Raw genomic sequence first — 57671 nt, 5'->3', positions numbered from 1 at the left:
ACATCTTCAGCAGCGGCGGCGGCAAGCGGCTCGCCGAGGAGTTCAACGCGGAGCTGCTCGGCCAGCTCGCGATCGACAACACCGTCAGCGCGGGCGGCGAGACCGGGAACCCGGTGGTCAACTCTGCCCCGGATGGCGAGCACGCCAAGGTGTTCCTGGAGACCGCGGCCAACATCGCGCTGGTGGCCGCGAAGATGCACGCGACCGGACCCAAGCGCAGCTCGCTGCTGCGCACGGTCTAGGACTCGCTACTCGGCTACACGCCATCGACCACGTAGTCGCCGCGCTCGAATTTTGCGCGGCGCATGTACGCGTGGGTCGACCATGGCCACAGCGTCGAGTTGCGCCCGGTCTGGTCGAGATACCAGCTCGCGCACCCGCCCGCGGTCCACACCGTGCCCTTGCCGCCACGATCGATCTGGTCGACGTAGCGAGCTTGGACGGCGGGATCGGGCTCGACCGTCACCGCCTCGCGCCCATCGAGCTCGCGCAAGACCCCGAGCAGCAGCTCGAGCTGGGCCTCGATCATCAAGAGCATCGAGCTGTGGCCCAGCCCGGTGTTGGGGCCCGTCAGCAAGAACAAGTTGGGGAACCCGGCGACCATCGAGCCCAGGTGCGCGGTCGGGCTGCCCCGCCAGACCTCGGCCAGGCTCTCACCGCTGCGTCCGCGCACGTGCTTGGCGAAGGGCGGGTTGGCGACGTGAAACCCGGTCGCCCAGATGATCGCGTCGAGCTCGTGGAGCCGCCCCTCCGTGTCGACGATGCCGTTGGACACCAGCTCGCGGATCCCCGCGCTGACCAGCTCGACGTTGTCCTGGGCGAGCGCAGGGTAGTAGTCGTCAGATAGCAGGACCCGCTTGCAGCCAAGCGTGAAGTCGGGGCGCAGGCGCTCGCGCAGCTGGGGATCCTCGATCTGGTGGTGGAGGTAGCGCAGCGCTTGGCGCTGGACGACACGCATGATCGAGGGGTTGCGAAACCCCAGCACCAAGCTCTCGTGGCGCAGATACAGGCCGACCCGCAGCAGCTTTTGAGTGATCGGCAGGTTCGCAAACAGCTGGCGCTCGACCGGCTTGAACGCTCGATCCCGGCGCGGCAGCACCCACGGCGCGGTCCGCTGGAACAGGCGCAGCTGGCCGACCCGCTGCTGGATCCGCGGGACGATCTGGATCGCGGAGGCGCCCGTGCCGACCACCGCGACGCGCTGACCGTCGAGCGCCGCGTCGGGATCCCAGCGCGCCGAGTGAAACGCTGGGCCCTCGAACCGCTCGATCCCGCGGAACCCTGGGACCCACGGCTCGCTCAGCGCCCCCATGCCTGCGACCAGGACATCGGCCGTGAACTGCCCGCGCGGGCCGTCGAGCTGCCAGCGCTTGGTCGCGGGGTTCCAGGCGGCCTCGCTGATCGCGTGCCCGAACCGAACATGGGGCAGCACCCCAAACTCGCTCGCGCAGCGGCGCACGTAGTCCAGGATCTCGCCCTGGGGCGAGAACATCCGCGACCACTCGGGGTTGGGCGCGAACGAGTAGCTGTAGAGCGGCGACTCGACGTCACAGGCGCAGCCGGGGTAGCGGTTGTCTCGCCACACGCCACCCACTTCGTCGCCGCGCTCGAACACCACGAAGTCGTGGATGCCGGCCTGACGCAGCCGGATCGCGGCGCCGACCCCCGAAAAGCCTGCGCCGACGATCGCAACGTGGACGTGCTCGCTCCCTGATCGCGCCATTGAGGCGCAATCTATCAAGCAAATTTTGCGGCGGCCAACCCGTCGTCGACGTCTCGGCTGCGGCTCACGCCCGGCACACCCCCCCGCCCTGCCACTCGGTGCAGGTTCCGCTGGCGCAAGGGTGCGCGGCGTCGCAGGCCGCGAAGCAAGCGTTGCTGGCGAACGCATGCACGGAGCCAGCGGGGCAGTCGGGCGCCGTGAGCGGGTCGTTCTGGACGCACGACAGCAGGCGCCCGCAGCTGTCACTGAACGCGGCCGTGCACGACTCGATGAGCGCCGGATCGGCCCACAGCCCGCCGCACGACTCCTGGCATTGGTAGGCTTCGCCGTCGGGGTAGGTCTCCTGGCACCAAAATTCCTCGGCCGTCTTCTCGTAGCACGTGCACAGCCGCGAGAGCTCGGCCGCCGGCTCGTCGGCCTTGGGCTGGCCTTCGACGTCGACGAACGCACCCACGAATTTGGGCTTGCCGTCGTCGCCGACCGGCCAGCGAACCTGTAGCTCGCGGATCTGCTTGGCGAAGTGAAACCGGGCCGTGACCGGCTCGCCGATCGTGAGCGGCGTGGTCAGGGTCAGGCCATCGCGGTTGTGGACGAGCATCGTCGCGGGGGTGCCCCCCTCGACCAGCTCGAGCCCGCCAAAGCCGTCGCGCTTGTCCTTGCGAACGCAGCGGACCCGCAGCCAGTCACCCTCGATCTGGGTCGCGCAGCCGGCCTTGGTCGAGCCGGCGACGTTGACCTCTTCGGTCGGGCTCCACTCGTCGCGGGCCGGGACGAAGCTCAGTCCGTCCGGCAGACCGCCGCCCGGCAGCGCGACCGGAAGCCCGGTGGCGAGCCGGGCGGCGAGCGCCGCTCCGACCGCCGCGTGGCCCTTGGCGGTCATGTGAATGTCGTGATCCAAGAACGCGCCGGGCTCGGCCTCACGCAGGGCATCGGTGGCGTCGAGCGCCCGCACGCCGTGCTGCTCGGCGTTGTCGACCAGGTCACGCAGCAGCACCAGCGACTCGCTCATGTCGGGCCGATCGCTGACGCCGTACTTGTCCCACTCGCTCGCGTCGACCTGGACGTCGACGGGCAGCGCGACCAACACCAGCTCCGCGCCGTGCTCGTCGCACAGCGCCTGGAGCTGCTGAATGTACTCGTCGAACACCGACTTGGGCGGAGGCACCAGCGGAATGCCGTTGGCGATCTGTTGGCGCAGGGCGTGGCGCTCGGCCAGCAGCTTGGCCTCCGTGTCGATCAGATCCTTGGCCTGGGTGTCGCCCTTGCGCTCTTGCTTGCGCAGCAGCCGTTGCAGGTGGGCGTCGCGCTCGCGCGCGGCCTTGCGGATCAGCCCCGCGGTCAGCAACACCGAGCGGCCCTCTTCGCCGAAGTCCTCGTCGACGATGTCGCCGGGCTCACCGCGGGCCACGTCGCGCTCGAACTCGCCAAACTCGTACTCGCTGGCCTCGCGGACCAGATCGTCGAGGCGATCCCGGTTGCTGCGCAGCTCTTCGTCGAGCTTGCCGATCCGCGTCCGCGAGGCGTCGAGCGCGAGCTTGGCCTGGTCGAGTTCGGCGTCGCGCTGCGCATGGGCGCTGTTGCTGTCGACCACCAGATCCTCGAAGCGCCCCTCGGATGGGGTGCCGAGATCGACGGCCTCTTCGCCGTCCGGCAGCTGCGCCTTGCCTCGCGCGTGACGCCAGCGCCGGAACGCATAGAACGCGTGGGACTGGGAGTACAGCCACTTGCGCCCGGGAAATTGCCTGACCTTGGCGGGCGCGTGCTCGGCCCGGACCGCCCAGCCGTCCCACACGGTGTGGCGATCTTTGTTGGGACGATCGATCTCGAACGCGTCATTGAGGAAATTGATCGTCACCACCAGCATCGCCGGCTTGCGCTGCTCGAGCAGCTCCTTCGCCAGCGCGAGGTACTCGGGCGGCCCATAGGTGGGGACCCCCGCGTTGAGCACCGGGCGGCCCGTGAGCGCCGCGAGCTGGACCGAGAAGGTCGCGTCGTCGTCGACGCCGAGCCCGAACACCTGCGAGTCACCGAGCACGATGATCTCGCCCTCGTTGGCGCCCGCGGCCGGCCAGTCGGCCCCGCGGTAGCCCTGCGCGTTGACGTGGATCGTCGACAGCGGGTTGTTGCGCAGCCGGAAATTCATCGTCGCGCCGGGCTCGAGCCGGACGCCGAGTTCGGGATCCTCGACGTAAAAATTGACGTGGGGGAACGCGTCTTCGTCTCGCTTGGTGAACACGTTCTCGGCGATCACCAGGCCGAGGACGAGGCCGGCGAGCACCTGGATCGAGATGAAGGTGCGGCGCAGCCACTTGCGCTTGGGCTTGGGCTTGGGCTCTTGCGTGGACTGGCTGGACTCGCTGTGCATGAGGCTGGCTCGCGCGGACGGCTGGGCCCTGCGAGCATATTCCATTGCGACCATGAGCGACCTCGCCAAGGCAGAAAAGGCGCAGGGGACCGGCTTGGACATTCAGATCGCAGCGATCCTCCTGTTGGCCGTGTCGCCGCCCAGACCGAGCAGACGCCGGAGCCGCGGAGTTGCGCGCTGGTGACCAACGAACCGTGGTTCGTCAGTCGCAACCTGCCCAGCTCGACAAAGCCTGTCGCCCCACCCGCGCGGGGCCCGAACGCATGTTCGACGAGGCTGCGACGAACCGGCTATCATCCCGGCCGCCCGTGTCGGTCCTTCGCACCATCGTCCACTCCTCGCGCGCGCTCGTGACCACGGCCAAGGACGTGGTGCGGTTCCGAGAGATCGCGCAGGTGTTCATGACCCATGGCTTTGGCTGGGTCGTGGCCCAACTCCGGCTGCGCCGCGAGCTGCAGATCGAGCACGAGGGTGAGGATCTCGGCAGCGCGGCGCTGACCAGCCCCGACACTGGCAAGCGACTGGTCAAGGCGCTCACCACCTTGGGCCCGACGTGGGTCAAGTTCGGTCAGATCCTCTCGACGCGCCCCGACCTGCTGCCGGGGCCGATCATCGCCGAGCTCGAGACGCTGCAAGACGACGTCGAGCGGGTCGCCTTCGACGAGATCGACGCGCAGCTGCAGCGCAACCTGGGCAAGGAGTGGCGCGACAAGTTCGCTAGCTTCGAAGAGCAGCCGCTGGCGTCGGCCAGCATTGGACAGGTCCACGAGGCGGTCCTGCAAGACGGGACCCGGGTCGTGCTCAAGATCCAGCGCCCCGACATTCGCCCGAAGATCGAGAGCGACGTCAACATCCTGCACACGACCGCGGGCTATCTGGAGGACGCGTTCCCGGAGGCCCACATCATGGATCTGCGCGGCATGGTGCGGGGTTTCGCCAAGTCGCTCGCGCAGGAGCTCGACTACACCGTCGAGGCCAACAACATGGAGCGCTTCCGGCGAAACTTCGCCGACAGTGACGACGTGCGGATCCCCGAGGTGTTCCGCGAGCTCAGCACCGAGCAAGTGCTGACAATGGAGTTCCTCGATGGCAAGAAGTTCGAGGCGGTGATCGCCGAAGGCCGCGCGCCCGAGGAGATCGCCCGTCGCTACTTCAATGTCGCGTACAAGATGTTGTTCGTCGACGGCTTCTTCCACGGCGATCTGCACCCGGGCAATGTCCTGCTCATGGAGGACGGCCGGCTCGCGCTGCTCGACTGCGGCATGGTCGGGCGCCTGGCCCCCAGCCGCAAAGACAAGGTCGTCGACATCATCCACGCGGTCATCAACGAGGACCTCGAGCTGCTCGCGCGCACCTTCTACTCGCTGGCGATCACCACGGTTCCGGTCGACTACGCCGCGTTCGAGGCCGACTGCATTGCGATCGCCGAGCAGTACCTGATCGGCGTCCCGCTCGCGCAGATCGAGATCGGCCAGCTGTTTCAGCAGCTCGTCGGCGGCGCGGCCCGCCACGCCGTGCGGATGCCGACCGACTTCACGATGATGTTCAAGGCGATCATCACGACCGAGGGGCTGGCCAAGGCGATCGCTCCCGACGTCGATCCGATCGAGCTCGCGCGGCCGTTCATCACCCAGATGATGACCGAGCGCTACAGCCCCGAGCGGCTCAAGACCCAGGCGATCCGCGACCTCGTCGCGTTCTCGGGCATGGCCCGCAGCATCCCCAACAGCTTGCCGCTGCTGCTCGATGATCTGCAGGCCGGCAAGATCAAGTTTGGGGTCAACGACGAGGTGCTCGAGCTGCAGCACAAGGCCGCGGATCTGCGCATCGGCCGGGGGATTCGGGCCGCGCTGTCGATCGCGCTGATCATGTGTGGGGCGATCGTGATCGGGGTCGAGACCCTGCCGATCGCGTTCGCCGGGATCCCGTGGCTGAGCGTGGTCGCGTGGTCGATCGCGCTGCTGCTCAACGCCACGCTGCTGCGCAACAAGGGGCTAATCTCGCGCGATTGACCCGGTTGACTCGACCGGTTCACTCGACCGGCACGAAGTTGTCGCAGGCGTCCTCGATCGTCGGGATCGCGCTGGCGAAGAACCCGGCGTAGGAGTCGTCGCAGATGTTGCCGACGGCGTGGTTGGTGAACATCTCCGTGAACGCCTCGATCTGGTAGCCGTCGGTCTCACTAAACGCGTTGCTGCAATTGTTATTGCCCTGATCCCAGATCAGCGACAGCACCACGACGTTCTCCTCCGTGCCCTTGGCGTTGACGACGGCCTGGAACCATTGGTTCTCATTGGTCCCGGACGAGTCATTCTCGTCGGTCAGCATCACGATGATCAGCATGGCGTCGGGCCGCAAGAAGTTGGCGTTGCAGCCAGTGTTTTGCTGCCCCTCGGCCAACAGTGCGATCAACGCGTCGCCCATGTACTCGTCACTGTCGCCGTCTTCACCGACGTTGGCGATGCACTCGAACTTGGTCGCGAGATTGTCCGTCTCCGTGATGAAGTTGTCGCCGGCCGCGAACGGCGTGCACAGGCCCGAGTGGGCCTGGACCACCAGGCCGCCGAGGTGCTGGCACTCGGGCACCTGCGCGTTCACGGTATTGGCCCCGTCGTCGATCCAGCCGCCGTCTTGATAGTCGTCCGAGGTGATCACACCCACGTGATAGCTGCTGACGCCTTCGAGCGCGGTCTGCATGTCCGTCACGAAGTTGCCAAAGTTGGCGATCAGGGTCTGCTGCTCCTCATACATGCTCGGCGAGTTGTCGATGATGTAGAGGACGTCGACCTTGGCGCACTGATCGTCCATGGGGATCCCGTCGTCGCCGGCCTCTTGCGGGCTGATGTCGAACAGCGGGCCGTCATCCTGGCTGGGGTCACCATCGCCGTCACCGGGGTCGCCGTCACCATCGCCGTCCCCCGGCGTCTCGGCGCTGGTGTTTCCAGAACCACTGGTCTCGTCATTCGTCGTCGTGCCCAGCGTCGAGACCCCGGTGTCGGTCGTGAAGATCGAAGGGCCGTCGCCACCGCCGCCGCAACCTGTGAAGAGCAGCGCGCAGCAGCTCAGAGTCAGCAGTTGGGGGGCACGAGCGAGTCCAATCACCATGTGCCGATATTGCCCTGACTGCCCCGACGAACGCAACACCCACGGCGCGCCGCTGCTCGCAAAAGTTTTTGCGGGCCGCGAGAGCGGCCTCCTTGCGTCATGCTCCGTCCACGGCCGGGCCGAGCGGACCCGCTGGAGTGCGCCAACCCCATGACGAGAAGCGATGATCAGTGCATTTGGTGCTCGCGGGGCCGGGTGTGACGCCATGAGGGATGTGTCGGGCAAGTACCAGCTTCTGTGCAAGCTTGGTCACGGCGGCATGGGTCAGGTGTGGGGCGGTGTTCGGCGCGGGCCCAACGACATGGTGATGCCCTGCGCGATCAAGGTCCTGCATCCAGCTCTCGCGGCGACCGACAGGGATCGGCAGCGCTTCTTCAACGAGGCCCGCATCGCCGCACAGCTCGATCACGGGCGGATCGTCAAGGTCACCGACATCAGCGAGATCCACGGCGCCCCTTGCCTGGTGATGGAGTGGGTCGACGGGGTCAACCTGCGCGAGTTCACCCGCAAGATCGGCGTGCCCCTCGAGCTCGAGGTGTGCCTGCACATCGTCGGCGAGGTGCTCGCGGCCCTGGAGTACGCGCACGAGCGCACGGTCGCGGGCGAGGACGCGGGCGTCATCCACTACGACGTGACACCGGGAAACATCCTGATCTCGTCGAGCGGCGAGGTCAAGCTGACCGACTTCGGGATCGCGCGGTTCACGGCTGCGGCCGACGTCACGGCGTCTCGCTCGATCGGGACGCCGCGCTACATGTCGCCAGAGCAAATGAGCGGCCGAGCCAGACGCGAGACAGACATCTACAGCCTCGGGGTCGTCCTGCACGAGCTGATCGAGGGCGCTCGGTTCCTCGATGGCTGCGATCGCCAGCAATTGCAGATGCTGGTGTTGGGCGGCCATGTCCCGGCGTTGACCCGCGCGGGCGTCCCCGCGTGGGTGACTCAGCTCCACCGCCAGATGCTGGCGAATCGGCCCGACGACCGACCGCGAGCCGCCGACGCCCGCTCGTGGATCCTGCAAAAGTCCGCGCACTACCACCTCGCAGGTCAACAGCTGCGGGAGCTCTATCAGCGCCTCGTCGGCGAGCGGCGGTCTGGACTGACCGATCTCATGAACACGAAGGAGCTGTTCGACGCGCCCGCGACCACGGAGGTGGTAGCTGCGCCGACGCCCGAGCCCGAGGTCTCGGCATGTCTGGCGAGTTCAAAGGTGTTCGGTGACGAGGACGTCGCCGTGACCCAGGTGCTCGACACGTTCACACCGCCGCCGCGCTCGCTCCGGCTGGTCGCCGCGCTGGGCGGCGGAGGTCTGCTGCTGTTCGGGGTCACGATCGGTCTGCTCGTTGATGGGTGCCGGCCCGACGGACCGGTCCAGACGAGCTCGCCCCCGGCCTCGCCAGCTAGGGAGGAGGCCGAGCGCATGCCTGCCGCGCGCGGTGGCGACGACGTCGACCCTGCACGATCGGGCAGAGCTGTCACCAGCGACGCGTCCCCACCTGCGACCACGCCCCGGGTGCCCGAGACTCAACCGACGTCGTCCATGCCCGAACCCGCGCCGAGCGTGACCGCGCCCGCGCCCGCCCCCGCGCCCGCGCAAGCCGAGCCTGACCCCGTACAGACCGAGTCCGCCGCTGCTCGAGCTGAACCTGCGGAGCCCGAGCCCGAGCCCGAGCCCGCCAAGACTCGGGCTGCAAGAGTCGAGGTCACCTTCATGATCTCCGGGGTCTCCAGCGCCGAGATCAAGGTCGGCTCGCGGGTCGTCGCATACAGCCACGTCGCCATGACGAAGCTGCCCCCAGGCAAGTACGTGGTCCGATGGCACGAGTCTCCCGACCAGCCCTGGCACCGAGCAGGCACGCTGGTCGTCGAGCCGCTCGCCAAGGGCAGCTATTACGAAGTCCGGCTCGGGCTGAGCGACATCCTCACGAAGACGCGAACCGGAGGATCGGCGCAATGATCCCCACCGCGCGAGAGCTGCCCGCCGTCGGCCAGACCATTGATGATGGCCGCTTCGAGCTGCTGGCCAAGCTCGGCGAGGGGGGAATGAGCGGGGTGTTTCGGGCCCGTGATCATCGGCTTGGCCGCGAGGTCGCCCTCAAGCTGCTGCTCCCGCGCTATCTGGGCCGGGCCGAGCGAGAGCAGCGCATCATCCATGAAGGCGAGTACCTCGCGCGCTTGCGGGATCACCCCAACATTGTCGAGCTCAGCGACTGCGGCCGACTGTCCGATCAGGGGTGGCCCTGGCTCTCGACCGAGCTGCTCCGCGGGGAAGTGCTCGACTGGCTGCTCGTGCGCAACCGGCTCGAGGCGGATCGCATCATTGACATTGCCCGACAGGTCGCCGCCGCGCTCGCGCACTGTCACGAGCGCGGTGTCGTGCACCGCGACACCACGCCGGGGAACCTGTTCGTGCTCGAGACGGGCACCGTCAAGCTGTTCGACTTTAGCCACGCGGGCGATCTCGCCGCGCCGCGGCTGCGCGCGGGGGCGCCGGGCCGACTCACTGGCGTCCATGACACGCCGGGCACGATCGGCTACATGAGCCCGGAGCAGGCCGCGAAGGCGCCCGCCGAGCCGGCGATGGACGTGTATGGGTTCGGCACGCTGCTGTTCGAGCTGATCACACGTCGCAATCCGTTTCGCCAGTTCGCGGACCGCGACGAGTTCATTCGGGCCCAGCGCGAGGCCGAGCTCGAGGTGCCGCGGATCCATGCTTGGGCCTACGAGGTGCCCGAGGCCTTGGCGGCGATCGTGTATGACTGCACGCGCCGCCGTCCGGCGGACCGCCCTGTGATCGACGAGGTCGTCGTGCGGCTCGCGGAGATCGGCGCTTCCACCCGCACACGGTCGGGCCCGGGGGGTGGCCGCCAGCTTCGCTCGCCGGCGACCCGACGTCGCCTGCTGGCGCTGGCGGTGGGGGTGCTCGTGGGCGCTGGCGGTGGCTTTGTCGCGACGACGAGAGACACCAAGCCACTGCAGGCGAGCACACCACGCGTGATCCAAGCCGCCCCACAGCCGGCCCCCGAGTCGCGCTCGCTCGAGCTACCGACGGCTCCCCAGCCCGAGGTCGAGCCGCGCTCGACCGGGACGGCGGGCTGCGACGGGGCTCGAGCCCAAGCGCACGCTGCGTTCGATCGACGGCGCTGGCGTGAGGTCCTCGAGCACACCGCCCGCAGTTCGTGCTGGCCATCCAGACAAGCGCGGGTGCTGTTGCGCAGCACCGCGCTGTTCAACCTGGGGCGCTGGCGCGAGTGCACCAGGCTCACCGCCGAATTCCATGATCCCAAGATTCGCTCGCTCGCGGACGCCTGCGAAGCCGCGGCCAAGCTCGACCACCCGGAGACCAGATGAACCGACCAGTACAAACCATGTTCGCCAGTTGTTGGGTATGCGCCGCGGCGCTGCTCCTCCCCCACTCGAGCCACGCCACGCCGCCGCCCGCCGACACTCGGGATCGATCGGTCTGCCTGGAGGTCGACGTCGAGGGCCTCGGTGACAGCGGCATTGGCCTCGACCAGACGGTGCGTGCCCAGCTCGGGCCCCGGATCACACAGGCGGGCTTCGTGCTCGTGGCGGCCGACGAGGCCACCGTGGTCCTGCAGGTTCGGTTTCGTGCGCTGCAATCGGGTGATTACGACTACGGCGTGCACTTTGAGCTTGTCGACCACGATCAGCGTGAGCCGGTGATCGAGTGGGTTGACTGCCACATGTGCGTCGACGCCCGGCTCATGCCCTTGCTCGACGAGCAGACGCCCAAGTTGCTCGCGGCCCTCGACGCCCGGGTCGCCGCCGTCGAGCCGGAGCCGCGATCTGTGCCGCCGCCCGTGCTCATGCCCGCCCGCGACGTCGAGACGGGCGAGATCGTGGCTGAGCCAGACCGGAGCGTGGAGCCGCCACCGCGGCGTATCACCACGGTCGGCATCTCGGGCGCTGTGATCGCCGGGATCGGCGTGGGGGTGTTGATCGGCGCCGGCCGGGAGCTCTCACGCGGCGTGGTCGTCGACGACGTCGGCCGCGAGCAAGTCGTGCGCGTCGATCACCGGCCCTCCGGCTATGTGCTGCTTGGCGTCGGGACCACGGCGGTCGCCGCGGGCCTCACCATGCTGTTGGTCGACGTCGGCCGACAGACCCGTCTCTACCCCCTGGCCAGTCGCGATGACGCTGGGCTTGGGGTCATTGGAAAATTCTAGTTCAACCAAATCTGAGGAGTACTCAATCATGTACAAACAACACATTCTCGTTCTCAGCCTCGGCTTCGTCGGGGGCCTCGTGGCCTCGGCCTGCGTGGCATCTTCATCAAATGGCTCACACTGTCGGTCTGCTCAGGGCGACCAGACCTGCGCCGAGCGCTACGGGGACGCGCGACCGTTCTGCACCACGGCCGCGTGCGATGCGTCGTCCGAGGGTCGCTACGGCTGCGTCGCAGAGCGTCCTGCTGATGATTGCTACTATCCTTGTGGTGGTGACAGCGACGTCACCGTCGACGATAGCTGCGTGCTCGCGGGCGACGACGCTGGCGGCGATGGGCACATGAGCGATGACGACGGTGGCATGGGCGGGGACGCGGACGGTGGCGAGGGCGCCGCGGCGTGCATGGGGCCGGACGACTGCTCGGACCCGGCTGCGGCGTTCTGCGATCTGAACACCGGAACCTGTGTCGGCTGTGGTGGCATGAGTGACGCCGACCAGGCGTGCGCAGGTGTGGACCCTGGGCTGCCCGTTTGCCTGGCGGATGTCTGTGTGGCCTGCACTGCTGAAAAGCTCGGATCGTGCGGTGGGACTGCCCCGGTCTGCGATGTGTCGAGCAATGCTTGTGTTGCGTGTGGGGATCATGATCAGTGCCCGGACAGCGCGTGCAACCTCGCGGTTGGGAGCTGCTTTGAGCCGGGGGCCGTGCTGCACGTCGACGGCGACAACGCTGACTGTGACAACGCCGACGGCACAGAAGAACACGCCTACTGCACGCTCACCGACGCACTGACGGATATCCCGGATCAGACGCGGATCATCGTGCACGAGCACGGGGATTCATATGAGGAGTCGGTCGAGATCACCACGACGGTCGCGCTGTTTGCCGCTGACGGTGAGCGCCCCGTGCTCGAGGGGGTCGACGGGGGCCCGGCCATCACGGTGCTGGCGGACGGTCGGTTGTTCGCCCGCGGCGTGGATCTGGCCGAGACCGGGGACGACGGTGTCGGGTTGATCATCAGCGACGGCCAAGCCTGGATCGAGGGCGCCCGAGTCACAAACAACCAGGGCGGCGCGATTCGCATGAACGGCGGGATGCTCCAGCTCGAAAATTGCTTCGTGGGTGGAGGCGCCGGGGCAGACGACATCATCGATATCGAGAGCGGCGAGGTGTCGTTGATCTACAGCACCATCGGAGCGGGCAACAACAACGACTCGCGCGCGCTCGTGTGCACCGCCGAGAGCGGCGTCACCATCCGCAACAGCATCATCGTGGCACTTCACGACGAGCCCGAGATCGCGTGCGACAGCGCAGACATCGTCGACTCGGTCACGGAGGCCGACCCCGAAATGAACTTCGACAACAACTCCCTGTGGTTCCTCGACGCCAGCAACGGCGACTTCAGCCTCGACGCAGCAACCTACCCCGACCAGATCAGCGGCATGGCCAACTGGCGCACCGGTGACCCGCGCACGGACATCGACGGCAACCTGCGCCCAACCGCAGACGGCACGCCGGACTTTGCCGGCGCCGATCGACTCCCCTGACCGCCACCCATCCAAAGGACCAACACATGCCCGCGCACCTCACCCGTGACCTCATCGCCAGCGTCGCGCTGCTCACCGCGCTCGGCTGGGCGTCCGCAGCCGACGCCCAGACCAGCGACCAGCTCAGCACGCGCGTCGAGCTCGTCGCCGACACGCTCCCCAAGGTCACCCGCGCGGAGATCGAACACGAGTTCGACGAACAGCTCGCCGCAGCTGTCACGCGGCTCGACCTAACCGTGGCGGCGGCCGAGCCGGCTGACCTCGTGTTTCGCGTCGAGGTCGGCCAACCCAACCACAAGACCCCCGTCTACGTGGTCCACTCGGTCGCGCTCCACGATGGGCAAGTGCTCGAGCGTGGCGATGCGCGGACCTGTCTGCGCTGCACCCCGGCCGAGCTGATCACGGAGGGCCTGGCGATCCTCCCCAGCGCCGCCGCCAAGGCCCGCGCGGCGCGACCGGCTTCGGTCGAGCCGCCCCCACCCGCGCTGGATCCTGCGCTCGCGGATCGAAATCCGCAGCTCGGAGCCCGGCCAACTCCACCCGGACCGACCGCGTACGTGGGCATCGCCCTCGGCGCGCTCGGCCTGGTCGGCTCGGTCTCGGGCGCGGTCCTGCTCAACCGTGACGACCTGACCCGCGACGGCACCGGAGACAGCCCCAGAGTCTCGGACTACGGCGCCCCCGGAATTGCGTTGGTCAGCGCCGGCCTCACGTCAATGGTCACCGGCGTGGCCTTGCTGGTGCTCGACGTCTGGGTGCTCGCGCCGCACCGCCAGACCAGCAAGTTGCGAGCGGAGCTGAGCCCCGCCGGCCTGCGGTTTTGAGCGCGCACGAGTCAGGCCTGATTGAGCGCGCCCTCGACCGGGGCCTCGAACGCGAAGTCGTACAGCGCCTCGCGCATGCGCACCAGCTCGGCGACCATCCGCTGGTTGCCCTCTTGCATCGCCAGGGCGGTCGCCTTGGCCTCGGCCAGCAACAGCACGACCAGCGTCGGCGGCAGCCCCAGGTTCGCGCCTAGCTCGACCGCGAAGTCGCGCTCTTCGGCGGACAAGCCATCGAGCGCCGCCACCGTCGTGGTCCCCGACAGCACATAGCAGGCCTTGCGACTGGCGTGGGGAAACAGCGCGGCGACATCGTCGACCCGCGTGGTGGAGGCGTCGAAGCCGAGGATGTGGTCTTGGACCACGGGCGGCACCCCCGAGATGATCAGCAGATACTTGAGCCCGGTCAGCTCCTCGCGGCTGAGCCCGTCGGCGCCAGCGATGCACATCATCGCTTTGCCAAGGTTGATCTCGTCGGCAAGGCTCATCTCGACGCCCTCGGCGCGGACCGAGTCGCGCAACATCTCTTGCTCGGCCCGCTCGCGCGTGTCCGTGTCGAGGCTGGCGAGGAAGCGCGTGGTGCTCTCGGCGATCGGGTTGTAGCTCATGACCTGCAGCGGGGGCGCCACGATAGCCCAGTCCGCCGATCAGCGCGACCTCCCCATTGTGTCGGCGATGGGCGACAATGGCACGGAGGCCCAGCATGAAGCTCCCCGTCCAAGCCCAAGAGTTGTTCGATCGCGTGCGCTCGCGTGCGAACCGAAGCACGTCGCAGCCGGCCGCGCCCACCCGCGACCCGATCGTGCGGCGCATGAAGTTCGACTTTGACGGGGCCGAGATCCCGCGGCATTGGGCCGGCGGCAGCCCCGTGTGGACCGCGATCGCCAACTCCTTGAACCTCGTGTTCCCGGACGGCGAGCGCTTCTTCGTGCGCAGCGTCAACCACTTCATGGATGAGCTCGATCCGGTCGCCGACGCCGAGCTGCGCGACCGGGTCAAGCGTTTCTATGGGCAAGAGGGCCAGCATGCCCACGAGCACGAGCGGCTGTTCGAGATCATTCGCGGCCACGGCTACGATATCGACGCGTTCCTGCGGCCCTACCGACGCATCGCCTACCAGTGGCTCGCCCCCAAGGTGCCGCCCAAGCTGCGTCTGTCGATCACCGCCGCGCTCGAGCACTTCACCGCGACCTTCGCGGAGCAGGCGCTCACGCTGCGGGTGCTCGACGAGTTCGCGCCGCCAGTCATGGCCGAGCTCTTGCTTTGGCACGCGGCCGAAGAGATCGAGCACAAAGATGTCGCCTACGAGGTCCTGCAGCGGATCGACGACAGCTACAGCCTGCGCGCGGCCGGCCTGGTCGCCGCCACGATCGTGCTCACGGGGTTTTGGCTGCATGGGATCGTCGTGCTGCTTCGGCAAGAGCCCGACCTGCGCCCGGCCGAGCTCGCGCGTGACTACGCGGCGGTGCGCGCCAAGGGTCAGGGGATCGGCGCGACGATGCCGGCCGCGTTCATGGCCTACTTGGCGCCGGACTTTCACCCCTCGAAGGTGCCGAACGACGCGCTCGCGCTCGAGTATCTCGAGTCGATCGGCCGACGACACGGGTAGGCGCCGACTGCTCGTCGGCGAACACCGTGAGTTCAGCCGGGGGAGACCTCCCCAGGATCAACTGGGGATGCGGTGACCGAAGAAGTAGCGGACCCCGTCCGCGAAGCCTTCGCTCGCTTCGCTGGCGAGGAAGTCCTCGGCGATCGCAGCCGCCGGGAGCGGGGTCCACTCGTCGCTGTTGGTGTTTGTGAGGAACGCGGTGCAGTCGATGCCGGTCATCGGCTCGAATCGCTCGCGCAACTCACCCAAATTAAATCGTGCAAATGGCCCGCTTGTCGTGCATATCCGGCGCGCGAGCGTTCGTGCCGACAGCAATTCGCCAAATGCGACATGGACTCGCTCCGAGCCAAGCTCGGCGGCAACGTCGTCATATCGGTTCATTACCAGGTTGAGGTAGTCCTCGAGCATGTCCGCTGGCGGTTCGACCTGGATCATGCTGCCCGAGCCGTGCGGCAGCAAGATGTCTGCCATGTAACATGGGTACATGCTGAGTTCGGAGACGTTTGCATAGAAGTCGCGGGGGGGCGGCGTTGCGAATCTCAGGCGTGTTTATTTCGGCGCGCATGTTTTTGTAGAGCTCCGGCGTCCCAGTATGACCCAGAAACGTGATCACGCTGCGTTCGAACGCGAGGTCACTTCGCACGTCACCCGGCTGATGAGCCTCTCGGTAGAGAGCCAGGGCCCGGGCGGCGACGCTGAGCTCGTCTTGCTTAGCGCGCGCGATGAGGGTATCGAACTCGAGCCACCGCTCGAGCCAAAGCGGCGGGAGCGAGAGATCTGCACGAGGGTCATGGCTACGGTCAAAGTAGCCAGCGGCATTGTTGCCAATGTGATTCGGTTGACCACGTTGGCACCTGCCTATCATCACTCAGCTCGGCGGTCGGGTCTCGGCCAAGCTCGGCCGCGACGCGTGGCGCTCGACCAGACCCACGATCGCCGGATGCCGCTCGACCGGATAGGTCTGACGAAACCGCATCCACTCGACGCTGGTGCACAGCGCGATCTCGGCCAGCCCAAACTGCTTGGCAGGCGTCAACCACACATCGTCGACCCGGTCGGCGATCCACTGCATCGCCGCGTCGGCGCGCTGGTGCTGCTTTTGAATATACGACGCAGTCTCGCGACCGACGCCATCCTTGCTCAGATAGAACGCGTTGATCAGCGCATCGAGGGCGCCGTCGATCACGGTCACCAGGTTGTCGGTCGCGATGTCGTCGACCTCGACGGCCGCGAGCGGGCCGGGGCCATGTCGGCGCAGCAACACCTGGTTGATCACCCGCGAGTCGAAGATCGCCTGACCCTCGAGCTCGGCCGTCGGCACCTTCCACAGCGGGTTGACGGCGCGCATCGTCGCCTGCCCGGGTTCGGCCGCAGTGTCGACGAGCTCACAGGCAAGCCCGAGCTCGTGGGCGACGATGCGAACGCGACGGACGTAGGGTGAGGTCACAGTTCCGTAGAGGCGGAGCACCCGCGGAGCATGCCACGACTCAGGGCGGCGGTGGCGGGCACTCCATGGTGTTCGGATCGATCGGCGTGCACACGAAGTCGCAGCCGTCGACGCCGCACGGGTAGCAACATGCCAGGCCCGGGCCGCAGTCAGCCGGCATCTCCGTGCAGACCTCGCCCTCGCCCAGGCCCCCGGTGTCGCCGTCACCATCCCCGGTGTCACCGTCGCCATCCCCGTCTCCATCTCCGGTGTCGCCGTCACCATCCCCGCTGTCGCCGTCTCCGTCCCCGCTGTCCCCGTCTCCGTCCCCGCTGTCGCCGTCTCCGTCCCCGCTGTCGCCGTCTCCGTCCCCGCTGTCGCCGTCTCCGTCCCCGCTGTCCCCGTCCCCGTCGCCGGTCGAGTCACCATCGCCGTCACCATCCCCGGTCTCGCCCGCACCGTCACCGCCGTCATCCGAGCACGCGAACAGGCCCGCCCCGGGAGCGAGCGCCAGCGCCATCAACATCACATGTCTCCGCTTCATCGCCGCAGTATGGGCAACTCCCGAGTCGGTTGCCAAAATTGCGGCCAATGCCCGCACTGCCTGACCGCGGCTGACGCAAGCGAGGTCACCGCGCTGCGTACCCACGCCAGCGAACAATCCCGGCTACCATCGCGGCATGCGTCGACGCGACTTCCTCGCTGCGTGCGGCCTCGTGCCAGTGTCGCTGGGCTGTCGCGCGGTCGAGACGCCCGCCACGATCGCGCCCAGGCCCGCGACCCCGCCATCGCCACCGCAGGCCGAGGAGCGGATCCTGGAAGAGGGCCACTCCGACTACAACCACGTCATCGTCACCGAGCAGGGCTCACTGCGACGGATGTACTTCGAGACCGACGGCCGGTGGTTGTTGCAGTCCACCTACGAGCTCGACCGGCCCGACGCGCTGCACCACGAGGTGTTCCAGACCATGGTCTCGAGCCTGCTGGTCCAGCCCGAGGTTCGGCGAATGTGCATGATCGGCGTTGGCGGCGGACAGCTCAGCAATTACTTGTTTCGCCACGTCCCTGGGCTCGAGCTCGACGTGGTCGACATCTGCCCGGAGGTGGTGCGCCTGGCCTGCGCGTACTTTGGCGTGCCCGAGGCGGATCCCAACTATCGCCTCCACGTCGCCGACGGCCGGGTGTTCATCGAGGCGCTCGAGTCACGTAGCGTCGACTTGCTGGTGCTCGATGCGTTTCGTGGCCACTCGATCCCCAAGCACCTGCGCACCCGAGAATTCTTCGCGGCATGCAGCGCGCGGCTGACACCCGCGGGCGTGCAGGTCGCCAACATGCACCGCCGGACCGCCCGCTACCCGGTCGATCGCGCGACGCTGGCCGCCGTGTTCGCGCACAACTACCGGTTCGCCAGCGAGGACGACGTGCAGACCTCAATTGTGTCGACGGCTGCCAAAGCCGCGCTCACGCCCGAGCAGCTGCAGCTCAACGCGCAGACCCTGCAACCTCGGTTCGACTTTGATCTGTCGGGGCTGGCGCGACGCTGCGTCGTCGACGAGCAAGGTTGGGACCCCGAGGCGATCCCGCATGACGACTTCGAGTCGTCGCAGCTCGACCAAGCGGCCGAGCGGCACAACCGCAGCTGCTCGCCGACCTGTGCGGACGACAACTGAGCCGCGGGTCAAGCGAACCGGCGCTCAGTCAAAACCCTCTGGCAGCTTCGCTGGCGGCTCCCACAGCTCCATGCGGTTGCCATCCACGTCGACCGCCCAGCCGAACTTGCCGTACTCGTGCTCTTCGACCTTGTCGTCGACGTGGACCCCAGCGGCCCGCAGCTGCGCGAGCATCCCGTGGAGGTCATCGACGATGTAGTTGACCATGTGGCGGGCCTTGGTCGGGTCGAAGTAGTCCGAGTCGGCCGGGAACGGATTCCACACCGTCCGCCGATCGAGCTCGGGCTTGCCCGGCTCGCGCCACTGGAAGGTGTGCCCGTAGGGGCCGGCGTCGATGCCGAGGTGCTGCCGATACCACGCGCGGGTGCGCTCTGGATCATCGACCTTGAAGAAGACGCCGCCGATTCCTGTGACTCGTGCCATGGCCGCGCAGTATACCGCCGCGCTGGCGGTGACTGATCGGTATCAGGCGGTATCAGGCGATGATCTGGTCGATCAACCCGGGCGCGAGCTCGGGATCGCCGAAGTCGTCGATCCACTCGCCACCCGGCTTGCGCACGCCCTGCGCGGTCAACAGCGTGTTGAACAGCTTGTTGTGCGTGGTCAGCTCGGGCAGCTCCACGTACTGCCCGGTCTTCAGGAACCCGCCGCAGCTGCCGGCCATCACGAACGGCACGTTGTTGTAGGTGTGGCTGACCCCGTGGCCAAGGTCATTGGTCCACACGGCGACGCTGTCGTCGAGCAAGGTGCCGCTCTCGGTCCCGTACATGGACAGGCGATCGAGCAGGTGGCGGAACAGCCGGGCGTGGATCCGATCGATCTGGTGGTGCTTGGCGACCGCGTCGGGGATCGGGTCACCCTCGGAGCCGTGGCTGTAAATGCGGTGCGAGATCATGTGGTAGTTGGGCTGCTTGACGCCCCCGACCCACCACTCGGTCCCGTCGTTGCCGTCGCCGATCTGCAAGGTCGCCGTGCAGGTGTAGTTGCAGGCGAACGCCAGCGCGATCAGGTTCATCTGCAGCCGGCAGACGGTCTCCATGTTGTCGTTGGTGGAGTAGGTGTCGGCGACCGCCATGTACTCGCCGACCTCGGCCTCGCCGGGGAGCTCGCAGGTGAGCTCGAGCTCGAGATCGCGGATCGCGTCGAAGTGCAGCTCGAGCCGCTCGCGGTCGGTCTGGCTGAGCTGGCTGCTGCCCATCAGCGTCTGCATCTGGTCGCGGACGAGGTCGTTGACGCTCATGCGCCGGGCCTGGATCTGCTCGGCGAGCTCGACGTCGAGGGCCGAGAGCCCGACGATGTTGGTGTACACGCTCCACGGGTTGGGGTTGGCGGCGCGCAGATCCATGCCCCCGCGGTAGGACAGGACCTCGTCGATGTAGCCGTTCATCTTGCCGGCGTAGAGCGTGAGCGGCTCGACGCCGACGGCGTTGAGCTCGGCCGCGGCCCGGTTGTCGACCGACTCGCCCATCGCGAGCGACGCGTTGCCAGACGGCATGTCGCTGACCCTGGCGGCCGTCAGACACTGGTTGCCGCCGCCCGAGTGTCCGCAGCCGTTGCCCGGGAACGCGAACCGGAGCCCCTTGACCATGGTCAGCTGGCTGGCGTAGGTGGCGAGCTCACTGACCGCGCGATCGCTCTGCGCGGCCAAGCTGGCGCTGTCGAGCGGGCCTGGGGCGACCGGCCAGAACTGTTCTGGGTCGCCACCGCCAGCCTGCGCGACGCCGTTGGCCTGACGCACGTAGACCGAGAAGCGGGTCGCGTCGGTCCCGGCGGCCCCGGCCTTGCGCGGGGCCATGCTCTCGAGGAAGGGCAGGCCCAGCGCGACCCCACCGATCCCGGCGAGGAACCTGCGGCGGCCAGTCTGCAGGCCAGTCTGCAGGTTGCCGGGCGAGGGCTCGCGGCGCGGGGTCTTGGCGGTGTGAGAGCCGCGGTGGCGCAGCAGGGACGTCTTGCGTGGGTTCTTCATTGTCCGGCCTCCAGCGGGTAGCGCGTTGCGAAGCTCTGGGTCTGGGTCAGCTCGAGCAACAGCGCGCGGATCGGCAGGGCGCCGTCGCGCGAGCGGGCGGCGAGCTCGTCGACGATCGCCTGCTCTTGCGCAGCGACGTCGCGGGCGTAGGCGTACTCGAGCAGGTGCCCGACGTAGCAAGCGTGAACTTGGGTGCTGGCCGCGGCGTAGTGGCCAAACTCGGGCGCGCCGTCGTAGGTCTTGGGCTCGGCGTCAAAGTAGAAGGTGTCGGTGTCGTTGATCGGGAACCCGTTGTCCTGCTCGCGCCACTGGCCGATCGCGTCGTAGTGCTCGAACGCGAAGCCGACCGGGTTGATGACCCCCGAGTGGCAGCCCTCGCCGCAGGTCCCGTCACCGGTGTGGGCCTCGACCCGCTCACGGTTGGTGTTGCCCATGGTTGGGGGCAGCGGCGGCACGTTGTCGGGCGGTGGCGGCAGCGGGGCGCACAGCAAGTTGCGAACGACCGAGACCCCGCGGTGGATCGAGTCGGGGTCGACCGGGTACGCGTTGGACGACAGGAACCCGACCTGGGTCAGGATCCCGCTGCGCTGGCTGGCGTCGAGCATCACCCGCTCGTGGTCGGGGCCAAACCCGTCGCCGAGCCCGTACATGTACGCGGTGTCTTGATTCACGAAGGTATAGGGCGCGGTGAGCAGCTCGGCGAGTCCGGCCTGATCGTCGAACACGATCGACTGGACGAACAGCTCGGTCTCGCGCTGCATCGCCGCCCCAGTGATCGCCGCGTCGAACAGCGGGTAGAAGTTCGGGTCCTTGTACTGGTCGAGGTAGTGATCGGTGTCGAGCAGCTGCGCGTGAAAGTCACTGACCATGTCGTGGGCGCGGGGGTCGTCGATCATGCGCGCGGCCTGGACCAGCACGCCCGCGGCGTCGTCGAGATCGCCGCTGGCCGCGGCCTCGAACAGGGGCTGATCGGGCATCGAGTTCCACAGCATGTAGCTGAGCCGAGTCGCGACCTCGTAGCCGCCAAGGTGGATCAGGCCGTCGTCGCCCACGGTCTCGCTGGCCTCCACCCGGTACACGAAGTGCGGCGACTGCAAGAACGCCTGAATGCACATGTGAACGCCGGCCGTGAAGGCGTCGAGCTCGTCGTAGAGATCCACGCCCTGCACGAACACGTAGTAGTGTGCGTCGACCTCGGCGCTGGTGAGCGGGCGTCGGTACGCGCGAGCGCCAAACCCGTCGATCCAGGCCTTGGCGCGCACGCTCGGGTCGCCGGCGTCCTCGGGCAAGTCATCTGGCACGATCGCGGCCAGCAACAGCGCGTCACCGGTCACGTAGTCGGCGACTTGCTCGGCGGCGCGCTGGTAGTCGGCCCACAGCGTCGGCGTGACGTCGAGCGCGTCCGAGTCGTTGTCGAACTTGCCGCTGGTCGGATCGCCGATGAACAGGCTCGAGAACCCGGTCTGCTCGGGCAGCATGAACAGGTCGCGGACCGTGTTCTCCCACTGCCCGTGGCTGAGCCGAGCGAAGCGGGTCGACTCGATCGGCTGGCTCTCCTCGCCGTCGCCGTCGCCGTCACCGTCACCCTCGCCCTCGCCCGCCTCCGCGTCGGTGCCGGTGCCGCCGTCGCCAGCGTCTTCGGCTGAGACGTCGACGCCCAGGTAGCAAGAAGGCAGCGCACTACAAAGCGCGAGCGCGGCCAACATGTTTGCCCATGCCAGACGATTCACCGCTGCAGCGTAGCGAGGGATTGCGCGCTCGAACAGGAGTTTTGCCCCCGCTGACGCCAACGCAAGCCAGTTCACGGGATCCACAGATGCACGCCCAAATAGTGATAGCGTGCACACGTGAGCCCAGCGGCCAGTCATCGTCTTCGCTTGCGTGTTCCCGAGCCGTTCGAGCTCGACGTGGTGCTGCGGGGGCACGGCTGGGTCGCCCTCGCGCCGCATGTGTATGATCGCGAACGGATTCGCTGGTCGACCACCGTTGATCTTTCGGCCGTGGGGGCGCGAGGCCCCGTCGTGGATCTCGACCTGCGCCAGCGCGACGGCGCCGTGCTCGAGGCCCAGGTCCGCGCGCGGGCGCCCCTCGACCGGACCATGCTCGCGCGCGTGCGCGAAGCGTTGGTCACCAGCTTGGCGCTGGACTTCGAGCTCGAGCCGTTCTGGGCTCGCTGCGCGGACACGCCTCGGCTCGCGTGGGTGCAGCAGCGCGGCGCCGGTCGGCTGCTGCGATCACCCACGCTGTTCGAGGATCTGCTCAAGCTCTTGATGACCACCAACTGCAGCTGGGCCAACACCGAGTCGATGGTCACGCGGACGACGTCGGCGCTGGGTCGACGCGGGCCCTCTGGACGCCACGCGTTCCCGAGTGCGCGGGCCTGCGCCAGGCAAGACGAGGCGTTCTGGCGCGACGTGGCCCGCGTGGGCTATCGGGCCTCGCACTGTCGCGCGCTGGCGCAGGGGTTCGCGTCGGGTCAGCTGTCGCGCGCGGACTTTGATGATCCGAGCTTGGCGACCGACGAGGTGCGTCGGCGCCTGCTCGCGCTGCCGGGGTTTGGACCCTACGCGGCCGGCCAGGCGCTGCGCTTGTTGGGTCGCTTCGATGACCTCGCGCTCGACAGCTGGGTGCGCAGCCGGGCGGCGGAGCTACATGGGCTGGTCAGCGGTGATGCCAGTGGTAGTGATCGTGCGATCGCGGCCTGTTACGCGGAGTTCGACGAGTATGCCGGGCTGGCCCTGTGGATGGACGTCACCCGTGCCTGGCACACGCCCGGCTCCGGCGAGGATTGAGCCTACTGCCTGCTGCCTACTGCCTACTGCCTACTGACAGACAACCTCGATCGTCTGCGTGGGCCCGGTGCAGGTCGCGGTGTTGACTCCGCCCCAGTTCGAGTTGCCGCCGCCGATGCAGGGCCGCGCAATATAGCCAGGGTTGGTGCACTGACACACGGCGTTCCCTTGCGCGTTGAGCTCGATCCCCGAGCCGCAGGTGCCAACATTCCACGTTCGCCCGTCACACGCGATGTTGGTCATCGCCTGGCCCGACGCCAACGCCTGACAGATCGTGTTGGCCGCCACCCCGACGCACTCGACGCCCACCGGGTCATTGCTGCCCCACAGCGCGACCCGGGTGAAGTTGTTGAACCCCTGCAGCTCGGTGCGAAACGTGTTCCACGAGCCACAGGACATCTGCCCGTCGACGCCCTGGTTGAAGCTCCCCATCCAGAAGATCCCGTTCGAGGTGCAGTCGGAGGTGCAGATGTCGTCGTCGACGTCGTTGCCGTCGTCGCACTCCTCCATGCCCGCCCAGGTGAAGCCGTCGCCGCAATAGGCTGGCTCGCAGCTGCTCGGGCACGCGTCGTCGTCATCGAGGTTGCCGTCGTCGCAGGTCTCCATGCCCTCGTAGACAAACCCATCACCGCACACGTTGGGCGTGCAGAAGGTTGCGAGACACGCGTCGTTGCTCAAGTCATTGCCGTCGTCACACACCTCGACGCCCGCCTGGATATAGCCGTCGCCACAGAACGCCAGCTGACAAGCTGGACACTCGTCAGACGTGATCATGTTGCCGTCGTCGCACTGCTCACCCGCTTGCAGGATCCCGTCGCCGCACGAGCCCTCGACGCACTCGGTCGTGCAGCCGTCGGCGTTGTCGTCGTTGCCGTCGTCACAGACCTCGACGCCGTCTTGCACGAAGCCGTCGCCGCAGGTCGCGAGCTTGCAGCCGGTCACGCAGTCGTCGGTGTTGGCGGTGTTGCCGTCGTCGCACTCTTCGAAGTTCTCGTACAGGTAGCCATCGCCACACGCGGCGATCTTGCACGCGGGCGTGCACTGACCCGTCTCCGAATTCTGTGGGCCGAGATCGCACTCCTCGCCCGGGTCGACCACCCCATCGCCACAGGTCGTCTCGCCGGGGTCGCCGTCACCATCGCCGGGGTCGCCGTCGCCGTCACCGGTCTCCGTTGCGTTGCCATTGCCGGTGCTGAAGTTCCCGAACGTCGAGCCGTTGTCGTTCGAGGGGGCGATGCACGAGGCGGCGGACAGGACGAGCAGAGCAGACAGACCAAGGGGCAAGAGCTGGGGGCGCATGCGACCATTCAAACCCGAATCGCCTCGGTATGACAGGATTTTACGAGCTGCCGTCTAGCTCGCGGGCTCGCGCGCGCAACAGCTCGCGTTCGCGCGCGTTGCCGGCCAGCGAGGCGGCACGCTCGAGCTCGGCTCGCGCCTCGCGTTTGCGCCCAAGCTCGAGCAGCACGTGCCCGCGTACGCTGGGCAGCAGGTGATACCCACGCAGGGCGGGCTCGTCGACGAGCGCATCGAGCAGCTCGAGCGCGGCCGCGGGGCCCTCGGCCATCGAGACCGCGACCGCACGGTTGAGCTCGACGACAGGCGAGCCCGTGAGCTGGACCAGCGCGTCGTAGAGCGCCACGATCGCCGGCCAGTCGGTGTCCTCGGGCCGACGCGCGCGGGCATGGCGAGCCGCGATCTCGGCTTGCAAAGTATACGGCCCGACCTGGCCAGTCCGCAGCGCCCACGCGCGCGCGAGCGCAGCCAGGCCCCGGCGGATCAGCAGCTGATCCCAGCGCCCGCGATCTTGGTCGAGCAACAAGATCGGCTGGCCATCCGGCCCGGTCCGCGCGCGTGCACGGGAAGCCTGCAGCTCCATCAGCGCGACGAGGCCATGGACCTCGGCCTCGTCGGGGACGAGCCCGACGAGGATCCGGCCGAGCCGCAGCGCGTCGTCGCACAGCTCCGGCCGCAGCCAGTCTTCACCTCGTGACGCCGCGTAGCCCTCATTGAAGATCAGGTAGACGACCTCGAGCACGGCTTCGAGTCGCGCCGCCAGCTCGGCGTTCCGCGGCACCTCGAAGCTCACCCGGGCCTCGCTCAGCGTGCGCTTGGCCCGGACGATCCGCTGCGCGACGGTCGACTCGGTGATCAGGAACGCGCGGGCGATCTCCTCGGTCGAGAGCCCGCCGAGCATGCGCAGCGTGAACGCGACGCGAGCGTCGACCGAGAGCAGCGGGTGGCAGGCGATCAGGATCAGCCGCAACAGATCGTCGCCGACGTCGTCGTCGAGCGCGGCCTCGAAATTGGCGAGTTCGATCGCCGGGTCGCCCTCGCGCAGCCCGGTGTGCTTGCGCTCGATCATCTGGGCGCGGCGCAGATGATCGAGCGCGCGATGCTTGGCCGTGGTCATCAGCCACGCGCCGGGGTTGTCGGGGATCCCCGCGCTCGGCCAGCGCTCGAGCGCCGCGATCAGGGCCTCTTGGGCGAGATCCTCCGCGAGCCCGACGTCACGCACGAGTCGCACGAGGCCGCCGATCAGCCTGGCCGATTCGATCCGCCAGACCGCCTCGACGGCCCTGCGCGACTGTGCGGTGTTGCTCACGATCGCTGCTGACGCTCGATCTCGGCCCGCTGGCGGTCTTCCTGCTCGCGCAGCTCGGGCGTGTACTCGGCCCCGAAGTCGTCGGCCTCGAACACCGGGCGCACTTCGATCTCGGTGCCGCCGTCAAACGGCGCGCGCTCGAGCCACGCGATCGCCTCGTCCATCGACTTGACCTGCCACAGCCAGAACCCCGCGATCAGCTCCTTGGTCTCGGCGAACGGGCCGTCGATGACCGTGCGTGCCTTGCCCGAGAACCGCACCCGCTTGCCCCGCGCGCTCGGGTGCAGGCCCTCGCCGGCCAGCATGATCCCGGCCTTGACCAGCTCGTCGTTGTAGTTGCCCATGTCTCGCAGGATGTCCTCACTGGGCATCACGCCCGCCTCGGAATCCTGGCTTGCCTTCACGATCACCATCACTCGCATTGTCTTCGTTCTCCTGGGTTGAGCGTCGCTCTTGCGCCGCTGGTTCACCAGTGCGACGAAGCTCGACAGGCTCGATCGACACGGACCGGAAGTTTTTTTCTCGGGGCCGGTGTGCGCGAAACCCACGCGCGCACTTGGCGACTGGTGCCCGAGTGCCAGCTTCGCCGACGCGCTTGTGGATGCGGCTCCCAGCTGTTCAGGGCAACGAGTAGCCGTCGCGCGCGAGGTAGGCGACCGTTCGACCGCTCGCGTCCGCCTCTACCTGCCCGTGCACGAACAAGCCACGCGACAGGCCGGCCCCCGCCAGCCAGCTCATGTGCATGGCGGCTTCGGCGTTGGGCGGGATCTCGAACTCGGCGATACAGAGGGTGGTTCGGCAGCGCGTCGAGACAAGCCTCGTACCTGGCGGCCCGTGTGCAGCGATCCCCTCGGCGATGTCGACCTCCGCGGCCGGAGCCCAGCTGGTGTCCACGGCCTCGCTATCCGCCACGGCGCTAATCTGCGCGACTCTCTGGTCGACGAGCGCACGCGTGCGGGCGGCGATCTCGACGTCGTCGTCGTCGCCGTCGTCAACCCGCTCTTCGTCGCCCTCATTGTCATCGTCGGCGTCGTCGTCGTCGTCCTCGTCCTCGTCCTCGTCCTCGTCCTCGGCACTGGCGATCGCGGCAATCTCTGCATCTTCGGCCCACTCAGGGCCCCCGAGGTCCAAGTCATCGCCAATATACTCGTCCTCGTCGCCATCGTCATACCAGTCACTGGTCGGCGTCCGCGCGGACCAGACGAGCGGCGGCGGTGGTTCCACGTACGCGCGCGCGCCAGCAGCGGCCCGGTCCCACGACGCATGCACCAGCACGCCAACGCACCCGAGCACGATCAGCGATACACCCATCATTCGTCCAATTGATTTCGTCATCGGTCCTCATTTCCCATGATCCGACGAGGGAGCGACCGCATCGCGCGGTCGCCCCCCCGCCAGCGCTGGCGCTCGAATTGATCAGCGAGCGCTGCCTCTCATCAGTCCTCGTTGGTCCGGTAGCTGTAGATGCGGTCGTTCTTGCCCAGCGAGCACTCAATCACGTAGTGCCCGTGATCGAACTCGATGAAGCCGCTGAGCGAGAACTCCAGGTTCCGAAACCCCAAGCCCGGGTCCGCCACCACGGTCTCGAAGTCAATCGCGTTTCCGTCGACGGACACGGACCAGACCGTGCACGTTGGGACGGCCCCGGTCGACTCATTGTTCTCGGTCCGGACCCGCACGAAGTCCAGCTCACCGTTGGTGTCGTCGCGCACCACGGGACACATGTATCGGTGCGCCTGCGCCAGCAGGGTCGCGTTTCTGATGAATTCGGGGTTACTGTAGTCCGTCACCAAGGAGGCGAGGCCGACCGGCATGCACGCGTGCCCAGGTAAGATCTTATTGTCGGATGCCATCGCGGTCTGGCTCGTCGACTCGCCGATGACGACTCCAGCGAGCGTGAGCATGGAGATGGTGATGAAGCCGATGCCGGCGCGGGTCCGATTGTTGGGTTTATGTTTGCACTTCATGGTTGCGTTCTTCTCTCTGTTTGTGTCGATGTCGACTGTTTATATCTCACTCGAAGCTACTAGATTTATCGCGCCCGCCCGGTCGTCCAGGCTCAGCGGGCGGCAGCGCATGTCCGGATCGCGCGAGGTAGGCGACGGTCCGAGCGCCAGCGCCCGACTCGGGTCTGTGACGCATGAGGAACCCCCGCGAGAGACCGAACACGCTCAGCCAGTTCACGTGTCCGGTGCCGTCATCCCCCGGTGGATGCTCGATCTCGACGATGCACAGCGTGCTCATGCAGACGGCCGAGATCAGCCTTGCACCCGGCGGCCCGTTGTCGGCGAGCCCTTCGGCGATCTGTCGCTCTGTGACTGGCGCCCAGTCCATGTCCACGGGCTCTCGGTCAGCGGCGGCGGTGATCGCCGCGGCCCGTCGCTCCGCAATGTAGCGATCACGGGCGACCATCTGCTCGAAATCGAGGTCCTGAGCGTCCTCGCGCTGGCTGTCTCGCTCGACCAGCCCGCGAAGCTGCCCGACCTCGTCCGTCAACCTGACGGATCTTGCCTGTCTAGCCAGCCCCTCGAGACCTCGTGCCTTGACCGACGGCGCCCTCGCCTCGTCGTGCGCCAACGCGCCAAGCAACAGGCCGCCAAGAGACACCAGAGCAAATATGGATATTTGGATCATTCGCGTCATTTAGAGTTCCGTCATCAATCGTCGTTGCAGGTGGTCGAGCAGCGCGTCGACACGCTAGCACTGGGGCTCCAGCGCGGCCCCAGAAACGAATGCGTCAAGGCTCGACTTTGCTCCGCAAGGTCCCCATAGGGTGCATCACCTCACCCCTGCACGAACACCCGCAGCACCCGACGTTCGAGCTCGGTCTCGGAGTGATGATCGACGAGCCAGCCCCACGCGGCGTGGGCGAGGATCAAGCGACCCGCGCTCATGCGTCGGGCGGCGGTTCCGTCGATCAAACTCCCGGGGCAAGGTGTCGACCTGGTCCAACGTTTCGGCGACCTGGCGCGCGTCATCGGGGTCCAAGGGCGGCAGACCGGTCGCTTGCAACCACGCCCAGCCGGCGCCCAACGCTGCGATGACGGCCACGGTGATCGCCAGCCCCACGAGCCGACGCTTGCGCTGCCCAGCCTGAAAGTCAGCAAGCGGATCGGCGGTGTCAGTTGGCTCGGTCAGCGGTCGCCTCAGTCCGTCGAGCCCCGCGCCGTACCGTGGTAGGTCGGCGGCGTCTTGTAGCGCAGGTTCTTGCGCGCCCGGGTGCGCAGCTCCTCGACCCCACGCTCGTGCAGCACCGCCTGCGCGGCCGCCAGCCTCGCGACCGGAATTCGGTACGGCGAGCACGAGACATAGTCGAGCCCGAGGTCGTGGCAAAACCCGACCGACTGCGGGTCACCGCCGTGCTCGCCGCAGATCCCAATCTTGACACCCTGACGCGCGGTGCGGCCCTTGCCGACGGCGATCCGCATCAGCTCGCCGACCCCCTCGCGGTCGATCGACACAAACGGATTGCGCGGCAAGATCCCCTGGTCGACATAGTGGCCCAGGAACTTTCCGGCGTCATCCCGACTGAAGCCGAAGGTCGTCTGGGTCAGGTCATTGGTGCCAAAGCTGAAGAACTCGGCGTGCTCGGCGATCGCGTCGGCGGTGAGCGCCGCGCGGGGCAGCTCGATCATCGTGCCAATCTTGTAGGTGATGTGTATCCCACGCTTGCGCATGACCTCACCCGCGACCCGCTGGACCACCTCGCGCTGAAGCGCGAGCTCCCCCGCGTCACCAACGAGCGGGATCATGATCTCCGGGTCGACCGGCACGCCAGTTGCGATGCACTTGGCCGCGGCCTCGAACAGCGCCTGAGCCTGCATCTCGATGATCTCGGGCACCAAGATCGTGAGCCGGCAGCCACGCCAGCCCAGCATCGGGTTGATCTCGCTCAGGCTGAGCACCCGCTCATACACGGACTCGAGCGCCTCGAGCTCCGCCGCCGCCGCCTTCGCTTGCTTGCCCTTGCCCGTGGTCTTGGTGGTCGCCTTCAAGACCTCGATCTCGACCTTGAGCTCGGTCGGGTTGGGCAAGAACTCGTGCAAGGGTGGATCCAGGGTCCGGATCGTGACCGGCAGCCCGTTCATGGCCTTGAACAGGGCCAGGAAGTCACGCCGCTGCAGCGGCAGCAGCTTCTTGAGGGCCTTGCGCCGCTCGGGCTCGGTCCGCGCCAGGATCATCTGCTGCATCTTTGGCATGCGATCCGCCCCAAAGAACATGTGCTCGGTCCGCGCCAGGCCGATCCCCTCGGCCCCCAAGGCCAGCGCCATCTGAGCGTCAGCCCCGGTGTCGGCGTTGGCTCGCACGCGCAGCCGCCGGGTCAGGTCCGCCCAGTCGAGCAGCCGCTCGAACGCGGCGAAGATCGTGCTCTTGGACGGGTGGAGCTTGCCCGTCACGACCTGCACGACCTCGGAGGGCATGGTCGCGACTTGGGCCAAGATGACCTCTCCCGTGGTTCCGTCGATCGACAGCCAGTCACCGCGCCCGATCGTCTGACCGTTGATCTGCAGCCGCTCGCGGGCCGTGTCGATGCGCAGCGCCTCACAGCCGACCACCGCCGGCTTGCCCATCTGGCGCCCGACCACCGCCGCGTGACTCGTCATGCCACCGGTCACGGTCACCAGCCCGACCGCCGCGTGCATGCCGTGGATGTCGTCGGGGCTGGTCTCGTGGCGGACCAGCACCACTTTGTTTCCGGCCTCGGCCTCGGTCACGGCGTCCTCGGGCGTGAACACCAGCTGCCCACACGCGGCCCCGGGCGAGGCGTTGATGCCCCGCGCCGCGACCTCGTACTTGGCCCGATCCGCGGGATCGAACACCGGGTGCAGCAGCTGCAGCAGCTGCACGGGCTCGACCCGGATCACCGCCTCTTCACGGGTGATCAGGCCCTCGTCGACCATGTCGGTCGCGACCCGCACCGCCGCGATCCCGGTGCGCTTGCCAGCGCGGGTCTGCAGCATGAACAGCTTGCCCTCTTCAATCGTGAACTCGAAGTCCTGCATGTCGCCGTAGTGGCGCTCGAGCCGAAGCGTGATGTCCTGCAGCTCGGCGTAGGCCTCGGGCAAAATGCTCTCGAGCTCGGCGAGCAGCAGCGGCGTGCGGATGCCTGCGACGACGTCCTCGCCCTGGGCGTTCTGCAGGAACTCACCATAGAACTCGCGCTCGCCCGTGGCCGGGTTGCGGGTGAAGCCGACCCCGGTCGCGCTGCGATCACCCCGGTTGCCGAACACCATCGCCTGCACGTTGCACGCGGTCCCGAGCGCGTCGGAGATGTCGTGGAGCTTGCGATAGTGCTTGGCCCGCTCGGTGTCCCACGAGCCAAACACAGCCTCGATCGCGCCGCGCAGCTGCGCGTGGGGATCACGCGGGAACGGCTTGCCCGTCTGATCGCGGACGATCTTCTCGAACGCGGCGATGATCTTCTCGAGCTGCTTGGCGTCGAGCTGCGAGTCGCTCTGCCTGCGAGCCTTGCGACGCGCCGTTGTCAGGACCGCCTCGAAGGGGGCGCGGTCCAGACCCAGGACCACGTTCGAGTACATCATGATGAATCGGCGGTAGGCGTCGTAGGCGAACCGCGGATCCCCGCTCGACTTCGCCAGCCCCTGCACCGACTTGGGGTTGAGGCCGAGGTTGAGGACCGTGTCCATCATGCCCGGCATCGAGACCTTGGCGCCCGAGCGAACCGAGACCAGCAGCGGCTCGTTGGCGTCGCCGAACTTGCGGCCCATCCGCTCCTCGAGCAACGCGAGGTGCTCGTCAATCTGGCGGGAGACCTCGGCCGGGACCGTGCCCAGATCGCGATGCAGCGTGCAGGCGTGCGTGGTGATCGTGAAGCCTGGCGGGACGGGGATCCCCGCGTTGCACATCTCGGCGAGCGCGGCTCCCTTGCCGCCCAGCAGATCTTTCATGTCATCGCGGCCCTCGGCCGCACCTTCGCCGAACGAGTAGACATACTTGCGGGGCATCGTGGCGCAGCTCTACGCCTCTAGCTGTCGGCGGTCAATGCCTGCGAGCGCCGCGCGAACTTCGCGCGACCTGCATGGCCGCTCGGCCCGGCGAGGCGTGCCGAGCCCCCTGCGTGGTTCGGGCGACAGCGGGCGCTCACGTGAGTGAGGCGGGGAGACTTCCCCCCGTCTCGCCACGCTCGACCGACACCTCGCGTCGGCGCTCACGGGCTGGTCAGCACTGCTGCCACTGCCAATGGAACACCTTGCGGAACTGCCCGTCAACGGACGTGGTGTTGAAGATAGCGTTGCCGTTGGGGTTGGCGATCGCGTTGAGCAGCAACGATGTATTGATGGCGAAGATCGCCGAGGCGCCGCATGGCGACCACACGAGCGACTGGAACGGCACGTGGTCAGTGAAGACATAGAAGTCGTCGTACAGGCCCTTGAGCTCGCTGTGGGCGCTGAACCCGACTGGCTGACCGGCAAAGAAGTAGTTTGAGGTCTGCCGCGCCCTGATGCCCTTCTCGAGGAACGCATAGCCGCGGGTGTTCACCGTGGCCACCGAGACTTGCCAACCGTTGGGGACATGGAGCTTGACGCTGGCCACGCAGTTCGTGGTCTTGATCGGTGGGCCCGGCGGGTTGGTGAGCAGCATGTCCTTGAAGATCAGGATGAAGCTCTTCCTGTCGCTGGAGATCTGTCCCACCGCCGAGCCGGGCTTTGGACAGCCCACGCCGCTCGTGACGATGTCCTCAATATATACATCGTCGGGAGAGACAACGATGTTCGGATCACCGACGACCTGCTCGAGGCCCGGCGGGGCTGCGCGCAGCTCCTCGACGTCGAGCTCGTCAGCGAACGGGTCGTCCACGGCCACGACCATGTCCTGATCGTCGATCGACTCTTGCTCATCGGCACTACATGCGGGGGCGACCCCCAGCAAGATGGCGATGGCGCCCGATCGGGCGATAAAACTCTTGTGTAGATCCTTCATGATGACATCTCCCACGAGGACGGTGCCCCATGCACCGCATCGATGACCATTATGGCACTGCACCCCACCATGACCACCGAATGGATTGCGGGTATCAGTTCGGCTGCGCGGGGCACCATCTGGCAATGCCCACGCCGCATCTTCGGCGAGGTCACCCGCGCAGGAGCGGCCGGCAGCCCAACGCTCACATCAGCACTTTTGCCACTGGATGATATATTTATTGGTCCGCACCCTATCCGTGCCCTCGCCCTGGGGGTTGTTGATCGCGTTGAGGACCAAGGAGGTGTTCATCGCGAACAGCACCGAGCCGCCACAGGCTGACCACGTGAGCGCCCCCGGCGGGACAGTGTTCACGAACACGAAGCGGGCATCAATGTCGCCGTCGAGCTCATTGACCGCGTCAAACCCCGGGCTCCCGACGAAGAAGAAGTCCGAGAGGTGCCGCGCGTGGAGCCCCTGCTCGAGGGCTGCCTCGCCGCGGGTCTCGATTGACGCCAGCGAGAACCGCCAGCCCATGGGAACCTGGATCTTGGCGCTCACCACACAATTGACGGTGTTGACGGGCGGCCCTGGCGGGCCCGCAGGGGCGCCGAGCAGCATGTCGTTGTACCTCAGCGTGAGGCTGGTCAGATCGTTGGAAAGCTGAGAGACGACCGACCCGAGATCTTCAGCCGGACAGCCCGTGCCGTTGGCGACGATGCTCTCGAGCGAGACCTCGCTCGGGTTGGGCACAGCCATGTTCGGGCCCGGCGGGGCGGGTATCTGGTCAACGTCGAAGATATCCTGATCCGTGATGACGATCATCTTCTCGTCGTCGACTGGCTCGTCGCCGTCGACATTGCATGCACACGCGCCGATCAGCACAATGACGGCGGCACCGGAGCGGACGAAGACACTGTTCTTGGGGTCATTCATGCTGTACCTCCTACACCAGACGGTGCCCCATGCACCGCGACGACTAGACCATGACACCGCCCCCGCAGATTGTCACCCGAACGGATTGCATGTACTGGTTTGGTCACGATTGTTGGCGCTGTAGTCACAGGATCGCGGCACCGTTGATGCGCAGATCACACGGCGGACCGAGATTGCGGACTCAGCATTCGCGCCAGTCGATAGCGAACCTCTTCTTGAAGTTGCCAGCAACGTCCGTGCTGTTGAAGAAGCCAACGCCATCCGGGTTGGACACAGCGTTGAGGGTCAGCGTGGTGTTGATCCCAAAGATGGCCGGCTTGCCACATGGCGACCACACACTGGACCAGGCTGGACTCGTGTCGGAGTGGGTGTAGAACTGCTCGATTGGTCCCTCGAACTCGAGCTCGGCGGTATAGTCCAGCGGGTAACCAGCCACGAAGTAGTTTGTCGTCTGGCGGGCGGTCATGAGCTCTTCGAGGTACACATAGCCGTTTGTCGTGACCGTTTTGACGGACGCTTGCCAGCCACTGGGCACGTGGAGCTTGACGCTCGCCACGCAGTTCTTGGTCTTGACCGGTGCGCCGGGCGGGTTCCGGAGCGTCATCTCGAAGAAGATGACGTAGAAGCTCCTTCTGTCGAGGCTAATGTCGCTGAAGACCGTAGACGGACCTGCACAGCCCACGCCATGGGTGAGGAGCCCCTCAATCCAGACGAGGCTGGGAACGGGCACCAACCCGCCGTCACGCGGCTCGCTGACATCTTCGAGGTTGTCCGATCCAGCGACTGAATCGAGGTCGTCGACACCACACGCCGGGGTCGCCAGCAGCAAGAACGCCAGGCTGCCCGTGGCGCGCGAGCGAGTGATTTGTTGGAGGTGTTTCATGATCGGAACTCCGAGTTTGACGGCACCATGCACCGCACTGCTCATATATATGACACCGCACGTTTCACCGTCACACGAATGTACTGCACGTATTCATTCGGTCGCGAGTGTCGTCTTTTGGTTTTGGTCGTCCCACAGATCCATCCAGTGACGCCATCGAAAGCTGTCGCAAGCCACGTGATGCCTGCGACGTCACGTGTCCACGTGCGCGTCCCGGTGCCGCGTCCCGGTGCCCCGTCCTGGTGTCGCACGCTCCCACCACCTCGACGGCTGAACCCTAAAAAACTGCGGCCTGGGGGACGCCGCCTGGACAAACCCAGCAAGATTGTCGGGCGCTCGGGTCTCGACGACGCCACCGCGCTCGTCATGATCCATCGGCCAGGGGCGTCCGCCAGTCGGCGGCGCCGGCCTGGCGCATACCTCAGGCCCATGGAGGAGATGGACAGCGTGGATCCGACGATCGGACAACTCGCCCGCGCGCTCGATGCACGCGGCTTCGAGCGATTTGTGTCCGTGCGCGTGCAGGCGCCCGCGCGCCGCAAGATCACGACGATCAAGGAGGTCCGGATCTTGACGGGCATGGGACTGAAGCTCGCCAAAGACGCTGTCGAGCAAGGTCAGATCATCCTCGACGCGGTCCCGCCAAGTCTCGCGGCGCACGCCTGCGAGCGGCTCGGTCGGTTTGGGGCCACGACCTCGATCGAGCACGCCCACGCGCATCGCTACGCGTTTGCGCCCAGTCACGATCGGCGCGGTGAGCAGGTCTGCGAGCGACTCTCGGTGATCGGCGTCGAGCTGGTGTGCACCCGCGGGCACCTTGGCGCATGGGGCCACAACGTCGCCACACGACCCGGCGACGGGGGGCTCGAGGCGCTGCTCGAGGCGATCGATCGACAGCGCCACCGCTGGGCTGTGGCCGGGCTGGTCGAGGCGGGCAGCGAGGTCGAAATTCTCTCTCGCGTCAGCGCCCGCGACCGCGCGCTCGAGCTCGAGATGGCCGAGACCGAGCCAGAGGGCGGCGCGCTCGAGCGGACGGCCGCGGTCTACAGCGACTGGCTACAAGCTCAGGGCGACCCGCGCGGCCTGGTTGGCGCCGCCGCGCTGGCGCTGGATGGCGCCGCCGATCCCGAGCGAGCCCAGCAGCGCAGCCGCGAGCTCGCCCGCGTCGTCGACGAGCACGCCCCACACCTGCTGGGTCCGGCGCGAGGGATCATTGGGCACGCCTCGCTGCGCTGGGCTGGACCGAACATCACCGACGCGCAGCTGCCCACGCGTGACGCCAGCGGTCCGCTCCACGCCAACACGCTGCTCGAGCGGTTCTTGTTGCTCCCGGTCGCGGCCGGCCTGCGCAGGCTCACCCTCGCGGGCAGCTTCACCCAGCACCCTGCGCTCGGCGACCTGCTCGCCGGATCGAGCTGCGCGACGAGCCTGCGGGCGCTCGACCTGTCCGAGCTCCGGCGCCTGACCCTGCACGACGCGTGCTTCGAGCGCCTGCGCGAGCTGAGCCTCGACGCCCTCGAGCTCGAGCTCGAGCAGGTGTCGACGCCGGCCTTGAACGCGCTGCGGGTCGTGCTGCGGTTTCCCGGCGACGACATCACGTCGACCTTCGCCGGCCTCGACGCGCCGAGACTCGAGCACTTCGAGTTTGGTACTCAGACCTACGACTACTGGGATGAACACCAGGGCCCGCTGCAGCGACACCTGCTCGCGACCTTGCAGCTGCCCTGCTTCGCCAAGCTCCGATCGCTGACGCTGCGATCACTTGGCGAGTCGCTGCCCTATCACACTGGGCTCGCGCAGATGCTCGAGCGGATCCCGGCGATCGCCACGCTCGAGCGCATCGATCTGCGCGAGGCCAGGATCGCATCGGGGGTTCGCGCTGAGTTCGAGGCTCGGCGGGCCCAGCTGCCCGGCCTGCTGTTACCGCCGTAGCGTCCGGTTTGGGACTCTATATACTCCGGCGATGCGCCAGCGCCTCCGCGACGCCCACCGGATCGTCGTCAAGCTCGGGACCCACGTGGTCACCCACCACGGCCGCGAGTTCGCGCTGGGTCGGGTGTTCGCGCTGGTCGAGTCGCTCGCGGGCCTGCGCCGCGCGGGCAAGGACGTGGTCGTGGTCTCGAGCGGCGCCGTTGGGCTCGGGCGCAAGGCGCTTGGGCTCGAGGGCCCGCTCTCGCTCGGACTGCGTCAGGCCTGCGCCGCCGCGGGCCAGGGTCGGCTGATCTCGCTGTACAGCCAGGCGTTTGGTCAGCTCGATGTCGAGGTCGCGCAGGTGCTGCTGACCCAGGAGGATCTGGCTGATCCCGATCGGGCCTTGTGCCTGCGCACCACCTTGCTGCGCCTGCTCGAGCTCGGCGCCATCCCGATCCTCAATGAGAACGACTCGGTCAGCGTGCGCGAGATCGTCGAGCGCCGCGGGACCGAGACCACCACGGTGTTCGGCGACAACGACGGGCTCTCGGCTCGGGTCGCGGCGGCCCTCGACGCCGACTTGTTGCTGTTGCTGACCGACGTGGACGGGCTCTACACCGCCAACCCGCGCGACGATCCGGCGGCCCGTCGGATCCCCACGCTCGAGGCCGTGGACGACGAGGCGCTGGCGCGCGCGGTCGGTGGCTCGACGGCCGGCACGGGCGGGATGCGATCGAAGCTCGAGGCCGCCCAATTGGCGTTCGAAGCCGGCGTCGACGTCCTGATCCTCGATGGCCACACCGAGCACCTGATCGAGCGAGCGCTGCGTGGCGACGACATCGGCACCTTCATCGCCAGCGCCGAGCGCCGCACCAAGCGGCGCCGCCACATCGCGCTCGCGCCCTGCGACGGCGCGATGGTCATCAACGCTGGGGCGATCACGGCGTTGAGCGCGGCCAAGGCGTCGCTCCTGCCGATCGGCGTGATCGAGGTCCATGGCAATTTCACGACTGGTGGACTCGTCGAGCTGCGCGACGAGAGCGGCCTGGCCCTGGGTCGCGGGCTGGTCAACTACGACAGCAACGCTTGCCGCCAGCTGGCTGGCCGCCACAGTCGCGAGATCGATCGCATTCTTGGCTGGCGCGGGTATGATGCGTTGATCACCCGCGACAACTTGGTCCTGCAAGAGCTCGATCCATGAGAGAAGCCACTTCAATTCCAGCGATGGCCGCAGCGGCCCGCCGCGCGGGCAAGCAGCTCGCCGCACAAACTGGCGACCAGCGCTCGGCGCTGCTGCGTGATCTGGCGGCGGCCCTCGAGGCGCCCGCGAACGTCGACACGCTGTTGGCCGCCAACCGTGCCGACGTCGACGCTGCCAAGGCCAAGGCCCACACTCCCGAGCAGCTGTCCCCTGCCCTGATCGCGCGGCTCGGCCTGAGCGCGGCCAAGCTCGCGGGGCTCGCCGACGGCCTGCGCCAGCTCGCGGCCATGCCCGAGCTGCTCGGCGCCCCGCAGCTGCGCCGCGAGCTCGACGACGGCCTGCTGCTCGAGCGAGTGAGCTGCCCGCTCGGGGTGCTGGGGGTGGTCTTCGAAGCCCGGCCCGACGCGGTCCCGCAGATCACCGGGCTCGCGCTCAAGAGCGGAAACGCGGTGCTGCTCAAGGGCGGGAGCGAGGCGCAGCGCAGCAACGTCGCGCTGCTCGAGCTGATCCACGCGGTCCTGCGCACCCACGAGCTCGACACTGCCTGCGTGACCCTGCTCGAGGACCGCGCGGCATTTCGCGGACTGCTCGAATGCCACGATCACGTCGATCTGATCATTGCCCGCGGGTCGGGCCAATTCGTGCAATTGGTCATGGACTCGACCAAGATCCCCGTGCTCGGCCACGCCGAAGGGCTGTGTCATCTGTACATTCACGCCAACGCCGACGCCGAGCGAGCCACGGCGATCGCCGTCGACGCAAAGTGCTCGTACCCGGCCGCCTGCAACGCGATCGAGACCTTGCTGTGGCACGCGGACGCCCGCGAGACCACCTGGGCCTGCCTGGCCGCGCTGGCCAAGCGGGGCGTCGAGCTGCGCGGCGATCCAGCCACGATCGAGCTGGCCGCGGGGCTCCCGGTCGAGCCGGCGAGCGACGCGGACTGGGACACCGAGTATGGCGAGATGATCCTGGCGGTGCGGCAGGTCGGCAGCCTCGACGACGCGCTCACGCACATCGAGCGGCACGGCTCGCGCCACACCGCGGCGATCGTGTGCGCAGATGAGGCGAGCGCGGGCGAGCGCTTCCTGCAGGCGGTGGACGCCGCCTGTGTGTTCGTGAACGCCAGCACCCGGTTCGCGGATGGCTATCGGTTTGGTCTCGGGGCCGAGGTTGGGATCGCCACGGGCAAGCTGCACGCGCGCGGCCCTGTGGGCGTCGAGGGCTTGCTCAGCTATCGCTGGTTGCTGCGTGGGCACGGGCAGATCGCCAGCAGCTACGGCCCAGGGCTGCGCCCGTTCAAGCACCGAGACCTCGGCTGACAGCCGGCTCAGCTTGTGTACACTGCGGGGATGCGCTCCCTCCTGCTCGCTTCGATCCCTGCGTTGTTGCTGTGTGCCTGCACCTCCGAGCCAGGCAGCGACGGCGAGCTGGACACCGACACCAGCGGGGACACGACCGAAGCGGACACCGATGAGTCGGGTGACGGCGACGGCGACGGCGACGGCGACGGCGACGCTGCCGAGCCCGTGCCCGCCAACCTGCCGACCCCAACCGGCGCGTGTCCAACCTTCGAGACCGGGTACATTCCGTTCGCGCCGGGGTCGATCGATCAGCGAACCGTGAGGCTGTGGGTCGGCGACAATCCCCAGCCCGGTGGGCTGCTGGTGATCTACTGGCACGCGTACACCTCGGCGCCCGACGAGGCCGCGTTGACGTTCTCGGTGCCCGTGATAGAGGCGATCACCGCGGCTGGCGGGATCGTGGCCGCGCCGTATTCCGCCGACGACGTCGGCGAATTCCCCTGGTTCGTCGTCAATGGCTCGAGCCGCGATGACGACATGCTCCTGGCCGACGAGATCGTCGCCTGCGCGATCGAGCAGGTCGGCGTGGATCCGCGAAGGATCCACACCACCGGAATGTCGGCCGGCGGGCTGCAGACCGTCGCCTATTCAATGGCGCGATCGCACTATATTGCCTCGGCGGCGAGCTTCAGCGGGGGCGCGTTCTCGCAGCTGCCGTTCGAGGATGCCAGCAATAAATTTGCGGCGATGATCATCCACGGGGGCGACAGCGACATCTTTGGCGGGACCGTCAACTTCAAGACGCTGAGCACCGCGTGGTTCAACCAGCTGAGCGGCAACGGCAACTTCGCGTTCATGTGCGATCACGGGCTCGGCCACACGATCCCGCAGGGCTACGGCAGCTCGGTGGCAAACTTCTTCTTTGCGCACCCATTCGGCACCGAGCCCTCGCCCTACGCGGAGGGGCTCCCCGCGGAATTCCCCACCGACTGCGGAAGCTAATTGTGACGGGCGCCGAGGCCAAGCTCGGCGAGCACACGAGGCCATTGTGCGCGAGGAGAACCCGGACAAGCCAATCCCGGTCTCGAACTCCCGCTCGCTCGCGCGCATGCTGATCCACGCGCGGCTCGTCGAGCTCGAGGCCGAGCGGCTCGGGCTCGACGAGACCAAGGTCGACGCTCTGCTCGTCGCTGCGCCTCGAGTCTCACCCACGAGAGCGCCCCGTGGCCATCGGCGGCGAGCGCGAACAGCTCGTGCTCGCGCTCGATCTTGCGCGGAGGCGCAGGAAGACTTGGCCAGCTCGCGGGTGTGCGCTCGTCGGCGTGGCCTGGCCTACAGGATGTAGAGCTCTCACCTATTCTCTTGACGCTTTGGACAGCTATGTTAGCTTTGATTCTCAGCCATGCGACCACTCCCCGGACCGCGTACCCATCTCTCGAGTTCGGTTCGATTTGTGGTGGTGCTGACGCTGCTCGGGGTCGTGGCCTGCGGCCCGCCCGGGCTCGACAACCCGGGTGTGAACGACGACAGCGACGGTGAGACCAGCACAACTGGTGTCGACACCACGAGCACCACGAGCGCCACGAGCAGCACGACGGCCACAGCCGAGCCGTCCACGAGCGACGACACCACCAGCGACGACACCACCAGCGACGAGAGCTCCGATGGGTCGCTGACCTTCGTCGCTGTCTCCGAAGTCGGGGGGTGCGAGTGCGACCCGTTCGCGCAAGATTGCCCAGAGGGTGAGAAGTGCGTGGCCTATGCCAGCTTGGGCGCGTCTTGGGACGCCAACCTGTGTGTACCGGTGACCGGCGGCCAGAGCGTGGGCGAGCCGTGCAGCTACGCCGGCCCGGTCGAAGCCACCGACGATTGCGACGCAACCAGCGCCTGCTGGGACCTCGAGGAGATCGACGGCGCGTGGATCGGCGTATGCCACTCGTTTTGCGACGGCACCCCGGACGATCCCGCATGTGCGCAAGGGAGCGAGTGCCTGATCGCCAACGAGGGCTCGATCAACTTGTGTGTGTTCAGCTGTGATCCGCTGGAACAAGCCTGCGGCGATGGCTTGGGCTGCTATTGGAATGGCGTCGGGTTCGCGTGTGAACCCTCGGACACCCACATTCTCCTCGGTCAGCCCTGTCAGTACGTCAACGACTGCGACGCGGGGCTCATCTGCTTGGGCGTCGCGAACTTGCCGACTTGTGAGGGCGACAATTGTTGCACCTCGTATTGTGATCTGCTGCTCGGCGACGGCCAATGTGAGGATGTGCCCGGGACCAGCTGTGTGCCCTTCTACGAAGAGGGTGAAGCGCCGATCGGTGGAGACAGCCTCGGCGTTTGTATTGTGGGGTGATCGCATGCCAGGAGGAGTGCTGCAGCACCAAAAATATCTGTCAGCTCGCTATCCTCGCGCGGACTTCAAACGCGCACCTCGGGCCTCGCTGGCGACCTCGAGCAGCCGGCGATCCCGAGTCCAGCGAGCGCGGTCCTGCTCCGCCAGCGCCCGCCAGGCCAGCGAGTTCTCGAGTCGGATCAGGTGATCGGTGCTGGCCGCGAGCAGCCCACCGAGGACCCGATGCACGGCTGGCGAGAGCGGGCGCGACGACTCGGCGATCGGCAGCAAGCCCGCGATCAGACTCAGACCCCGCTCGACAAACTCGTGAGGCCAGCCGACGTGACGACCGAGCTTGGTCAGCCACCCGAGCACGGCGAGAAACACGTGGGCGTCCTCGATCGTGCGAAACGGCTTGAGCACGCTCAGGTATCCATCGCCGGGCAGCAGCTCGCCGGGCTCGACCCGGACCTCGCGGAGGCTCACCGGGGCGTGGGGTAGCTCGGGCACGAAGTTGGGGCTGACGGGCTCACCAAAGCTGACGCCCTCGCGCGCGGCGGGGATCCGAGCCACGCGCAGGCGATTGCGGCCTTGCTCGTCCTGCCCGCAGACCGCGACCACCAGCAGCTCGTCGGCGAGGTGGCCCAGGGTCGCGAAGCTCTTGTCACCGGTGATCCGACCGCCGCCGCTGTCGTCGAGGGTGAGCGTGCACGTCAGCTTGCTGGGGTGGGCGCCCTCGGCCTCGGTCGCGCACAGGGCCCGACGCAGCAAGGTTCGATCGGGCCCCAACAGCTGGTGCAGCGCGGCGGTGTAGCCCGAGCCAAACGCGAAGGCGAGCCGGTCGGCCGCGAACCCGCCGAGCACCGCGGCGGCCGCTGGCGAGGCGCCGCGGGTGACCTCCAGGTGGGTCTGCCACCACGCGTCGACGTCGGTCATCGCGGGCGTGTTGGGGTCGCGGCGCAGCAGCGCCTCGAACAAGTCGGTGGGGGCGTCGATCGTGTCGGCCGCAGACATCGCCGACATCCTCGCGCATTCGGGCCGCTCGTGCAGGATCAGCTGGACGTCGTCACGGTCGCCAGCCGCCCTGGTTCGTGATCACCACCCGAGCCACGCGCGCCGCGGTCTCGGGGCTGGTCGCGTCCTCACGGTTGCGCAGCACGATCCGGTGGGGCCCCGCGTCGAGGTCCCACGCGAGCTCGGGGTCGATCGCGCAGTCGGAGTCGGCGTTGGCCATGTGCAGCACGGGTTGCCACGCCCAGTTGTCGACCAGCACGTGCTCGCTGTTCAGCTGGTTTTGGCAGCCGAAGTGCCACAGCTTCTCCTCGCCGCCGTCCACGTAGACGAAGAACGAGTCTGGATCACCGCGCTCACCGCCGAGCTGCGCCTCCCAGACCAAGCCGTGCAGGTAGTAGCGCCCGGCGCTGGGCAGCTCGAAGTGGAGCTCCAGCCGACCCTGGTTGGCCTGGGTCGAGGCCGCGTAGGTGTCCCCACCCGGCGAGGTGTGCAGCGCCATGGGCTCGACGATCAGCGCGTCCGCGACCGGAAAGGTCAGGGTCACGGGCTCCCACCACGCGCGCAGCTCGTCGAGCTGGGTCGCTGTCAGGGCGGCCACACCCGCGACCACGAGGACCGCGAGCATCGACCGCCAGGGGATGCTCGAGCGCGTGCGCTCGAGCTCGGTGATCAGCGCCTGCATCGACGGCCAGCGACCGTCGGGTTCGGGCGACAGGCCGCGACGAATCGCCGCGTTGACGTGGTCGGGGATCTCGGACGACGCGTCAGCGCCCAGCTCGACGAGGAGCTCCGTCGAGGAGTCAGCCGCGTTGCCCAGCGCGTACGGACGGCGACTGTAGAGACCTTCGAATAGCGCGACGCAGAAGCTGAACTGATCACTGCGTGGATCGGTGGCCAGCCCCTTGGCCTGCTCGGGCGCCATATAGGCAGGGGTCCCGACGACCGCGCCCGTCTGCGTCAGGGTGTCGTCGGCGAGCGTGCCCTTGTCCGAGCGGCGCAGGTCGGGCTTGCGGGGCTCGACGCGCTCTGGCGGCGTCACGTCGGGATCGTCACCCTGGGTCGACTCTTCGACCGGCCGAACCAGGCCAAAGTCGACCACGCGCGCGACCCCGCGCTCGTCGACCAGCACGTTGTCTGGCTTGAAGTCGCGGTGGATCAGCCCAGCAGCGTGCGCCGCCGCGAGGCCCCGCCCAGCCTGGACGAAGATCGCCACCACGTCTCGCCAGGTCCGCGACCCGCTCCGCAGCCAGTCCCCCAGGGTCACGCCGGACACGTAGTCCATCGCAATGAAGACCTGCCCGCCGGTCTCGCCCGCGTCGTACACGCTGACGACGTTGGGGTGGTTCACGCGCGCCATCGCCTGGGCCTCGCGGAGCAGCCGATCGCGCCCGCGTGCCGTGTCACGATGCGGCACCACGAACTTCACCGCGAGCTTGCGCTGCAGCTGCGGATCGAAGGCCGCGTACACGACCCCCATCGCCCCCTCGCCGATGCGCTCGCGGAGCTGGTAGCGGCCGGCGCGAGGTGTGCGTTCAGCCAAGTCGGGCTCGTCCGCGACCACCTTCCCGCTCGGGCTGCCCGTCTCCACCAGCCGACACAATAACAGCTGGGGTGGCCGGGCGTAGCCTCACCAATCACACACTTCGATGCGAGCAATGGCAACGAGTGCCATATGTTGCCAGCGCTCGCACGCGCAGTCGCTCAGGCGGCCTCGGAAGCGATCGCGCCGACTGGCGCGCGAACCGGGGCGCTGTCTGACGCGGCCTGCCCCGCGCGAGCGTTCCACGCCTCGACCCGAGGGTTCATCACGCGAAACCACAGCGGTGGACACAGCGCCAAGATCACCATGCTCGCGTACCCGCTGGGCAGCTGGGGTGCCGCGGCGTGATGCCGCAGGCGATCGTACTCGCGGCTGGCGAGATAGTGGTGATCACTGTGCCGGGCCAGGTTGAACAGGTAGTAGTTGGACACGCGGTGGGCCGAGTTCCACGAGTGCTCGGGCCGAACCCGCTCATACTTGCCGCTTGCGAGCCGCTTGCGCTCGAGCCCGTAGTGCTCGACGTAGTTGATCGCCTCGAGCAGGCTGAACGCGATAACCCCGTGGGCAATGAACAAGCCCAGCGCGAGCGGACCCATGCTCAGATAGATCCCAAGGTACACGGCTGCGAGCACCAGCGCGTAGCGGGTCCGCCGATCGCGCAGGCTCCACCACGCGATGTCGCGCTGGGCACAGCGCCCGCGCTCGAGCCCCCACGCGCTGCGCAGGCTGCAAAGGACGGTGCGCGGATAGAAGCGATAGATACCCTCACCCAGGCGCGAGCTCGCGGCGTCTTCGGGCGTGGCCACGTGGCGGTGATGACCGAGCACGTGCTCGACGCAAAAGTGGGTGTAGCTGACGCAGGTCATCAAGATCTCGGCCGCGGCCCGATGCAGCGGGTGCTTTCGGTGCATCAGCTCGTGGGCGATGTTGATGCCACCCGCGCCGTTGAGCACCCCGAGCGAGGCGACGCTACCGACGATCTCGAGCACGCTGAAGTCACCGCTGCTCAGCCGCCACAGCACGTAGACCGTGGTCGCCAGTTGCACGGGCACCCACGCCAGCAACGGCACGTCGAACATGCGGCGATGCCCCACGGCCTCGTCGGGGTTGACCTGGTTCTCGTCGAGCAGCGCGTCGAGCAGCGGGATCATGCCGAAGGTGATCAACAGCGGGACGATCGTCCACAGGCCGCCAAGCTCGACGCCGAGCGCCAGGGTCACGGGCAACATGAACACCAAGAAGAAAGGGACGATGCGGGTCATTGGGGTGCCTTCACGGGTGGGGTTGCGAGGAACAGCAGATTGGCGAGGTCGAGCGCGTGGTCGCCCGGTCCCCACAGTGGAATGCGCAAACTTCCGGTCGCGCTGCGCAGCAACAGATCGCCGGCGACTTGAACCAGCGCGGCGCGGATCGGCAGACCAAGACGCACCCGCGCCTGGCCGCGCTCACGAATAAAGTCTTCGACCAACGACAGCAGCGGGACCACCCGCTCGAGCATGATCGTGCGACCGGGCGTGCCCCCGCCGCGGCGAATCGCGTCTTTGTCGTGATCGGGATCGTCGATCAGCTCGCGCACGATGATCGGCGCGAGCGAGGGCCGCGACTCGAGGAAGCTGGCGAACGAGCGCACGACCGCGGCGAGCTGGTCCTCGAACTCGCCCTCGCCGGTCGTGAAGCGCAGCAGCTCGGCGCCGAGCTGATCAAAGGCCCGCTCGACGACCGCCCGATACAGCAGCTCTTTGGACGCGAAGTGGTAGAGCAGCGAGGGTCGGCGAATGCCGGCTCGGGCCGAGATGTCGGCCAGCCGGGCCGGGGCGTAGCCGACCGCCGCGAACTCGCGCTCGGCCGCATCGAGGATGCGATCGGGCGTGCTGACATCGTTGGCGGCTGACTGCCTACTCACGAGTAGACGAGTAACCTACTCATGAGTAGGCGATCAAGCCGCCAGAACGTGACTAATCTCCGATCGTCGTTTTTATTGTAAATTTATAATAATTGGGCCTACCCATGAGTAGGCCAACCGAGCTGAGCAACGTCGGAGTTGGGATCAGAACCGGCTAAAACTGCCCCACGAGGCCGACCGTCGCGCCCGCCCGGGTCGGCGCGACCATGGGGACGCCCGTCACGCGGTCGCGCCACTTGCCATAGCGCGCACGCCGGACGATCCCGGCGATCAACAGCGCCGTACCACCCCCGACCGCGACCCCAGCGGTCGCCCAGCCAGCGGGGATGCTGCGGGGCGCGTCGAGATCCAGATCGGCCGCGATCGCGGTTGCGACACCGGCCATCGAGCCGAGCGAGATCGCCGTGACGCCGCCGATGATCAGCCCGGTGCCCATTGGCTTGGCGTCGATCCTGGTCGCGGCCTCCCACTCGCTGAGCCGATGCTGATCCCGCACGCCCGTGCCGATCATGATCCCGCCCGCGGCCAACATGGAGATCCCGGCGGGCACCTGGCTGACGACCGGCTGGGTGGTGTCGCGGCCATCGGCGAACTCGAAGGTCGCGGCGGTGAGTAGCCCGAGCCCCGCCGTGAGCATGACCGCACCGCCCACGAATCGACCGGCGCCCGACCACGGTGGTTGGGGCACGGCCTGCACACGCGGCGCGGTGTCGATGATGAGTGGCTGCACAACGCCCCCGTCGATCACGACCACGCTATCGCCACTGACGATCGCCACGTCACCTGGCGGGGAGGCGACGACGATCGGACCGACCTCTTCGGCGACCGGCAGCGCGTCTGCAGGTGGGGCCACGACGATCGGCGCTGGGCCCTCCACTTCACCGACCTCCGGTCCCGCGACCAGTCCAGGTTCAGCAGGCAGCGCGGGAGGTGGGACCGCGAGCAATGAACCTACGAGGACGAGCGAGAGCATGCCGCTACTGTATCGGATTTTTGGCTTGGATCGAGCCGACAAAAGCCGCGCTCAAAATCGCCAAGACGCACTTCTGACCGGCTCCAAACCCGTGTAAGCGTCAATCTACGCTCGCGTTGCGCTGGCACGCCGGAGAACCCACCGAGCGTCGCCGAGCAATTCCCCCTGCTTTTTGGGCAACCGATCGTCACCATCCCCTCAGGCGGGCGCGCTGGCGGGTCGGGCGCGACGAGACCGTGTTCACAGCTCGAGCGCCCGCCAGCGGCCACGCAGGAACACTGCCCCCAGGATCACGCTGCGCAGCGTCCAGTCGAGCGCCGTCGCAATCCAGACACCGCGCAGTCCCAGACCGAGCTGAACGCCCAGCACCCAACATCCGACGACCCGCACCAGCAGCCCGCCAACCAACGCCGCCACCACGGGTGAGCGCGTGTCTCCAGCGCCGCGCAGTCCGTGGCCGAGCACCACCGCGATCGCCATCATCGGCTGGGCGATCACGAGGATCGGCATCGCGCGCTGGGCCGCGTCGATCAGCCCCTCACCCGACTCGCCGGGGGCCACGAACATCGGCAGGGTCCACGCCGCCGTCGCCCAGATAAGCACGCCAAACCCGCTCAGGGCCAGCGCACAGCTCAACGCCGCGAAGCCGCCACCGTGGCTCGAGCCGTCGGGATCGCGGCGGCCCAGGAACTGTCCGACCACGGTCGCGGCCGCGACTCCAAACCCTTCGGCGCCCAGAAAGCAGATCGACTCGAGGGTGAGCAGCGCCTGATTGGCCGCCATCACCGTCGCGCCGAGGGCCGCGACCACGGCCGCGAACGACACATAGCCGACGTGGATCACGAGGCGCTCGACGATCGCCGGGCTGCTCAGGCGCACGACCTCGCGGCGGGCCAGCGACGCCGCCTGCGTGCGCTCGCGGCCGAACACGTCGACCACCTGCACCGGACAGCTCGGGCGCCGCAACACCGCCAAGGTCAGCCCGCACGCGAGCATGTAGGCCAACACGGTCGCGAGCGCAGCCCCGGCTGGCCCGAGCTCGGGGATCTCGAGCGGCCCGATCGTCGCGCCATAGATCAGCACATAGTTGGCGACGACGTTGAGCAAGTTGGCGAGCGCACCGATCCAGAAGGTCGTCTTGGTGTCGCCGCTGCCGTTGAGGATCAGCGCGCCCGCGGCGGTCACGAACACGGCCGGGTACGCGCAGAAGCCCACGCGCATGTAGACGGTCGCCGCCGCCTGGATCGCGTCGCTGCCCGGGCCCGGCGGCGCCATGACCTGGGCGATCAGGCCGGCGCTCAGGCTGCCGACCGTCCCGACCACGAGCCCGATCCCAGCCGCGAGCCGCACGGCCGCCCGCGCGACGACCCGCGCGCGCTCGAGCTCTCCGGCCCCGACCCGACGCGAGATCAGGGCCACCGTCCCGATCAGCGCGCCAAAGAACACGCTGAACACCGACCACATCACGGTGCCCGAGATCTGCATGCTGCCCAGCGAGATCGCCCCGTGACGCGCGAGCATCACCCGATCCGCCAGGAACGCCAGGGTCTGCAACAAGCTCGTCAGGACCGCTGGGCCAGTGAGGCGCAGCACCTCCGCGACCGGCGAGGGCGGCTGCGGCCGCGGACCAGCGGGGTCGGTCACTGGCGCATGATGCCGGAGCGGCCCTGGAAATCTAGAGCGTGAAGCTCCGCGTCAGCTCAGCGCTTCAGGTGGCCTCCGACCAGCTCCGCGCGCTTCAGCGCGTTGGTCACCGCCTTCGCGTACGAGCGGACCGCGTCGTCGACGTCGCTCGGGTCGATGGTCGCCGACAGCCCCGACCACATCAGCTCGCCGCTGGCGATCTCGTACAGGTTGGACTCGATCATCACGACTCGCGGCTCCTCGACGCCGGACCCGGACGAGTACACGCGGCTGCAGATCGAGTGATAGTAGGCGTAGAAACCCACCCCCGGTCCCGTGACCACATAGGGCGTGGTCGACACGAAGGGCGCATCGGTGTCGGCTGCGATCAGCTGCGCGACCAGGGCCCCGTCGATCTGGTGCTTGGCGAGCGTGGCGTGGAGGCTCTTCGGCTCGAGCTCGCCAGCACCTGGGAACAATCTATACGAAGCCACCGCGCGAACGCCCACCCGATCCAGCGCCTCGACCACCCCGTCTTCAAAGCCCCGCCGCACGCCCTCCCGCTTGGCGATCGCAAACACGACGACGTGCTGAAAGCCCGGCCGCCAGTCCGGCGAACGCCAGACCTCGTCGACCTTGGTCGACCCGGCACAGGCCGGGATCGCCAGCATCGAACAAGCCAGCGCAAGCGCCAGGAGCACGTGGTGCAACCCGCCCCGGCCCACTCTAGCGAGGGCCGCGTGAGCCCAGGTCTCGAGATAAAATGTCAGCCCACGTCGCATCCGAGTACTGTGGCTCAGACGCGCGACTGCACCAGCTCTCACCCCGCGCAGTATTTGTCAGCTCGGGTCAGGATTCTGACCCGCTTGCAGGCGCCACTGCGTACCGGAGCGCTCGTTGGCAGCGAACAGAGAAGCCTCGCCCGAGCGATGACCCGAGCGATGAACAGTGGCGCCCCGCCGAGACAGCTCAGCCGCCGTATTCAGTGACGGCGGCCGCGAGGTGATTCCAGGTCTGGCAGTCGTCGATGCCGAAGAACTTCAACTCGGGGTCGATTACGTAGACAGCGGGCACGCACGTGTTCATGACGTAATTCGACAGCATCGGGACCTCGTCCTCGGCGATCACCGGGATGTTGTCGTGGTGGTATTGGCTATCCCAGGCGGCGGCGTCGGCCACCGTGCCGGGGCCACTGGTGGCGTCCTCGACCAGCGCCGTCACCCAGATGAGCTTGCCCGTGTCGATCATCTCGCGCAGCTGCGGCCCGAGGCCGCTGAAGGGATCGCCGCCAGCGCCGTTCGCGAGGTAGGCCGAGGCCTGCCGACAGGGATCGCACCAGACCGCCGCGACGTCGAGCGCGATCGGGGTGCCGCCCCACTCACACAGGTTGATCGGGTTGCCCAGGTGGTCCTTGCCGACCACGTGCTTGACCGGCTCGCCGATCGCCACCGTGCCCCAGCCGGGATCATTGCCGCACAGCCCGGCGTCGCCGTCGCCATCGCCGGAGTCGCCGTCACCGTCACCGTCGCCGTCACCAGGATCGCCGTCGCCGTCGCCGGGATCGCCGTCACCGTCGCCGGGATCGCCGTCACCGTCGCCCGGCTCACCGTCGCCGTCGCCGATCCCCGTGGTGCTGTCATCGATGAGCCCCTCATCGCCGCCCTTGTCGGTGCACGCGATCGAACCGAGGGCAAGGATCAAACCAAAGACAGGCGCAGCAATATTTTCGTACGTCATGGCCCGGGCAGTGTACGTGAACTCCACGGCGATTTCCGAGTTTTTCGGGTGCCCCGTGAACCCGCCGAGAAGGGCTCGGGAGCCCCCTCGGGGGGTTTGGGTGGCGGCTCTTCTGACTTCGCGTTGGCCGCTCACCGCGTTGGAGCGGTCACGGGCAGGGCTCGTAGACGCTCTCTTCGTCCGGCGGTTGACAGGGCGAGTAGTCGACGTCGGGTAGGCAGGTGTCGACGGTCTGGTAGATGGCGTCGCCCTGATCTGGACACGCGAAGCTGATCGCCTCGCCACAGCCCAGCTCGGAGCTACAGCCGAGATAGACCGACTCGTGCGCGCACCAGCCAAAGTCGCCGAGGTTCTCGAGCGGCGATCCGTTGATCGGCTGGCAAGCTGGGTTGGCAGCGCAGGCCTCGAACCCGAGCCCCGCACACCCGCCGCCACCGATGCAGTCGGCGTAGGCGGCCTCGCAGGCTTCGGCGCTCTCGAACAGGTCCGCACAGTCATCGCCGACGCACTCGCAGCCGCTCAACACGTGACAGGCCTCGCCGTCCCACGCCGCGCCGAGCACCAGGTCGCACTCGCCGGCCGCCTCGGCCTGCATCGGCGCACAGTCCCCGTCCCCGTCGCCGGCTTCCATCATGCTGTCGTTGCCGTCGGCGCTCTCGGTCCCGGTGTCGGTCGCCTTGGTCGTCGATTCCTCGGCAGCGTCGGTGTTGCCACCGTTGTCCGAGCAGCCGCTGAGCGGCAGCAGGGCCACGGCTGGGAGCAACATCAAGTAGTGAAGGGTCTTGGATAGTGAGGTCATGTCCGCACGATATCTCGACTCGATCGGACCGTGCAGCGACGAGCCTTTCAGCCTCGCCAAACGATGCCTTGAGCGAGCACGCCGGATTGGATCTAGTGAAGTGCGCAGACTACTCGACCGGCACGTTCTCGTTGGGGTAGGCGGCATGCAAGTTGGCCGCGTCGAGGCAGCGATCGTCTCGGCGCGTTCGTCGATGCACTCACGCACACCGGCGAGTTCGTACGTCTCAATTCGAATTCACCACGGACCCGTCAGCGATCGTGCTGGCGCAGACCTGGGCCGCGGCCGCGGCCATCTCGCGGGTCTCCCCGAGCTCGCGCTGGCGCTGATCCACGTCCAGGCACACGCTCGTCGCGTTCCAGAGCTGCTCGAGCAACCACTGTGGATCCGCGGACAGCAAGTCGACGCGCCACAACTTGGCCGTGCCGTCGGCCGACGCCGAGATCAAGCGCCGGCCTCCCAGCCCCACAGCCGCGCTCTGGACATCGGACTCGTGCCCCGCGAGCACCAGCGGCGGCGCGTTCGTGCCCAGCGACCACACCCGCACGGTCCCGTCCCCCGAGGCCGTCACCACGCGCTCGTCCGCGATGAACTCGACGTCCCACACCTTGCCCTCGTGGCCCTCGAGCCACTGCAGCGGCTGGCCCTCCTCCACGCTCCAGACCACCGCGCGCCCGTCGTAGCCTCCGGTGACCAACCGACGCCCGGTCGCGTCGAAGGCCAACGACCACACCGCCTTGTCGTGGCCCGCCAGCTCCCGCGACTCGCCCCCCAACCCCGACCCCAGCCCCGACCCCAGCCCCGACGACCATAGCCGCACGGTCCCGTCCTCTGCCCCGGTCGCCCAGGTGCGCCCGTCGGGGCTGTTCGCCAGCGCGTAGATCTTCGCGTCGTGCCCGTGCAGGGTGTCGAGCAGCGCGCCGCTCGAACTGTCCCAGACGCGCAGCGTCGTGTCCCATGACGCCGTCACCACCCGCGTCGTCCCGTCGAACGCCACCGCCGATACGAACGACTCGTGCCCTGCCAAGCGCAGCGGCTCCGCGGCGCTCGCCAGATCCCAGACCTGCACCGCGCCTGTCTTCGAGCCCGCCGTGAGCTGCCGGCCCTCGACATCGAAGGCCACGCGCCAAGCTCCGTCGCCGATGTCGCCGAGCTCTCGCTGGGTCTGGTCTTCGACCCTCCACAGCGACACGGCGCCGTCGTTGCGGGCCGTTGCGACCTGCTCGCCGCTCGGGCTGAGCACTGCGTGGTTGAGCGCGAGATCCTCAGGGCTCCGATCTTCGCGATCGTCGAGCAGCGCGAGCGAGATCCCCTCCGTCACGCTCCAAACCCGGGCCGTCCCGTCGTGCGAGGCCGTCACCGCTCGCGTCCCCGCGCCGTCGATCTCGACCGAGAACACGGTGTCTTGGTGGCCGAGCAGCGCCGTCGCTAGCCGCGGTCGCTGCAGCTCCCACAACCTAATCTCCGCGTCGTACGAGCCCGTCGCGAAGGTCTGCCCCGCGCGATCGGGCGCCAGCACATAGACGGGTCCGCGGTGACCCAGGAACTCGACCGGCTGGCCCTGCCCGTCCGCGCGGCTGACCCGGGCGCTGCGGTCGAAGGACGCGCTCACGACTTGCTCGCCTGCGTGCAGGAACGCCACGCTCCACACCTGGTCCGCGTGGCTCCGCAGCGGCACGGACGCGTGCGGCGGCTGCAGCGAGCCGACTCGCAGGCTCCCATCGAGGCTCCCCGTCACCACCCGCTCGCCGTACACATCCAACGCCGCGATCGCCTCGGGGTGGCGCGCGACCACGACGCTCGTCGTCAGCTCGTCTGCGCGCGTCCACAGCCGCGCGGTCCCGTCGTCCGCCGCCGTCACAGCCCGCTGCACCGACAACAGCTCGACGAAGTACACGCCCTGCGTGTGGCCCTCGAGCACGTCGATCGGGTCGGTCGATTCACCGTCGAGCGCCCACAGCCGCGCGTTGGCGTCGCTCGAGCCCGTGAGCAGCCAGCGGCCTGTTGGGTCGAAGTCGACCGCCAACACGACGCCCGCGTGGGCGTCCAGCACCCAGGTCTCGCCGCCGTCGAGCGCATGCACTTGCGCCGTCCCGTCAGCCGAGGCCGTCGCCAACCGCCGCCCCGTAGCATCGAACGCCACGTCGCGGACGCCCGCCTCGTGCTGCGCGACAACCCGCGCCGTCTCGGTCCGCGCCGACCACAGCCGCACGCTTCCGTCTTCGGAGCTCGACGCCAGCCATTGCCCGTCATCGCTGAGCGAGAGCCGGGTGACTTCGCCCGCGTGGTGGACGATCGGCCCACCTCGAAAGCTGGCGAGGTCCCAGCGCCACACCTGTCCGTCCGTCGAGGCGGAGTACAGCCAGGCGCCATCGGGTGCGTAGACGAGCGAGCTGATCTCGCCTCGGTGGCCACGCAAGACCGCGCGGCTGAGCGGACGGCCCAGCACCCGATTGGCCGCCGACAGCCACTCCGAGCCCTCGCGCAGCTCACCCTCGACCTCGCGCAGCAGCGTGGCGATCACGGTTGGGTCTGCGCGCGCCCGCTCGAGCCTCGCTGCTTTCGGCTCATAGCTGCGGACCACGCTCATGCGCGTCGCGTCCCGAGCTTGCGACGCGTCGTGCTGGGCCTGGCGCAGCCCTCGTTCGCGCTCGAGCTCGAGCAGGTCCTCGGTCAGCTCATTGACTCGGCGCTGCCGCGCGTTCTCCCGCAGCTCGCGGACGGCCAGCGATCCGACCAGGATCAGCGCCACGAGCCCAAGCCCAAACCCGACCCCGATCCCCAAGCGTCGCCAGCGAAGCCGCGGGTCGTTGCCGAGCTCGTCGAGCAGCGCCCGCATCGATGGCCAGCGCTGGTCCGGGTCCGTCGCCAGCCCCCGCTCAACCGCCGCTCGCAGCCACGGCGGGACCCCACGGTCGTCCTGTGGCTCGAGCAGCGCCCCGCTGATTATCGCGTTGGACAGCGCCCCGAGGTCCTGGCCCACGAAGGGTCGTTGGCCATACAGCCCCTCCCACAGCGCGACGCAGAAGCTGAACTGATCGCTGCGCGCGTTGGTGCGAGCGCCCGCGTACTGCTCTGGAGGCATGTACGCGGGCGTGCCCGCCAGCACGCCGGTCCGCGTCAGCGCGACCTCGAGCTTGTTGCTCGGCGAGGCCGAGGCTTGCGGAGGCTCGAGCGAGTCATGCGCGAGGCCGAAGTCAGCCACGCGCACGCGCCCGTCGTCGCCGATCAGCACGTTGTCGGGCTTGAAGTCGCGATGCACGATACCCGCCGCGTGGGCGGCGACGAGGCCCTCGGCGGCCTGGCGAAAGTACTCGACGACGGCTTGCCAGGGCCGCGGCGCGGCGTCGAGCCAAGCTCGCAGATCGCCGCCCTCGACCAACTCCATCGCCACGAACACCTGGCCCGCATGGGTCCCGACCTCATGGACGGTGATCACGTTGGGATGCGCGAGCCGAGCCATGGCCTGGGCCTCGCGCTTGAGGCGAGCCGCCGCTTCAGGCGTCGACCCATTGCGCAGGAGCTTGACGACGAGACGACGATCGAGGCGCTCGTCGTAGGCGACGTAGACGACCCCCATGCCGCCAGCCCCGAGCCGACGCAGGATCGCAAAGCGGCCGATCTTGACCGGCTCGAGCGGAAGTCCGAACAACTTGGCCTGGATCTCGGCCCGGCGAACGTCGTCGTCCAACCCCCGGATGTTCAGCCCCGCATGGAGTCCCTCGAGCCCGTCCTCACTTGGATCCGTCCCCACGTCACCGGTCTCGTCGTGTCGGTGACTGAACACCATCGAATTTCCACGCCCATCATAGCTGCTCGTCAGGTTGTGCGCGAACTCGCAAGCCAAGATGGCTAAAATTCGACTCCCGCGTGAACCCACGCGGGTGGCTTGGAACCACGCCTGCGTGCGAAGGAAAATTAGCATGATGAACGACCGCGTGAACTACTCGAGCTGGTTGATCCTGGGCTCTTTGCTCCTTGGTGGCTGCGACCTCGACGATACCCAGCCAGAGCTTCTCGACGACGACGTCACCCACGAGGCCGTCGGTCCCACGCCCGTCGAATCCATCGCCAACGGCGAGGCGGGACCCGAGGCCGAGCAGGCTTGGTCGCCGACCAACCTGCCAGCCGATGCTCGCAACGCGTGCTTTACCCAAGGTCGGCTTCCCGTGATCGCGCGCCGGGGCCCGGCCACGGTCTGTGCGTTCGCCGGCCTCCCGATCGGTTGGACGGCGACGAGCTTCCAGGACAAGCTCCCAGTCGAGCTGCAAGGCGTCATCGCGTCGAGTGACCCGTTCCTCACCTACTGTGAGTACGTCCTCGACGAGAACGTGGCCGACGAGGACGCCGCGGACTACTACGACGAATTGGTGGAAGCGATGGACACGAGCCCAGCGATCTCCAGTCCACGCACCGCTGGCGTCAGCTGCCTGAGCGCGATGCCAATGGGCGGCTTGGGCGACAACCTCAAGCTCGAGTCGCAGTTCGCCAACATCTTCATGGACTCCGTCGGCCGCGTGACCCCGGCGACGCTCTCGCTGGCCAGCGGCCACGACGTCGACATCTTCCTGGTCGACAACTGGGCCGGGCCCAACCTCCCGGCCATGGACGATCACGGCGAGAACCTCGCCCGCCTGCTGGAGCTCCTCACCGAGGGCGCCGAGCAGGCGATCGACATCATTCCGATCGTCGGGCTCCCGCGCATGGATGGCGACGTGAGCGTCGTCCACCCAGGCGGAGGCGTCAAAGGTACCGCCCCTGATCTCAGCGTCGCGTTCATGACCGCAGCGGCGCTGCACCTTCAGGGCAACGATGGTTTGAACCACACGCGATCGATCGTCAACGCGTCGCTCGGCGGTCCCCCGCTGAGCGTGGAGGCGTACGCCTCCGAGGCCACCCAGGTGCTGCTCTCCGCGATGCGGACGCTGGCCTGCCTCGGGATCCAGGTCAACATCGCCGGCGGCAACGCGCTCCCGCACGAGGTCGTGTTGGGCCAAGCTCCAGATGGGCTGCTGTTCCCCGGCAACCTCGACGACGCGTTCCCTGCCCCCAGCGAGGCCGAGTGCGTCGCGATGGGCTACGGCCCGAACGTGCTCGACACAGTCTACGGCTATGACGGCTGGTTGACCGACTACGACAGCTGGCAGCCCAACGCGATCAGCGGCGTCGATGCCAAGGGCGATCCACTGCCCAACGGCCGCTGGACTGGCTCGCAGACCAAGATCACCGCCAACGGCGTCGCCGCGCACAATTTCGCCATCGATAGCTTCATGCTCACCGGGACCTCGGTCTCGACGGCGGTGGTGTCGGCGGCCTCGGCCCTCGAGTGGTGGCTCGACCCCGCGCTCAGCCCCGTGCAGTTGAGCGATTCGATCGCCGACTCCGGCATCCAGCTCAGCCGAAACGCGGACGCCGGGGTGCACGCGGGTCAGCCCATGCAGATGGTCAACATCTGCATGGCGATCCAAGCGGAGCTCCTCGACCAAAGCATCACTGTGCCCTGCTCGATGCCCTACCCCGCTCCCTACGAGTTCATCGGCGAGAGGGTCCAGGGGATCGCCGCCGCGGCCGACCTGCAGGCCGATCTGTTCAGCTTTGATCTCGGCGACGCAGCCGGTCCGCTCAACAACGCCTTCCCGCTAGGCTTCGATATGACGGACGCCATGGTCAACCCGACCCCCACGCGGCCAGCGTGTGATAACTGCACGGCGGGCAAGGATGTCCAGGGACCTGGCCAGCACACCGCCTACTTGGGCATGACCCTCGTGCCATGGGCCGTCGGGCTAGCGATCGATGACGCCTACCTGATCGTCTACAACACCAACCACGACTCGAGCGTCATCTCCCTCGGAGGTGACATCGTCGCCGCCATGAACACCCCGAGCACCGGGACCGTGGTCGAGGTCGACTTCGAGTACCCCAATCTCAAAGGCGCGGAGCTGCAGCTCAACTACGACGACGGCTCCACGATGACGGTCACCGGCTTGCCGATCTGGGAGATCAGCGGTTAGGGCCCATTGGTGGGGTCGAAACAGTACCCGGCTCTCGCACGGTGAGCGAGCAGCCACGACCTACGACGTCAAAGCCCGTACTTCTCCCCGGCGATCAACAGCGTAGTGTCGTCGATCGCAGCCCAGCGAAACGACGAGCTGATCAACGCAAAACCAGGATAGCCCGAGACATAGAACTGGCTCGGCATATCGCGGCTCACATCAATGACAACCGGCACGTTCTCGTTGGGGTAGGCGGCATCCCAGTTGGCCGCGTCCGCGACCGTCGGCGGACCACTCTCGGGGCCTTCAATCAGGATCGTCACCCAGTGGAGCGCTTGCATGTTGACCATGACGCGCAACGTTGACCAGGGTGGCAGTGTGTCGCTGTAGGTCTGGTCCGCCAGCCACGCGGACATGCCCTGACAGGGAGGGCACCACGAGGCGGAGACATCCAGGAGGATCGGCTTGCCCGCGAGCTCACACAGCTCAAACACCTCTCCCTCGGCGTCGATCGTGCTCCAGTGCACCACGGGCGCGTCGAGCTTGGCCGGCGTATCCAGGCCGGGGTCGGCCTGCTCGCAGATGATGTGCCCGAGGTCCGCATTGTCGGGGTCGACGCTGCCGTCGCGGCCCTCCCCCAATCCCCGCACGTTCACCGGGACGCTGCGGTTCTCGTGGGGGGGCCCGTCACCAAGCTGACCGCGGTGATCGGCTCCCCAACATTGAAGGTAACCTTCTTCGAGGATGACGCAGGCGTGCCAGCCCCCCGCGGCGATCGCTGTGACC

At 67.7% G+C, this 57671-nt stretch carries 47 protein-coding genes (2 of these 47 only partly in view); 16 read left to right on the top strand and 31 right to left on the bottom strand.

Translation table 11 applies throughout. The features are described from left to right. A protein-coding gene (locus ENSA7_RS05900; protein WP_106088210.1) for an Mrp/NBP35 family ATP-binding protein crosses the window boundary here: on the top strand, positions 1–242 show its end. The gene continues 841 nt to the left of window position 1, outside the view; only the last 242 of its 1083 coding nucleotides appear in the window; the start codon falls outside the window, past its left edge; the stop codon is at positions 240–242. A gap of 14 nt (positions 243–256) precedes the next feature. Here the strand turns inward: ENSA7_RS05900 and ENSA7_RS05895 are convergent, their stop codons facing one another. Together ENSA7_RS05895 and ENSA7_RS05890 are read right to left on the bottom strand one after the other, a co-directional pair. Next, the gene (locus tag ENSA7_RS05895; RefSeq protein ID WP_106088209.1) at positions 257–1723 is read right to left on the bottom strand and encodes a flavin-containing monooxygenase; all 1467 of its coding nucleotides are present in this window, start codon (positions 1721–1723) and stop codon (positions 257–259) included. A 64-nt stretch (positions 1724–1787) separates the two neighbouring features. Beyond that, positions 1788–4088, bottom strand: coding sequence for an alginate O-acetyltransferase AlgX-related protein (locus ENSA7_RS05890; RefSeq protein WP_181233246.1), 2301 nt, complete (start codon positions 4086–4088; stop codon positions 1788–1790). Between the two features lie 308 nt (positions 4089–4396). On the opposite strand from ENSA7_RS05890, the gene ENSA7_RS05885 reads away from it, so the two are divergent. Next, positions 4397–6100: an ABC1 kinase family protein gene (locus ENSA7_RS05885; protein WP_181233244.1), complete on the top strand. Its 1704-nt coding sequence runs from the start codon at positions 4397–4399 to the stop codon at positions 6098–6100. A gap of 19 nt (positions 6101–6119) precedes the next feature. Here ENSA7_RS05885 and ENSA7_RS05880 read toward each other — a convergent pair whose 3' ends face one another. Further along, positions 6120–7193: a hypothetical protein gene (locus ENSA7_RS05880; protein ID WP_106088206.1), complete on the bottom strand. Its 1074-nt coding sequence runs from the start codon at positions 7191–7193 to the stop codon at positions 6120–6122. 205 nt (positions 7194–7398) lie between these two features. Between ENSA7_RS05880 and ENSA7_RS05875 the strand changes: the two genes are divergently transcribed. From ENSA7_RS05875 to ENSA7_RS05855, 5 genes are read left to right on the top strand one after another with little or no spacing between them, the layout of a single operon-like run. Beyond that, on the top strand, positions 7399–9150 hold the full coding sequence (locus ENSA7_RS05875) for a serine/threonine protein kinase (protein WP_181233242.1): 1752 nt from the start codon (positions 7399–7401) through the stop codon (positions 9148–9150). After that, on the top strand, positions 9147–10544 hold the full coding sequence (locus tag ENSA7_RS05870; RefSeq protein ID WP_181233240.1) for a serine/threonine-protein kinase: 1398 nt from the start codon (positions 9147–9149) through the stop codon (positions 10542–10544). Before ENSA7_RS05875 ends, ENSA7_RS05870 begins: the two co-directional genes overlap by 4 nt. A 17-nt stretch (positions 10545–10561) precedes the next feature. Next, positions 10562–11383 (top strand): hypothetical protein, encoded by an 822-nt coding sequence (locus ENSA7_RS05865; protein ID WP_146157380.1) that lies wholly within the window; start codon positions 10562–10564, stop codon positions 11381–11383. A 28-nt stretch (positions 11384–11411) separates the two neighbouring features. After that, positions 11412–12929: a right-handed parallel beta-helix repeat-containing protein gene (locus ENSA7_RS05860; protein ID WP_106088202.1), complete on the top strand. Its 1518-nt coding sequence runs from the start codon at positions 11412–11414 to the stop codon at positions 12927–12929. A gap of 26 nt (positions 12930–12955) precedes the next feature. Beyond that, positions 12956–13753 carry a hypothetical protein gene (locus ENSA7_RS05855; RefSeq protein WP_106088201.1) on the top strand — a complete coding sequence of 266 codons (798 nt, stop codon included), beginning with the start codon at positions 12956–12958 and terminating at the stop codon, positions 13751–13753. 11 nt (positions 13754–13764) lie between these two features. On the opposite strand, the gene ENSA7_RS05850 is transcribed toward ENSA7_RS05855, so the two are convergent. Continuing rightward, positions 13765–14379: a hypothetical protein gene (locus ENSA7_RS05850; protein ID WP_106088200.1), complete on the bottom strand. Its 615-nt coding sequence runs from the start codon at positions 14377–14379 to the stop codon at positions 13765–13767. A gap of 74 nt (positions 14380–14453) precedes the next feature. Between ENSA7_RS05850 and ENSA7_RS05845 the strand changes: the two genes are divergently transcribed. Continuing rightward, positions 14454–15359: a metal-dependent hydrolase gene (locus ENSA7_RS05845; protein ID WP_181233238.1), complete on the top strand. Its 906-nt coding sequence runs from the start codon at positions 14454–14456 to the stop codon at positions 15357–15359. 57 nt (positions 15360–15416) lie between these two features. On the opposite strand, the gene ENSA7_RS05840 is transcribed toward ENSA7_RS05845, so the two are convergent. The 3 genes from ENSA7_RS05840 to ENSA7_RS43240 form a co-directional block, all read right to left on the bottom strand. Beyond that, positions 15417–15830 carry a hypothetical protein gene (locus ENSA7_RS05840; RefSeq protein WP_106088198.1) on the bottom strand — a complete coding sequence of 138 codons (414 nt, stop codon included), beginning with the start codon at positions 15828–15830 and terminating at the stop codon, positions 15417–15419. Positions 15831–16227: 397 nt separating this feature from the next. Further along, positions 16228–16827: a glutathione S-transferase family protein gene (locus ENSA7_RS05835; RefSeq protein WP_181233236.1), complete on the bottom strand. Its 600-nt coding sequence runs from the start codon at positions 16825–16827 to the stop codon at positions 16228–16230. A gap of 19 nt (positions 16828–16846) precedes the next feature. After that, entirely contained in the window at positions 16847–17329 is a 483-nt protein-coding gene (locus tag ENSA7_RS43240; protein ID WP_181233234.1) for a hypothetical protein, read from the bottom strand. 136 nt (positions 17330–17465) lie between these two features. Between ENSA7_RS43240 and ENSA7_RS05825 the strand changes: the two genes are divergently transcribed. Next, positions 17466–18455 (top strand): spermidine synthase, encoded by a 990-nt coding sequence (locus tag ENSA7_RS05825; protein ID WP_106088196.1) that lies wholly within the window; start codon positions 17466–17468, stop codon positions 18453–18455. Between the two features lie 24 nt (positions 18456–18479). On the opposite strand, the gene ENSA7_RS05820 is transcribed toward ENSA7_RS05825, so the two are convergent. From ENSA7_RS05820 to ENSA7_RS05810, 3 genes are read right to left on the bottom strand one after another with little or no spacing between them, the layout of a single operon-like run. Next, on the bottom strand, positions 18480–18878 hold the full coding sequence (locus ENSA7_RS05820; RefSeq protein ID WP_106088195.1) for a VOC family protein: 399 nt from the start codon (positions 18876–18878) through the stop codon (positions 18480–18482). A 52-nt stretch (positions 18879–18930) separates the two neighbouring features. Beyond that, positions 18931–20421, bottom strand: coding sequence for a DUF1552 domain-containing protein (locus tag ENSA7_RS05815; protein WP_106088194.1), 1491 nt, complete (start codon positions 20419–20421; stop codon positions 18931–18933). Continuing rightward, positions 20418–22151: a DUF1592 domain-containing protein gene (locus ENSA7_RS05810; RefSeq protein WP_146157379.1), complete on the bottom strand. Its 1734-nt coding sequence runs from the start codon at positions 22149–22151 to the stop codon at positions 20418–20420. The genes ENSA7_RS05815 and ENSA7_RS05810 overlap by 4 nt, the downstream gene beginning before the upstream one ends. A 147-nt stretch (positions 22152–22298) precedes the next feature. Between ENSA7_RS05810 and ENSA7_RS05805 the strand changes: the two genes are divergently transcribed. Further along, positions 22299–23213, top strand: coding sequence for a DNA glycosylase family protein (locus tag ENSA7_RS05805; RefSeq protein ID WP_106088192.1), 915 nt, complete (start codon positions 22299–22301; stop codon positions 23211–23213). A gap of 30 nt (positions 23214–23243) precedes the next feature. On the opposite strand, the gene ENSA7_RS05800 is transcribed toward ENSA7_RS05805, so the two are convergent. The 10 genes from ENSA7_RS05800 to ENSA7_RS05750 form a co-directional block, all read right to left on the bottom strand. Continuing rightward, on the bottom strand, positions 23244–24512 hold the full coding sequence (locus ENSA7_RS05800; RefSeq protein ID WP_106088191.1) for a DUF4215 domain-containing protein: 1269 nt from the start codon (positions 24510–24512) through the stop codon (positions 23244–23246). 40 nt (positions 24513–24552) lie between these two features. Beyond that, on the bottom strand, positions 24553–25818 hold the full coding sequence (locus ENSA7_RS05795; protein WP_106088190.1) for an RNA polymerase sigma factor: 1266 nt from the start codon (positions 25816–25818) through the stop codon (positions 24553–24555). Beyond that, positions 25815–26240, bottom strand: coding sequence for a YciI family protein (locus tag ENSA7_RS05790; RefSeq protein WP_106088189.1), 426 nt, complete (start codon positions 26238–26240; stop codon positions 25815–25817). Before ENSA7_RS05790 ends, ENSA7_RS05795 begins: the two co-directional genes overlap by 4 nt. 196 nt (positions 26241–26436) lie before the next feature. Then, positions 26437–27129: a hypothetical protein gene (locus ENSA7_RS05785; RefSeq protein WP_146157378.1), complete on the bottom strand. Its 693-nt coding sequence runs from the start codon at positions 27127–27129 to the stop codon at positions 26437–26439. Between the two features lie 125 nt (positions 27130–27254). Next, positions 27255–27785 carry a hypothetical protein gene (locus ENSA7_RS05780; protein ID WP_106088187.1) on the bottom strand — a complete coding sequence of 177 codons (531 nt, stop codon included), beginning with the start codon at positions 27783–27785 and terminating at the stop codon, positions 27255–27257. Between the two features lie 46 nt (positions 27786–27831). Next, positions 27832–28314 carry a hypothetical protein gene (locus tag ENSA7_RS05775; RefSeq protein WP_146157377.1) on the bottom strand — a complete coding sequence of 161 codons (483 nt, stop codon included), beginning with the start codon at positions 28312–28314 and terminating at the stop codon, positions 27832–27834. A 650-nt stretch (positions 28315–28964) separates the two neighbouring features. After that, positions 28965–31784, bottom strand: coding sequence for a pyruvate, phosphate dikinase (ppdK, locus tag ENSA7_RS05765; RefSeq protein WP_106088184.1), 2820 nt, complete (start codon positions 31782–31784; stop codon positions 28965–28967). Between the two features lie 214 nt (positions 31785–31998). Next, positions 31999–32760 (bottom strand): DUF4360 domain-containing protein, encoded by a 762-nt coding sequence (locus tag ENSA7_RS05760; protein WP_146157376.1) that lies wholly within the window; start codon positions 32758–32760, stop codon positions 31999–32001. Between the two features lie 189 nt (positions 32761–32949). Continuing rightward, the gene (locus ENSA7_RS05755) at positions 32950–33675 is read right to left on the bottom strand and encodes a DUF4360 domain-containing protein (RefSeq protein WP_106088182.1); all 726 of its coding nucleotides are present in this window, start codon (positions 33673–33675) and stop codon (positions 32950–32952) included. A gap of 181 nt (positions 33676–33856) precedes the next feature. Further along, on the bottom strand, positions 33857–34504 hold the full coding sequence (locus tag ENSA7_RS05750; RefSeq protein WP_181233232.1) for a DUF4360 domain-containing protein: 648 nt from the start codon (positions 34502–34504) through the stop codon (positions 33857–33859). A 483-nt stretch (positions 34505–34987) separates the two neighbouring features. Here ENSA7_RS05750 and ENSA7_RS05745 point away from each other — a divergent pair, with 483 nt between their 5' ends. The 5 genes from ENSA7_RS05745 to ENSA7_RS05715 all read left to right on the top strand — a co-directional run bounded on the left by ENSA7_RS05745 (position 34988) and on the right by ENSA7_RS05715 (position 41324). Then, a complete protein-coding gene (locus ENSA7_RS05745) occupies positions 34988–36490 on the top strand; it encodes a ribosomal protein L7/L12 (RefSeq protein WP_181233230.1) in 1503 nt (500 codons plus the stop codon). Positions 36491–36521: 31 nt separating this feature from the next. After that, entirely contained in the window at positions 36522–37670 is a 1149-nt protein-coding gene (gene proB, locus ENSA7_RS05740; RefSeq protein ID WP_106088180.1) for a glutamate 5-kinase, read from the top strand. Next, on the top strand, positions 37667–38989 hold the full coding sequence (locus ENSA7_RS05735; RefSeq protein WP_106088179.1) for a glutamate-5-semialdehyde dehydrogenase: 1323 nt from the start codon (positions 37667–37669) through the stop codon (positions 38987–38989). Before proB ends, ENSA7_RS05735 begins: the two co-directional genes overlap by 4 nt. 30 nt (positions 38990–39019) lie before the next feature. Beyond that, positions 39020–39973, top strand: a complete 954-nt coding sequence (locus tag ENSA7_RS05725) for an alpha/beta hydrolase family protein (RefSeq protein WP_181233228.1) — start codon at positions 39020–39022, stop codon at positions 39971–39973. Between the two features lie 457 nt (positions 39974–40430). Then, complete coding sequence (locus tag ENSA7_RS05715; protein WP_146157374.1) at positions 40431–41324, top strand: ribulose phosphate epimerase; 894 nt, start codon at positions 40431–40433, stop codon at positions 41322–41324. Between the two features lie 48 nt (positions 41325–41372). On the opposite strand, the gene ENSA7_RS05710 is transcribed toward ENSA7_RS05715, so the two are convergent. The 10 genes from ENSA7_RS05710 to ENSA7_RS05665 form a co-directional block, all read right to left on the bottom strand. Then, positions 41373–42317, bottom strand: coding sequence for an acyl-CoA dehydrogenase middle domain-containing protein (locus ENSA7_RS05710; RefSeq protein WP_244923721.1), 945 nt, complete (start codon positions 42315–42317; stop codon positions 41373–41375). Between the two features lie 52 nt (positions 42318–42369). Then, on the bottom strand, positions 42370–43857 hold the full coding sequence (locus tag ENSA7_RS05705) for a serine/threonine-protein kinase (protein WP_146157373.1): 1488 nt from the start codon (positions 43855–43857) through the stop codon (positions 42370–42372). 161 nt (positions 43858–44018) lie between these two features. Then, entirely contained in the window at positions 44019–45119 is a 1101-nt protein-coding gene (locus tag ENSA7_RS05700; RefSeq protein ID WP_106088173.1) for an alkane 1-monooxygenase, read from the bottom strand. Beyond that, complete coding sequence (locus ENSA7_RS05695) at positions 45116–45760, bottom strand: TetR/AcrR family transcriptional regulator (protein WP_106088172.1); 645 nt, start codon at positions 45758–45760, stop codon at positions 45116–45118. The genes ENSA7_RS05700 and ENSA7_RS05695 overlap by 4 nt, the downstream gene beginning before the upstream one ends. Before the next feature lie 154 nt (positions 45761–45914). Then, positions 45915–46733, bottom strand: coding sequence for a hypothetical protein (locus ENSA7_RS05690; RefSeq protein ID WP_146157372.1), 819 nt, complete (start codon positions 46731–46733; stop codon positions 45915–45917). Positions 46734–46973: 240 nt separating this feature from the next. Beyond that, the gene (locus ENSA7_RS05685; protein ID WP_106088170.1) at positions 46974–48377 is read right to left on the bottom strand and encodes an MATE family efflux transporter; all 1404 of its coding nucleotides are present in this window, start codon (positions 48375–48377) and stop codon (positions 46974–46976) included. A 56-nt stretch (positions 48378–48433) separates the two neighbouring features. Continuing rightward, the gene (locus ENSA7_RS05680; protein WP_146157371.1) at positions 48434–49057 is read right to left on the bottom strand and encodes a hypothetical protein; all 624 of its coding nucleotides are present in this window, start codon (positions 49055–49057) and stop codon (positions 48434–48436) included. Positions 49058–49325: 268 nt separating this feature from the next. Beyond that, positions 49326–50093, bottom strand: a complete 768-nt coding sequence (locus ENSA7_RS05675) for a TlpA family protein disulfide reductase (protein WP_146157370.1) — start codon at positions 50091–50093, stop codon at positions 49326–49328. A 148-nt stretch (positions 50094–50241) separates the two neighbouring features. Continuing rightward, on the bottom strand, positions 50242–50892 hold the full coding sequence (locus ENSA7_RS05670; RefSeq protein WP_106088167.1) for a hypothetical protein: 651 nt from the start codon (positions 50890–50892) through the stop codon (positions 50242–50244). 226 nt (positions 50893–51118) lie between these two features. Beyond that, positions 51119–54679, bottom strand: coding sequence for a WD40 repeat domain-containing serine/threonine protein kinase (locus tag ENSA7_RS05665; RefSeq protein WP_181233226.1), 3561 nt, complete (start codon positions 54677–54679; stop codon positions 51119–51121). A gap of 139 nt (positions 54680–54818) precedes the next feature. On the opposite strand from ENSA7_RS05665, the gene ENSA7_RS05660 reads away from it, so the two are divergent. Further along, a complete protein-coding gene (locus ENSA7_RS05660; RefSeq protein ID WP_106088165.1) occupies positions 54819–56903 on the top strand; it encodes a S8/S53 family peptidase in 2085 nt (694 codons plus the stop codon). A gap of 68 nt (positions 56904–56971) precedes the next feature. Here ENSA7_RS05660 and ENSA7_RS05655 read toward each other — a convergent pair whose 3' ends face one another. After that, positions 56972–57671: the 3' end of a hypothetical protein gene (locus tag ENSA7_RS05655; protein WP_146157369.1), read on the bottom strand. It continues 1106 nt past the right edge of the window; only the last 700 of its 1806 coding nucleotides appear in the window; the start codon falls outside the window, past its right edge; its stop codon occupies positions 56972–56974.

Source organism: Enhygromyxa salina (assembly GCF_002994635.1).
Classification (GTDB): Bacteria; Myxococcota_A; Polyangia; order Nannocystales; family Nannocystaceae; genus Plesiocystis; species Plesiocystis salina_B.
The sequence above is the reverse complement of the archived record's forward strand: the minus strand, read 5'-3'. Positions and strand labels throughout refer to the sequence as shown.

Bases quoted from the DNA above. Each gene is read 5' to 3' on its own strand.
- ENSA7_RS05895 (WP_106088209.1), bottom strand. From the start codon at position 1,723: ATGGCGCGATCAGGGAGCGAGCACGTCCACGTTGCGATCGTCGGCGCA.
- ENSA7_RS05890 (WP_181233246.1), bottom strand. From the start codon at position 4,088: ATGCACAGCGAGTCCAGCCAGTCCACGCAAGAGCCCAAGCCCAAGCCC.
- ENSA7_RS05880 (WP_106088206.1), bottom strand. From the start codon at position 7,193: ATGGTGATTGGACTCGCTCGTGCCCCCCAACTGCTGACTCTGAGCTGC.
- ENSA7_RS05875 (WP_181233242.1), top strand. From the start codon at position 7,399: ATGAGGGATGTGTCGGGCAAGTACCAGCTTCTGTGCAAGCTTGGTCAC.
- ENSA7_RS05870 (WP_181233240.1), top strand. From the start codon at position 9,147: ATGATCCCCACCGCGCGAGAGCTGCCCGCCGTCGGCCAGACCATTGAT.
- ENSA7_RS05865 (WP_146157380.1), top strand. From the start codon at position 10,562: ATGTTCGCCAGTTGTTGGGTATGCGCCGCGGCGCTGCTCCTCCCCCAC.
- ENSA7_RS05860 (WP_106088202.1), top strand. From the start codon at position 11,412: ATGTACAAACAACACATTCTCGTTCTCAGCCTCGGCTTCGTCGGGGGC.
- ENSA7_RS05855 (WP_106088201.1), top strand. From the start codon at position 12,956: ATGCCCGCGCACCTCACCCGTGACCTCATCGCCAGCGTCGCGCTGCTC.
- ENSA7_RS05845 (WP_181233238.1), top strand. From the start codon at position 14,454: ATGAAGCTCCCCGTCCAAGCCCAAGAGTTGTTCGATCGCGTGCGCTCG.
- ENSA7_RS05840 (WP_106088198.1), bottom strand. From the start codon at position 15,830: ATGGCAGACATCTTGCTGCCGCACGGCTCGGGCAGCATGATCCAGGTC.
- ENSA7_RS43240 (WP_181233234.1), bottom strand. From the start codon at position 17,329: ATGAAGCGGAGACATGTGATGTTGATGGCGCTGGCGCTCGCTCCCGGG.
- ENSA7_RS05825 (WP_106088196.1), top strand. From the start codon at position 17,466: ATGCGTCGACGCGACTTCCTCGCTGCGTGCGGCCTCGTGCCAGTGTCG.
- ENSA7_RS05820 (WP_106088195.1), bottom strand. From the start codon at position 18,878: ATGGCACGAGTCACAGGAATCGGCGGCGTCTTCTTCAAGGTCGATGAT.
- ENSA7_RS05815 (WP_106088194.1), bottom strand. From the start codon at position 20,421: ATGAAGAACCCACGCAAGACGTCCCTGCTGCGCCACCGCGGCTCTCAC.
- ENSA7_RS05800 (WP_106088191.1), bottom strand. From the start codon at position 24,512: ATGCGCCCCCAGCTCTTGCCCCTTGGTCTGTCTGCTCTGCTCGTCCTG.
- ENSA7_RS05790 (WP_106088189.1), bottom strand. From the start codon at position 26,240: ATGCGAGTGATGGTGATCGTGAAGGCAAGCCAGGATTCCGAGGCGGGC.
- ENSA7_RS05785 (WP_146157378.1), bottom strand. From the start codon at position 27,129: ATGGGTGTATCGCTGATCGTGCTCGGGTGCGTTGGCGTGCTGGTGCAT.
- ENSA7_RS05780 (WP_106088187.1), bottom strand. From the start codon at position 27,785: ATGAAGTGCAAACATAAACCCAACAATCGGACCCGCGCCGGCATCGGC.
- ppdK (WP_106088184.1), bottom strand. From the start codon at position 31,784: ATGCCCCGCAAGTATGTCTACTCGTTCGGCGAAGGTGCGGCCGAGGGC.
- ENSA7_RS05760 (WP_146157376.1), bottom strand. From the start codon at position 32,760: ATGAAGGATCTACACAAGAGTTTTATCGCCCGATCGGGCGCCATCGCC.
- ENSA7_RS05755 (WP_106088182.1), bottom strand. From the start codon at position 33,675: ATGAATGACCCCAAGAACAGTGTCTTCGTCCGCTCCGGTGCCGCCGTC.
- ENSA7_RS05745 (WP_181233230.1), top strand. From the start codon at position 34,988: ATGGAGGAGATGGACAGCGTGGATCCGACGATCGGACAACTCGCCCGC.
- proB (WP_106088180.1), top strand. From the start codon at position 36,522: ATGCGCCAGCGCCTCCGCGACGCCCACCGGATCGTCGTCAAGCTCGGG.
- ENSA7_RS05735 (WP_106088179.1), top strand. From the start codon at position 37,667: ATGAGAGAAGCCACTTCAATTCCAGCGATGGCCGCAGCGGCCCGCCGC.
- ENSA7_RS05725 (WP_181233228.1), top strand. From the start codon at position 39,020: ATGCGCTCCCTCCTGCTCGCTTCGATCCCTGCGTTGTTGCTGTGTGCC.
- ENSA7_RS05710 (WP_244923721.1), bottom strand. From the start codon at position 42,317: ATGTCTGCGGCCGACACGATCGACGCCCCCACCGACTTGTTCGAGGCG.
- ENSA7_RS05700 (WP_106088173.1), bottom strand. From the start codon at position 45,119: ATGACCCGCATCGTCCCTTTCTTCTTGGTGTTCATGTTGCCCGTGACC.
- ENSA7_RS05690 (WP_146157372.1), bottom strand. From the start codon at position 46,733: ATGCTCTCGCTCGTCCTCGTAGGTTCATTGCTCGCGGTCCCACCTCCC.
- ENSA7_RS05675 (WP_146157370.1), bottom strand. From the start codon at position 50,093: ATGACGTACGAAAATATTGCTGCGCCTGTCTTTGGTTTGATCCTTGCC.
- ENSA7_RS05670 (WP_106088167.1), bottom strand. From the start codon at position 50,892: ATGACCTCACTATCCAAGACCCTTCACTACTTGATGTTGCTCCCAGCC.
- ENSA7_RS05660 (WP_106088165.1), top strand. From the start codon at position 54,819: ATGAACGACCGCGTGAACTACTCGAGCTGGTTGATCCTGGGCTCTTTG.